This is a genomic window from Gluconacetobacter brunescens (genome assembly GCF_048695475.1).
Taxonomy (GTDB): domain Bacteria; phylum Pseudomonadota; class Alphaproteobacteria; order Acetobacterales; family Acetobacteraceae; genus Gluconacetobacter.
Genome location: NZ_JBLHEN010000004.1, coordinates 112,747 through 155,948, shown reverse-complemented (window position 1 = coordinate 155,948; position 43,202 = coordinate 112,747). Strand labels below are relative to the sequence as shown.

General features: G+C 61.4%; 46 protein-coding genes and 3 pseudogenes (1 of these 49 running past the window's edge). 10 read left to right on the top strand and 39 right to left on the bottom strand.

Annotated elements, in window-relative coordinates:
• Nucleotides 1-148 precede the first annotated feature (148 nt).
• The 28 genes and pseudogenes from ACMAUO_RS20865 to ACMAUO_RS20730 all read right to left on the bottom strand — a co-directional run bounded on the left by ACMAUO_RS20865 (nucleotide 149) and on the right by ACMAUO_RS20730 (nucleotide 25,467).
• On the bottom strand, nucleotides 149-604 hold the full coding sequence (locus ACMAUO_RS20865) for a DotD/TraH family lipoprotein (protein ID WP_420358821.1): 456 nt from the start codon (nucleotides 602-604) through the stop codon (nucleotides 149-151).
• Nucleotides 591-1,292, bottom strand: coding sequence for a transglycosylase SLT domain-containing protein (locus ACMAUO_RS20860; RefSeq protein ID WP_420358820.1), 702 nt, complete (start codon nucleotides 1,290-1,292; stop codon nucleotides 591-593). The genes ACMAUO_RS20865 and ACMAUO_RS20860 overlap by 14 nt, the downstream gene beginning before the upstream one ends.
• A complete protein-coding gene (locus ACMAUO_RS20855; protein ID WP_420358819.1) occupies nucleotides 1,289-2,062 on the bottom strand; it encodes a DUF1796 family putative cysteine peptidase in 774 nt (257 codons plus the stop codon). The genes ACMAUO_RS20860 and ACMAUO_RS20855 overlap by 4 nt, the downstream gene beginning before the upstream one ends.
• Nucleotides 2,059-3,561 carry a shufflon system plasmid conjugative transfer pilus tip adhesin PilV gene (pilV, locus tag ACMAUO_RS20850; RefSeq protein ID WP_420358818.1) on the bottom strand — a complete coding sequence of 501 codons (1,503 nt, stop codon included), beginning with the start codon at nucleotides 3,559-3,561 and terminating at the stop codon, nucleotides 2,059-2,061. The genes ACMAUO_RS20855 and pilV overlap by 4 nt, the downstream gene beginning before the upstream one ends.
• On the bottom strand, nucleotides 3,558-4,034 hold the full coding sequence (gene pilM / locus ACMAUO_RS20845; RefSeq protein ID WP_420358817.1) for a type IV pilus biogenesis protein PilM: 477 nt from the start codon (nucleotides 4,032-4,034) through the stop codon (nucleotides 3,558-3,560). Before pilM ends, pilV begins: the two co-directional genes overlap by 4 nt.
• A gap of 9 nt (nucleotides 4,035-4,043) precedes the next feature.
• The gene (locus ACMAUO_RS20840; RefSeq protein WP_420358816.1) at nucleotides 4,044-4,550 is read right to left on the bottom strand and encodes a type 4 pilus major pilin; all 507 of its coding nucleotides are present in this window, start codon (nucleotides 4,548-4,550) and stop codon (nucleotides 4,044-4,046) included.
• A 66-nt stretch (nucleotides 4,551-4,616) separates the two neighbouring features.
• Entirely contained in the window at nucleotides 4,617-5,741 is a 1,125-nt protein-coding gene (locus tag ACMAUO_RS20835) for a type II secretion system F family protein (protein ID WP_420358815.1), read from the bottom strand.
• A complete protein-coding gene (locus tag ACMAUO_RS20830; RefSeq protein WP_420358814.1) occupies nucleotides 5,738-7,375 on the bottom strand; it encodes a GspE/PulE family protein in 1,638 nt (545 codons plus the stop codon). Before ACMAUO_RS20830 ends, ACMAUO_RS20835 begins: the two co-directional genes overlap by 4 nt.
• Nucleotides 7,375-8,568, bottom strand: coding sequence for a type 4b pilus protein PilO2 (pilO2, locus tag ACMAUO_RS20825; RefSeq protein WP_420358813.1), 1,194 nt, complete (start codon nucleotides 8,566-8,568; stop codon nucleotides 7,375-7,377). The genes ACMAUO_RS20830 and pilO2 overlap by 1 nt, the downstream gene beginning before the upstream one ends.
• A gap of 11 nt (nucleotides 8,569-8,579) precedes the next feature.
• The gene (locus ACMAUO_RS20820) at nucleotides 8,580-9,194 is read right to left on the bottom strand and encodes a hypothetical protein (RefSeq protein ID WP_420358812.1); all 615 of its coding nucleotides are present in this window, start codon (nucleotides 9,192-9,194) and stop codon (nucleotides 8,580-8,582) included.
• Nucleotides 9,191-10,891, bottom strand: a complete 1,701-nt coding sequence (locus ACMAUO_RS20815; protein WP_420358811.1) for a secretin GspD/PilQ domain-containing protein — start codon at nucleotides 10,889-10,891, stop codon at nucleotides 9,191-9,193. Before ACMAUO_RS20815 ends, ACMAUO_RS20820 begins: the two co-directional genes overlap by 4 nt.
• Nucleotides 10,888-11,787: a toxin co-regulated pilus biosynthesis Q family protein gene (locus ACMAUO_RS20810; RefSeq protein WP_420358810.1), complete on the bottom strand. Its 900-nt coding sequence runs from the start codon at nucleotides 11,785-11,787 to the stop codon at nucleotides 10,888-10,890. The genes ACMAUO_RS20815 and ACMAUO_RS20810 overlap by 4 nt, the downstream gene beginning before the upstream one ends.
• A complete protein-coding gene (locus ACMAUO_RS20805; RefSeq protein ID WP_420358809.1) occupies nucleotides 11,784-12,737 on the bottom strand; it encodes a TrbG/VirB9 family P-type conjugative transfer protein in 954 nt (317 codons plus the stop codon). The genes ACMAUO_RS20810 and ACMAUO_RS20805 overlap by 4 nt, the downstream gene beginning before the upstream one ends.
• A gap of 14 nt (nucleotides 12,738-12,751) precedes the next feature.
• Complete coding sequence (locus ACMAUO_RS20800; RefSeq protein WP_420358808.1) at nucleotides 12,752-15,892, bottom strand: type IV secretion protein DotO; 3,141 nt, start codon at nucleotides 15,890-15,892, stop codon at nucleotides 12,752-12,754.
• The gene (locus ACMAUO_RS20795) at nucleotides 15,889-16,296 is read right to left on the bottom strand and encodes a hypothetical protein (RefSeq protein WP_420358807.1); all 408 of its coding nucleotides are present in this window, start codon (nucleotides 16,294-16,296) and stop codon (nucleotides 15,889-15,891) included. Before ACMAUO_RS20795 ends, ACMAUO_RS20800 begins: the two co-directional genes overlap by 4 nt.
• Nucleotides 16,297-16,430: 134 nt before the next feature.
• A complete protein-coding gene (locus ACMAUO_RS20790) occupies nucleotides 16,431-16,835 on the bottom strand; it encodes a hypothetical protein (protein WP_420358806.1) in 405 nt (134 codons plus the stop codon).
• 41 nt (nucleotides 16,836-16,876) lie between these two features.
• Nucleotides 16,877-17,422 carry a hypothetical protein gene (locus ACMAUO_RS20785; RefSeq protein ID WP_420358805.1) on the bottom strand — a complete coding sequence of 182 codons (546 nt, stop codon included), beginning with the start codon at nucleotides 17,420-17,422 and terminating at the stop codon, nucleotides 16,877-16,879.
• An 11-nt stretch (nucleotides 17,423-17,433) separates the two neighbouring features.
• The gene (locus ACMAUO_RS20780) at nucleotides 17,434-17,904 is read right to left on the bottom strand and encodes a hypothetical protein (protein WP_420358804.1); all 471 of its coding nucleotides are present in this window, start codon (nucleotides 17,902-17,904) and stop codon (nucleotides 17,434-17,436) included.
• 1,047 nt (nucleotides 17,905-18,951) lie between these two features.
• Nucleotides 18,952-19,545, bottom strand: a complete 594-nt coding sequence (locus ACMAUO_RS20775; protein ID WP_420355401.1) for a plasmid pRiA4b ORF-3 family protein — start codon at nucleotides 19,543-19,545, stop codon at nucleotides 18,952-18,954.
• Complete coding sequence (locus tag ACMAUO_RS20770) at nucleotides 19,542-19,910, bottom strand: IS66 family transposase (RefSeq protein ID WP_420358826.1); 369 nt, start codon at nucleotides 19,908-19,910, stop codon at nucleotides 19,542-19,544. Before ACMAUO_RS20770 ends, ACMAUO_RS20775 begins: the two co-directional genes overlap by 4 nt.
• Nucleotides 19,911-19,972: 62 nt before the next feature.
• Nucleotides 19,973-20,863, bottom strand: a pseudogene (gene tnpC, locus ACMAUO_RS20765) (IS66 family transposase); the annotation flags it as partial.
• On the bottom strand, nucleotides 20,863-21,069 hold the full coding sequence (locus ACMAUO_RS20760) for an IS66 family transposase (protein ID WP_420358803.1): 207 nt from the start codon (nucleotides 21,067-21,069) through the stop codon (nucleotides 20,863-20,865). The gene ACMAUO_RS20760 and the pseudogene tnpC, both read right to left, overlap by 1 nt.
• A gap of 130 nt (nucleotides 21,070-21,199) precedes the next feature.
• Nucleotides 21,200-21,500 (bottom strand): annotated as a pseudogene (tnpB, locus tag ACMAUO_RS20755) (IS66 family insertion sequence element accessory protein TnpB).
• 53 nt (nucleotides 21,501-21,553) lie between these two features.
• Nucleotides 21,554-21,961 carry an IS66-like element accessory protein TnpA gene (tnpA, locus tag ACMAUO_RS20750; RefSeq protein ID WP_420355398.1) on the bottom strand — a complete coding sequence of 136 codons (408 nt, stop codon included), beginning with the start codon at nucleotides 21,959-21,961 and terminating at the stop codon, nucleotides 21,554-21,556.
• Nucleotides 21,962-21,980: 19 nt separating this feature from the next.
• Complete coding sequence (locus tag ACMAUO_RS20745) at nucleotides 21,981-23,123, bottom strand: hypothetical protein (protein ID WP_420358802.1); 1,143 nt, start codon at nucleotides 23,121-23,123, stop codon at nucleotides 21,981-21,983.
• Nucleotides 23,120-24,049 carry a DotH/IcmK family type IV secretion protein gene (locus ACMAUO_RS20740; RefSeq protein ID WP_420358801.1) on the bottom strand — a complete coding sequence of 310 codons (930 nt, stop codon included), beginning with the start codon at nucleotides 24,047-24,049 and terminating at the stop codon, nucleotides 23,120-23,122. Before ACMAUO_RS20740 ends, ACMAUO_RS20745 begins: the two co-directional genes overlap by 4 nt.
• Nucleotides 24,050-24,682: a DotI/IcmL/TraM family protein gene (locus tag ACMAUO_RS20735; protein WP_420358800.1), complete on the bottom strand. Its 633-nt coding sequence runs from the start codon at nucleotides 24,680-24,682 to the stop codon at nucleotides 24,050-24,052.
• A gap of 14 nt (nucleotides 24,683-24,696) precedes the next feature.
• Nucleotides 24,697-25,467 (bottom strand): hypothetical protein, encoded by a 771-nt coding sequence (locus ACMAUO_RS20730; protein WP_420358799.1) that lies wholly within the window; start codon nucleotides 25,465-25,467, stop codon nucleotides 24,697-24,699.
• A 491-nt stretch (nucleotides 25,468-25,958) separates the two neighbouring features.
• Between ACMAUO_RS20730 and ACMAUO_RS20725 the strand changes: the two genes are divergently transcribed.
• Both ACMAUO_RS20725 and ACMAUO_RS20720 read left to right on the top strand, forming a co-directional pair.
• On the top strand, nucleotides 25,959-26,519 hold the full coding sequence (locus ACMAUO_RS20725) for a hypothetical protein (protein WP_420358798.1): 561 nt from the start codon (nucleotides 25,959-25,961) through the stop codon (nucleotides 26,517-26,519).
• Entirely contained in the window at nucleotides 26,519-27,694 is a 1,176-nt protein-coding gene (locus ACMAUO_RS20720; RefSeq protein WP_420358797.1) for a conjugal transfer protein TraW family protein, read from the top strand. Before ACMAUO_RS20725 ends, ACMAUO_RS20720 begins: the two co-directional genes overlap by 1 nt.
• 372 nt (nucleotides 27,695-28,066) lie before the next feature.
• Here the strand turns inward: ACMAUO_RS20720 and ACMAUO_RS20715 are convergent, their stop codons facing one another.
• Complete coding sequence (locus ACMAUO_RS20715) at nucleotides 28,067-28,252, bottom strand: hypothetical protein (protein ID WP_420358796.1); 186 nt, start codon at nucleotides 28,250-28,252, stop codon at nucleotides 28,067-28,069.
• Nucleotides 28,253-28,554: 302 nt separating this feature from the next.
• Nucleotides 28,555-28,872 (bottom strand): hypothetical protein, encoded by a 318-nt coding sequence (locus ACMAUO_RS20710; RefSeq protein ID WP_420358795.1) that lies wholly within the window; start codon nucleotides 28,870-28,872, stop codon nucleotides 28,555-28,557.
• Between ACMAUO_RS20710 and ACMAUO_RS20705 the strand changes: the two genes are divergently transcribed.
• The 3 genes from ACMAUO_RS20705 to ACMAUO_RS20695 are packed head-to-tail and all read left to right on the top strand — an operon-like array spanning nucleotide 28,873 to nucleotide 32,203.
• Nucleotides 28,873-29,400: a hypothetical protein gene (locus ACMAUO_RS20705; protein WP_420358794.1), complete on the top strand. Its 528-nt coding sequence runs from the start codon at nucleotides 28,873-28,875 to the stop codon at nucleotides 29,398-29,400. It begins immediately after the preceding gene.
• A gap of 4 nt (nucleotides 29,401-29,404) precedes the next feature.
• Nucleotides 29,405-31,714 carry a DotA/TraY family protein gene (locus ACMAUO_RS20700; protein WP_420358793.1) on the top strand — a complete coding sequence of 770 codons (2,310 nt, stop codon included), beginning with the start codon at nucleotides 29,405-29,407 and terminating at the stop codon, nucleotides 31,712-31,714.
• A gap of 18 nt (nucleotides 31,715-31,732) precedes the next feature.
• Nucleotides 31,733-32,203, top strand: a complete 471-nt coding sequence (locus ACMAUO_RS20695) for a hypothetical protein (protein WP_420358792.1) — start codon at nucleotides 31,733-31,735, stop codon at nucleotides 32,201-32,203.
• Nucleotides 32,204-32,810: 607 nt separating this feature from the next.
• Here ACMAUO_RS20695 and ACMAUO_RS20690 read toward each other — a convergent pair.
• The 5 genes from ACMAUO_RS20690 to ACMAUO_RS20670 all read right to left on the bottom strand — a co-directional run bounded on the left by ACMAUO_RS20690 (nucleotide 32,811) and on the right by ACMAUO_RS20670 (nucleotide 35,982).
• On the bottom strand, nucleotides 32,811-33,566 hold the full coding sequence (locus ACMAUO_RS20690) for a metallophosphoesterase (protein ID WP_420358791.1): 756 nt from the start codon (nucleotides 33,564-33,566) through the stop codon (nucleotides 32,811-32,813).
• Between the two features lie 5 nt (nucleotides 33,567-33,571).
• On the bottom strand, nucleotides 33,572-34,171 hold the full coding sequence (locus ACMAUO_RS20685) for an ATPase (RefSeq protein WP_420358790.1): 600 nt from the start codon (nucleotides 34,169-34,171) through the stop codon (nucleotides 33,572-33,574).
• Nucleotides 34,168-34,383, bottom strand: coding sequence for a hypothetical protein (locus tag ACMAUO_RS20680; RefSeq protein ID WP_420358789.1), 216 nt, complete (start codon nucleotides 34,381-34,383; stop codon nucleotides 34,168-34,170). Before ACMAUO_RS20680 ends, ACMAUO_RS20685 begins: the two co-directional genes overlap by 4 nt.
• 211 nt (nucleotides 34,384-34,594) lie before the next feature.
• Entirely contained in the window at nucleotides 34,595-34,807 is a 213-nt protein-coding gene (locus tag ACMAUO_RS20675) for a hypothetical protein (protein ID WP_420358788.1), read from the bottom strand.
• A gap of 254 nt (nucleotides 34,808-35,061) precedes the next feature.
• The gene (locus ACMAUO_RS20670) at nucleotides 35,062-35,982 is read right to left on the bottom strand and encodes a DsbC family protein (RefSeq protein WP_420358787.1); all 921 of its coding nucleotides are present in this window, start codon (nucleotides 35,980-35,982) and stop codon (nucleotides 35,062-35,064) included.
• Between the two features lie 124 nt (nucleotides 35,983-36,106).
• On the opposite strand from ACMAUO_RS20670, the gene ACMAUO_RS20665 reads away from it, so the two are divergent.
• From ACMAUO_RS20665 to ACMAUO_RS20650, 4 genes and pseudogenes are all read left to right on the top strand, one after another.
• A complete protein-coding gene (locus ACMAUO_RS20665) occupies nucleotides 36,107-36,583 on the top strand; it encodes a hypothetical protein (RefSeq protein ID WP_420358786.1) in 477 nt (158 codons plus the stop codon).
• Nucleotides 36,584-36,810: 227 nt separating this feature from the next.
• The gene (locus ACMAUO_RS20660; RefSeq protein ID WP_420358785.1) at nucleotides 36,811-37,314 is read left to right on the top strand and encodes a transglycosylase SLT domain-containing protein; all 504 of its coding nucleotides are present in this window, start codon (nucleotides 36,811-36,813) and stop codon (nucleotides 37,312-37,314) included.
• A 390-nt stretch (nucleotides 37,315-37,704) separates the two neighbouring features.
• Nucleotides 37,705-39,051 carry a replication initiation protein RepC gene (gene repC, locus ACMAUO_RS20655; protein WP_420358784.1) on the top strand — a complete coding sequence of 449 codons (1,347 nt, stop codon included), beginning with the start codon at nucleotides 37,705-37,707 and terminating at the stop codon, nucleotides 39,049-39,051.
• Nucleotides 38,939-39,400, top strand: a pseudogene (locus ACMAUO_RS20650) (two-partner secretion domain-containing protein); the annotation flags it as partial. The gene repC and the pseudogene ACMAUO_RS20650, both read left to right, overlap by 113 nt.
• Here the strand turns inward: ACMAUO_RS20650 and ACMAUO_RS20645 are convergent.
• From ACMAUO_RS20645 to ACMAUO_RS20630, 4 genes are all read right to left on the bottom strand, one after another.
• Nucleotides 39,286-39,546: a hypothetical protein gene (locus ACMAUO_RS20645; protein ID WP_420358831.1), complete on the bottom strand. Its 261-nt coding sequence runs from the start codon at nucleotides 39,544-39,546 to the stop codon at nucleotides 39,286-39,288. The pseudogene ACMAUO_RS20650 and the gene ACMAUO_RS20645 overlap by 115 nt on opposite strands.
• Nucleotides 39,547-40,357: 811 nt before the next feature.
• Nucleotides 40,358-40,747, bottom strand: a complete 390-nt coding sequence (locus tag ACMAUO_RS20640) for a hypothetical protein (RefSeq protein ID WP_420358830.1) — start codon at nucleotides 40,745-40,747, stop codon at nucleotides 40,358-40,360.
• A 584-nt stretch (nucleotides 40,748-41,331) separates the two neighbouring features.
• A complete protein-coding gene (locus ACMAUO_RS20635) occupies nucleotides 41,332-41,547 on the bottom strand; it encodes a hypothetical protein (RefSeq protein ID WP_420358829.1) in 216 nt (71 codons plus the stop codon).
• Nucleotides 41,548-42,114: 567 nt separating this feature from the next.
• Nucleotides 42,115-42,465, bottom strand: coding sequence for a hypothetical protein (locus ACMAUO_RS20630; protein WP_420358828.1), 351 nt, complete (start codon nucleotides 42,463-42,465; stop codon nucleotides 42,115-42,117).
• A 130-nt stretch (nucleotides 42,466-42,595) separates the two neighbouring features.
• Here ACMAUO_RS20630 and ACMAUO_RS20625 point away from each other — a divergent pair, with 130 nt between their 5' ends.
• Nucleotides 42,596-43,202 carry the beginning of an MBG domain-containing protein gene (locus tag ACMAUO_RS20625; RefSeq protein WP_420358825.1) on the top strand. 9,953 nt of this gene lie beyond the right edge of the window, so 607 of the gene's 10,560 nt are visible here — the first part of the coding sequence; the start codon lies at nucleotides 42,596-42,598; the stop codon falls past the right edge of the window.

Genomic DNA, 43,202 nt, shown 5'->3' with positions numbered 1-43,202 from the left:
CGGCGTGTCGATCGCGTTGGCAGCCGCAGGCACCGTGGCCGGGATCTGAGGCACCGGGCTCTCGACGGGACCGTCGCTCTGCGCGGAAGCGTGCGCGGGATACGCGCAAAGGGATGCAATGAATAAGCCAACAGCGGGACGGAGTGCTTCACGCATGCCAAATCACCCTAAGAGTATGGTTGGGGACGTCCACCTCGATTACTGCGCGCCCGGCAGACGCGGTGGCGATTTCGTCCAGTAGACCGCCAATCGTTGTGTCCTCACGGTCAATCCGGACGGTCGGCACAGCGGATGCCGCAGGAATGTCGGCTTGATAACCCAGTCGGTTTGCGATCATGAGGACTGCTCGATCGACCGGACCGCTCCAGTGCCAGTTCATTGGGCGGTTCATCTCGGCCGGGAGAACAGAGCCCGCCCGCACCATGGGAAATCGTACAGCCCCGACCTGGTCGAACGAGTTGAGAATGTGAGCCATTCCTTGATCGACCGTAGGCGTGGGCTCGCTTTCGCGCGGAGCGCACGCCGAAATCGACAGAAGGAAGAATAATGAGATGGGAGAAAGGGAGCGTGGTTCGCTGCGTCGCATGACGTCAGGATGGTCCATGTGATTGTGACTGCGCGGCGATGGATGCGTTCCGCCAGACCTTGCGCTGATAAGCCTGGTTGAGCTTCGGAGTGCGGGAATTGTAATTCCCTACGCGCCGCCAGAATTCTCCTGGCTCGGCCGGCGTATGACCGTCAAGTTCGCGGGCGAGGATCCATGCGCCGACATGGAGATTCAAGCACCCGTCGTTGATGAGTTCGTCGCGGGTGATCCCGAAATGAGCGAGTTCCGCGAGATGGGTTGAGTTCACCTGCGCCGGCCCCATGTCGTACGAGCCGTTTGGATTGCGCGAGATGCGTCCAACCGCGCCGCCCTCTGTCAGCAGGATAGCGCGGAACAGGACTTCTGGAATGTGATACTGGGCTGCGGCGCGGGTAACGCAAGTGGAAAGGGCTCCAGGCAACGGCCTCGCGGGCGGAGGAGCTTCGTGTTGATGCGGCTGCCCCCCATGGGCGCCGGCACCTGCCCATGCGAGAATCCACGCACCGGCGGCGATGTTCATGCAAACGTCGTCCCGAACCTGTGTTGGGTCGAACCCTGCGCGTTCGAGAATAGGCAACCAGCCGGGATCGATGCGCATCACGCCGATCCCCCTTTGTCCGGAGTTCTCCACTACGTGGGCGATGATGACACTCGGCACATGATATGCGTCGGCGGCGACGGCAGCGCATGGCGGGAGATCCGTCATTGAACGTCCGTCAGGTCGAAGTGATACTGGTAAATCAAGCGCAGGATCAGGAGCTCATCGAGGACGTCGGGAAAGTACCCCAGCGCACTCTCGTCGGACGCTGGCCGAAAGTCGTAGAGCCGCGATCTGCCTCGCCGCTGAACCAGTTCCATGCCGACGCTCTCGCCGGCAAGGCGGGGGGATTGCAATTGCACCGCCAGAAGTTCGGCGTTTGGGCACTTGCGTTCAAGAAGATCCGTCAGCGGCTCAAAATGCCAGCCGATTGGATTCGAGGGTCTCGAAATCATAACGAATAGCGTGGCCTCGCGGGCCGCCATAATCCCTCTGAAGCGCGCGATGCGCCGCGCAAAGGACTCGCGGGTCGAGGCGGAGGTCAGGTCGGCATGGGGAAACATGTCGGACAGGCCGAAACGATCTCGATAAGCGGGGTGGGCCTGCCCGGCCGGTGGCATGAAATCCCGGAAGTCCGTCTCGAGGACGTGCAATATCATCCCCGGCGTCGAGAAGATCCAGTCGAACGGCAACGCATATCGCCTGAGCTCTGCGGCGCGGAGAATGCCTGCTGCGAGACAGTGAGTCCCGAGGGGTACGATGTGGCGCACCTTCCTGCCGTTAATCGAGCGTGTACCGTAATCCGGCATTTTGCCTGAGCGCCGATGCTGATACCGCGTCAGCGACGTCCGCATGGAAAGAAGCCATGCGGGCGTGAAATCATATGTCCCGCGCTTCACGTGCGCCTCGGGCTCGCGGTGGATGGCGTTGCTTCTCATTCGGCGCTGCAGAGATGGAGGGAGCTGAAGCCGTAGTCGCCATACCAAAGTTGTTCGATGTTCATGTCGGTTGTGCCGGGTGGACAGCTGTAGCCACCGGTAACGGGATTCGGACGATTATACCCTGTGTACCGGAGCGTCGTTGTCGGGACGTAGGTCGATATCTGGGCGGGAGGAATTTGCCATGTCCCATTCAGGCACGACAGCAGACGGCCGGAGCCGTCTGCTTTTGCGGCAATCGTACCATTAGGTTCGCATGAATTGCCCGGCCAGGCGTTGCCTCCGTCGGTGCCGAGTCTGACGGAAGTGAACGTGGCGTGGTCGGCCTGAAGATCCGCATTCGTCCCGTCGTAATGTTGCATTGACACGGAGCCAGGGGTCTCAACGGCAGCGTTGGTGGTGTCTCCGTAGAAGCACGCTCCGCTGACCCATAAACCGCACCCGGAATTGATGACGCTGGCGTGGTCTTGAATGTCGACGTGGTCGCCGACTTTTACATACCCGTTATTGGTGATGATATTGCTTTGGTTGCCACCGGTCCCGGTGGCAATGGTCCCCTCGAAATAGCCGTCATTCGCGTGCAGGCCCCCGCCCCAGCCGGCAGGAAGTCCACCATACGGATCAAGGCCGTTGACCCCGATGTTGCGCGTGAAATAGCCAGTGTCGGCACCAATATTCGCCGGGGTGCCGTCGTAGTGCTGCATGTAAACCGTCCCGGGCGTTCGTACCGCTGCATCGTTGTCGTCGCCGTAGAGGTAGGCCGACCCGACTTTTACCCCGCCATAGCCACCATTTGGGTTGCCGGCGTTGAAGACGCCGCGAGTTGCGTTGACGTTATTGGCGTCGTTGATGTCGTTTCCACCCATATCCAGCGACGCTCTCATCGTGTTGAGTTCGGGATGTCCAGGGACTGAATCCCGATAAAGGTAATCCGTGGTCTCGCTTGATGTGTTTGCCCCGACGAGGATACCGTACAGATGGCCGGGGCCCGGGTTTGGCAACCCAGCAAGAGGCAGTTGCCAGGAGCCGCTTGCTCCATAGGCATTTGAGGAATTCATGGAGCCGAACATTCCGTCTTCGGGCACGAAACCGCCCTGCGCGCCTGTCAGGGACGCGATCGCAACGGCGGATTGGCCGGTCAGTGTGATGCCGTCGGAGCTCTCGACGATTGCGTCGAGGGCTTTGCTTGCAGGTTGTCGAACGTAGACTTGCCAGTTCTGACGGTACGGATTGACGGTGGTGAAGCCGGACGGCAGGTCGCTGTCGGCAATCAGAGCTGAGATGTCGAGCGGTGACGTTCCTCCAACGGGAACAGTGCTCACGAGATCAGTTCCGTGCTTGTCGATGTAGAGCTGGGCGGCCTTCAGGAGCGCCTGGAATTGCCCGGCTGTGGTGGCGTTCACAGCCTGCGTGGTGCCGTTCTCGATCATGCCGAAGTAGCGCGGGAGAATTGTGAGTGCGACGAGCGTCGCAAACATAACGCCAATAAGGGAGCTCATTGGTAGCCGGTTCCCGAGAGGCTTACGACAGACACAGCGTCTCCCACTGGCGCGGAAACAGGAAGTAATCCCATGTCGCCGACGGAAGGAGCCGTCCATCGATCGCCGAGTGAAGTGCCGATACTCATGTCGCCGTTCGCTATATGGATGGCGGCGGCGATCTGATCTGCCGTCAGTTCCATCCACGCTTCGATCGTGACTGATTGGTCGTTGCGCACGATCTGATTTCCTGCGCTGGAGAGATCATATCCATTACTGTTGAGGCCAAGAAGACCGAGACTAATCGGGCCGGTGGCGTTCGGATGGTCTTCGAGATATTTGAGCAGGGCCGCCTTGTACGCGAGCCACGCCTGTGCCGCAGCAGCGCCGCTACCCGAGGATAGCGGCGTGTTCTGGTTCTGCACCACATGGAGGCTCAGCATCGAACTCGTCACGGTTACAATAAGCCACATGGCGAGGAGGATGAACGGCATATGTGCCGGTTATCCGGCATACTCGAATATGACGGAAGCGGTGCTTGCACCGCTGGAGGCATTACAGGCGTTCGCAATCTGGGTTGCCGCATCACTGTTGGAGAGCGGAATGTCGTCGCCATTGATATTGACGTTCTGGGGCGCCTGGCTTCTGGCGAAGGTCGCGCAGGAGTCTCCGTCGACATTGCTCCAGGCAACCTGGAATCCATTGCCCCATGTGCTGATCGTCACGGTGGAACCGCCCCATGGGCCAGCTATGGTATTGCCGTCGCCGTTCAGCATGGACTTCGGTACCAGTGCCGCGCGGATCGCGGAGCTATTGGAGATGCTCGAGTAATTACGAGCCGTCATGCCGCCATTGTAATAGGTCTCGATGTTGGTCGCGAGCTGGCTCTGTTCGCCGGCGGCAGTTGAACCGTTGTTGCGTGAGAAGACCTCGTATGAGCCGGCGAGCACCGAAACCACGGCGAGCAATACCGCCCCGGCCTTCACGAGTAGGGAGATAATCTGGTCCATGCGAAGCCCCTGTGATGGTTTTGTAAGGCAGTATCCCCGGCTCGTTTGTGACTGCGCGCACGGCGGTCACATCGGCTGGCCGCCGCCCATGTTTGACCCGATGTTGTTGGATGCGACGATGAGTGCCCCAGCGAGGAGCATCATCAGCGTGGTGGCGAAACTCTTGATCGCGGCAGCCTGCGCGAGCGTCGAAAGCTCGATCTCGTCGGCCCACATTTTGCTGGATTCAAGGAGGCGCCCATATGCCTCCTTGCCGCCCCAGCTTGCTTCGATGTCGTCGATGACCTCTGGAGACGGAAATGCCAAACCGCTGTCCTCCATTGCTTCCGGCAGCGACATTCCCCTCGGACCAAGGCGCGCCAGGATGGCTCCAAGGCGCTCGGCGAGCCATGGCGACGCCCCCTGCATCTGGTGTGCGAGAGCGTCGGTATCGGTCATCCCGGCGCGCACCAGGGCGATGAAGCTCGAAATCCAGATGTATCCCTGGATGTTCCGGTAAATCGACCACGGGGGCATGCGCTCCAGCACCACACGCAGCGGCCCGGTCAATCTCGTCAGGCTGAGCCAGACCGCGACAACGGTGGCGATCAGCGACCCAAGTATGATGAAGGCATTCGCACCGGTCGCAAGGTTTGCCGCAAAGACGAGCACGTCTTGGGAGGTGCTGGCGGTGTGCTGGCCTGGAACCCCGTGCAGGAGGGAGGGGATGACCATTTTGGCCATTGCGTACAGGTAGATAAAGAGCACCACGATGTACATGAGCGGTTGAAAGGCCGCACTTCGCGCCGCCCGCATGATCCTGCCTGTCCTCGTCTTGATGTCGCACACCAGGTCCATGGCCGACCCGATGTCGCCGGCACGCTCTCCCGAGAGGATCATCATATATTCGTCGTCGGGGATGTATGGGCGAAGCGCCTCGGCGAAGGGCAGGCCTTGTTCCGTCATGCGCGTCAAAACTCTATCGAGCAGGCGCGGCACGGAGGAACGGCGTCTGCGCTTCTGTTGGCGCGAATACATGCGAAGGATGCGGTCTACTGAGGCATTCTGCCGCATACGAACCGAGATCATCCGGTAGAGCTGGGCTCTTGTCCTCCAACGGAATGACATCTGGACGTCGAGCCATTCCGTCAGATTGGCACTAACGCCAGGGCGGGATCGTGCGCTTGACGTGTAAACGATGTTGAGTGTCATGCGGCCTCGGCGGCGCCGGCGGCGCGTTCAGTCATGACGGCGTCGTATGTGCGGATGCGATCGACCTTCGCGGTGACCTGGTATGGATCGACGAGGCCGGCAAATACCCGACCCATGGCGGTCTCTACCATCGAAGCATCGACGCCTTTGCGGGCTCGAAAGCGATGTCGGGCGACCGAAACGCCGTGTCGCACAAAGTCGCTCATCAGCTCCTCGTCGGTTTCCACGACTTCCGCGACTGCTGTTCGCCCGCCGATCCCGGTGCCCAGGCAGTGATGGCAGCCTGGTCCCGCGCGGCGGATGCGCGATGGATCTGGGCCCCATGTCGGTACTGCCTCGCGGGTCCGGCGTGGCATACGGTCGTCGTCGCACTTCCAGGGCACGGCACAATGGGGGCAGAGTGTGGGCAGGAGCCGCTGCCCCACGATGCCGCGCACGATCGAGGCGTTGCAGGTGGTTCGGAAACTCAGACGTTCGTAATCCATGTTCTGCAGGCGCAGGGGATAATCGAACGGGTCATCGACGTGGAGCGTTGTGACGACGAAGTGTCCGGTCTGGGCTGCGTCGAAGGTGGTGAGGGCCACCTCGGTATCACGGATCTCGCCGACCATCATATCGTCGGGGTCCATACGCAAGGCGTTTCGTAGCCGCGCCTTGAACTCCTTTCCGGCTGCGTCTGCGGAAAGGGCGTTGGAGATATCCATCTGGATAGCCCATGGCATCGGATATTCGGCCGGCTGTTCGATCGTGACCAGACGTCTCCCAGGCTCCGTGCGGGCTTTATGCTGCAACGTCTCGAACAACAGCGTGGTCTTGCCAGAGCCGGTCGGGCCGGTGCAAATCAGCACCCCCGAGGGCGCTATTGAGATATTGAGGATGCGATCGACCTGGTCTTGGGAGAAGCCATAGCCCAGGAGCTTCAGGTGCCCTTCCGGCCGTCGAGGTGCGTGGAATTCAACCGTTGGCTGGGTGCCACGACGAGCACTGCCGGACCTGGCATACTGTAGTCGAAGGATCATGAACTTGCCGCCCTCGGATACCGGCAAACAAGGACCCTTCACGATACGAACATTGGCGAGGCCAGTGCCCTTGAGGACATCGCCGGCGACTGCTGCATCCTGGGATTCGCCCTCGCTGTATGCGCTGTCACGAGAACTCGCGAGCGTGTACATGGCGCGGATCAGACGGTCGGCATGGTCATTCGTCAATTCGTGGGCGACGACGAGCGTTCCGTTAATCCGGAACATGATTTCAGTATGGCGTTCCTTGCGGTGGATATGGATATCGGACACTCCGCTTTCCGCTCCCTCACGAAGCAAGGCCAGGCATTCGCCTCGCACCTCTTCATCGAGATTGTCGTCTCGAGAAACCACAAGAGCGTCGTGGTGTGCCTGCTGGATGCGCTCTGTGACGGTCCCCATGCGCTCCCACTCGACACGAAGCGTCGTAAGGCGAGGCTCATGGCGCGCTTCAGCCAACCACGTCAGCATGACCTCGCGACGTTTGAGCGCCTCGTTCGCGAAAACAATCTGGTTAATCTCGTCGATGTGGATTTGTCCGCGCAGTTCGGCGGGAACCTGAATCGCATTGTCTTCTCGGGCCGTAGCCTTCTTGCGGAGAAGCAGATTGAGCATCAGCTCGCCTTCCCTTTGGTCACTGGCTGCACGACGGGTTCGGTGAACGAGACCTTGAATTGCCACGCGCCCAAGGTGGGACCAGCTTCGCTCCCAAGGTACGCGCGCTTCATTTCAATCATCCGCAGCCCTTTGAACTGGTCCCACCGCACGGCCATGGGATCGCCCGGCCACGCGAACGTCGCGCTCGTGGTTGTCATGGGCAGCCGACGGTTGCCGATCATCAGGGTGACGGGCGAGCGATTAATCTGCGCCGGCGCGCCTGCAGCCTGGAGGAATCCGAACAGGTCGCGTTCCTCGAGCGTGTTGTCTTGCTCCTCGGGGAGCCCGGGCGCGACAAGCAGGGGTAAAGCGTCGTCGACGATGTTGCCGTTGTTGGTGATATCCCCGGGGGGAGCGTCGCTGAGCGAGCCTCCCCTACGCGCCCATGAAACTGTCGTCTTGTCGTCGGCACACAGCACGCCAGCAACGACCCAGCCGCGGTGAAATGCGGCGGACGGCACGGCGGAGACGCATGCTTTAACCCACGCAGACGGCTGAATGGTCGGCGGTGTGCTCGGAGCTTCCGCCGCCGGCTTCGGCTTCTTTGGGCGATGCAGCATTGCCTGCCGCGCTCTGGCCCGGACGAGTTCCTGCTGATGCTTGTGGTAAACGTGGGTGCCTTCGACAACACCGAGCGCAAGGGTGAGGGTCGCAGCCGCCGCAAGGTACACGGGCCGGAGCGAGGTGGAGCGGATAGAAAGAGGAGCGTCAGGAAGGCCGGCTTGCAGCGTTTCGAATTCTGCTCTGGAGAGGATGTCCCGGCGCTCGAACGTGAAGCCTTCGAACCCGCTGCGGACGGCCGCGATCGCCTCGTCTCGGTAGATGGTGTCCGATCCGGGGAGAGGGCGACCGGTGTCGTCTGTTGCCACGACCCAGAACTGATCGAGGCCAACCTCGTATTCGCCATAATATCGCGGGCCAAACGTCGATGCGACCGCGAGCATCAGGCTGTGGAACGATTCCTTGAGATCGAGCTGCTCGGCTACGAGGAAGCCGATGGCCCCCGCGAACAAAGGAGAGCGAACCGTGTAGCTTGCTCCGAGGCCGAGCGCCTCGGAGCGGAGAGCAAAGAGCGAGGGACGTCGCTCGTATGTCCGCCAACGCAGGTCGCCGCACCAGATTCTGTGCTCAGCCCGAATGAAGAATGCCATGATCCGCCCCGTTAACCATGTGTCGGCGGCGGATAGCTCGGCGCGCCGGGCACTGCGATGATTCGGGTCGGCGTGGGGGCGTCGCTGCTTCCACGCAGGGTGAGGACGGAGCCGTCCGGCCGACGCAGGGTCAATCCGCGCGATGAGATGGCGGTAACGACACTCTCGTCGCGAAGGCGCGTTCCGCGTTCCACGTCCTGGCTGCTGCCATCGCTGAAGCGCAGGGTAGCGCCTGTCCGCCCGCCGTCGGTCCATATGGTGTCATAGGTCGGCGCCGGAGACGGCGCGGGCGGTGCCGGCACGGCGTCGTCTTGCCGTGCAGGAAGGGGTGGCGGCTGAAATTCGAGAGCGGGTCGATCAGGCGCTCCGACCGCTGCTTGCGGTTTGTCTTTCTCGGTCAGGCGGCGAATGTTCTCCTGCATTGCCGTGCCAAGGTCGGAGACGATCTTCGCCTGCTGCATTACGGTGACGCATGCGTTATTCGCATCCAGTTCCGCCGGCGTGAGTACCTGACCCGGCGCGGGTTCCGCCAGTCGGCTTGCGCATTCAGGGATTGGGGTTTGAGCCCGCACCTGGAGAGGCGCGGCGAGGGCGATGGCCGCGGCTGCAATGGCGCTGCGTCTCATAGGGTCCGGGCCTCCACAGTGACGACGACGTGTGTTTTGGTTACCTGGGCGTCACCGCCGCCGCCGAAGAGCCAGTTCAGTGCTGATCCCACGCCGGTACGGCTGCGGGACGTGGCATCGTCGACGTAGCCGCTCAACACCAGGGTCGAGCCGCTCGGGAGCGCAACGGTGTCGTCTAGCGAAGTGCTCGACGTCTTCGGCGCCTGGATGCTTGAGCCATTCGAAGTGATGTTCTGCACCGCAAGGAGCGTCTGGAGCAGGAAATTGGTGTGCAGCAGAATGCGGTTGTCGACGATCTTGGGCGTCACCGAGCCCATGAAGCCCGACATCACCACGCCGGGGGACAAGGAGTTGGCCGTCCCGGCATTGGTCGCAAGGGTGGATACGGTGCTGGCCAGATACGTCGTGTTGATGCCGTTCTGGAGGGGCGCAGTGACACCGTTGGTGGTGACGACGGACCGATCATACTGCTCGGTGACGTTGCCGAGTTCGTTCAACGCCTGGAAAACGACGTTCGATCCGGAGAACAGGCCGCCGGTTCCGCGACCCGTGTCGAGGATCGATGCGCCGAAGCGGAACGGAGTGTCACCCGACTGGATCGAGGGGATCGTCGCCGGCGTCGACGTCAGGCCGACCAGGCCGTTGTGCGACTTGAATGCAAATTGCGGACTCCAGCCATAATTCGTCTCCCGAGTGATCTTCACCGTGTAGACGTGGACCTCGACGGCGACCTGCTTCATCAGGCTTTCGTTGACGCCGTGCATCCAGTCTTCGATGCGGGCGACCTGATCGGGTGTGCCTGTAACGGAGAGTGTTCCGAGCCCGTCGTCTGCGACGACCTGAGCTCCTCCTGACACAATCTGAGCCGTACGCTCGATGGTCTTCCAGCGATTGGTTTTACTGGTGTTGCTGATCGACGCCATGCCCGCGGACTGGCCGGATGAGCCTCCCGAGGACCCGCCCGTACCGCCACCGCCCATACCGCCGCCACTCATCCCCCCGCCGGACATGCTCCCGCCGGATGAGCCACTCCCGCCCCCCGTGTAGGCGACGATCGAGGTGTTCGCGTTCGTGTCTCCGGGAAACGCCGGAATGGTGAATGTGCGCGTTTCTGTCCGGAAGAATTCGATGTGTCCATCAACCCAGCGCTTCCATACCCCAAAGCGTGTCGCGATCGCCTGGAAGACTCCCTCGCGTGTCCCGCTGTATGCCAGCCAGTTGCCGCTGCCGCGCCAGGCCGGGAATGAAGAACGGGTTCTTGAAGCGGCGACGGAGGCGAGAGCGGATGCAACCGGCGGCGGAGGCAGGTTGGTGCCATTGAAGGTGATGGGAGTCTGATTGCCGCCGGACCCGAGACTGTCCGCCAGGTCGTCCTGTTCGGCATCCGGAGCGATCCGGACGGGGATACCGGTCTGGCGACTGGCCTGGATGGCGGCATCCCGCAGGGAGACCGGGCGCGCGATCGTGAGCGAGGACTGTACCTTCAGAATGTCGGGCAGCGGATCTGCATCATGGAGTGTCTCCCCCACGAGCCACGGCTTGTCGCTCTCGGTGATAATCGGCGTGTTCGGTACCCTGGAGTCACGCGATCGCGCGAGCGTATCGTCTTCGCTCCGCCTCGCCTCCTGGAAGTCCTGACACGCGCTTAGAAGCGCCATGATCGCGACGGCCGAGAGAATATGACGTTTGGTTTTCAACGGCCCTGTCCTCCGGGCGACGTGACGACAAGAAAACGGTTGCTCGAGTGGAATTCCGCGCGAATGGACTTGCCCTCATCCGCGATCGTGCGAATCACGTCGCTCATGACGGTGTGGAAGTCGCCCGTGAAGGTGGTGAGGGCAGGCACATTCCAGTTCAGCTCGTGCGGCCACTCGACCTTCCAACCGGCGCGGTCGGCCCAGGCAATCATCTGATCGCGGATGGGCTGTCCTTCGACGAGCGTCCAGATCTCCGCTGGAGGCTGCAGCCGGAGCGGCGCGGCCGGCGGGGCCGTCGGCGCCTGCGGCTGCCGGTTGATGAGCGTTTCGTGGATCTGGAGTGCGGCGCCTGTCCGCGCGGGCGCCGGCAGCGGAGACACGTTGACGCCTTGGATGTTCGGCTCGACCGTATGAAGCTCCGGCTGGGACGGGATGCGCATTGCAAGCGAGGCGCCAGCGCGCAGGGTGCAGCTTCCCGTCCGGATCAGTGCTCCATCGGCTGCGTGCCCGTAAAGGCACGTTGCTGCGGCGTCATCGACGTCGAGTTCGAGAAGCAGGTTCAGACCAACCGCCGAAATCGAATAGCGCACGGTGTGCGCGCCGGGGTAAGGCATCCCGTCCGGGGAAAGCGCGAAACCGCGCTCCCGCAAGGTGTCGCTGAGAAGCGTCTGTGCGTGGGCCTCGTCGGCTCCTTCAAATGGAGACAGACGCAGGGTTGATTGCCCAGGGTCCATACTGTTGGCGAGGATATCCGCGATAAACACCGTCAGCGCGGACGTGTCCCGGAATGTTGCCCCGGTAACATGAGAGGCCCTGTCGGCGGGCGTCTCAGTGGCACAGCCGGCCATAAGCCCGAGCAGAGTTGCGCCGATAAGGGTGGGGTGGCGTCGGATCACGTCTTGCCTCCGTGGGTAATTCGGATCACAGGCGCGCCAGGCCCGGCTCCTATCAGCATCGCTTGATCGACCCGCCGATCGACGACGTAGGAGTCCCCAATCACCCTGTAGGGCTGCGCGGCACTAAGCGCAGGTGAGATGACGAGCAATCGAGGAGCTGAGACGATCCCGCCGGGCGGGAACTGGAAATAGGTGTGCCCATCGTCGCAGTAGACACGCATCGGCTTCCAGGGGAGATCGGGACCCTCAATGTGGTAGGTGAAGTCCGGTCCTGATTTTCCTGGGGATTGTGACGTCGGCGTCGGCGGTTCAGGTTGGGTCGTGCCGTCGGACGGCCCGTAAGTGAAGGCGACTGTGCGCATGGTGTCGCCGTCTGGCTGGAGCGCGAGAGCGTAAGAGCGCCGGCTCGTGGCGAAGTGCAGAACCGATGGCCGCGCGCCGGCCTGTGGGGTCAGAGCAACTGCCCACCCAGCGTGCACGCCTCGCGTGCCCCGAACGAGGTCGGCGCGCCACCCACCGAGGTCGGCGCCCGTGAGCGCGCTTCCGTCCATCGTCTCGCCGTGCTGCAGCCTCACAAGGCAGATGCTTCCGGGCGCACAGCGGATCCGCGGATAACCGTCCCCGTACGCGAACCAGACCGCTGACGGTCCAAACACCGGACGCGCTTCTTGGGCCTGCGCCGGCTCAGGCACGGCGCTCGGCGTGGAGGTCGGTGGCGTGATGTTGAGGGGCCGCTGCGCGCGGCGAGTGTCCGTTACGGCGAGAGGTATGGCCCCGCGTGCGGGGGTCTCGATCCGCTCGTTGATGCTGCCCAGGAAGCCGTTGATCCGATCGAGGCTGCGTTGCAGCGCCAACTCGGGAGAGGGCATGCCTGGAACCGAGACGGAAACCGGCTCGTTCGCCGCCTCGCTGCACCCGGCAATCAGGGCCGCGCTGATGATAGGGGTCAAGATCCGGGCAGTCTTCATGGGGAGACTATGGAGCTATCGTTTGTGACTCCGGTTGAATCAGCGGACGGCCTGATCACAGTCCCCAGGCCCGTGCCGTCGCAGATCTCGCGAGCGAGTTCGTCGATGACCCCTCCGAGGTCAATACTGGCGTCTTGCCCTGCTTTGATGCGTGCCGTTTCACGACGCTCTATTTCAGCCTCCGCGCTTCCGCGCGGGAAGACCTTCGCCAGCCTGCGGCGTGCCTCAGCGGTGCCCAGCGCGTCATAAAGGCGCCGCCGCAGTGCGGTGTCCTTTGGGCTGGTGGACAGGGCCCAAAGTTCGATAGGACCCATCAGATTCAGCACAAAGAGTTCGAAGACTTCGTGCTTTACGCGGGTCTGCCAGATCAAGGGCGCCCCGCTACCGTCCGGCCGCGGTCCGTTCAATCCGTTATAGACGATCGCCCGTGCGGCGGAGCTGAGCTGGAAGCGCTCGCAGATCGCCTTTGCTTCCTTGTCATCGGGCGCGCCGAGAATAAACCGGCCGGTTGAGTGAGAGATCAGATACTCTCCGAAGTCGTCGAGCTTCTGGCTTGCCAGTCCGATCTTCACGTTCAGCTTGGCCGAACGTCGGGCCGCTTCCTCAAACTGCCGCTGAATATGTGGAGCGCCGGCCGTGCGTTGGAATTCGTCACACTCGATCCGCTTGAAGCTCTCACGAAACTCCTCGAACCGCCTGCGATGGTATTGCTTCACATGAGGCGGCACGCTCTCGGCATCGTCTGGGTGAAGGAAGAAGTTTTTGGCGACGATGTGAAAGCCGAGAAGATACATCAGCTCGGTCTGTCTTTGTGACTCCCCGATCCCTTCGGGCGCCACCCGGCCGATGTCGAGGACGACGATCCGGGCGTCGCCAAGGTCAAGACGGGTCGGCCGGTTCAGAGACGGGTATTTGTCGATGAAATGGGTGATGTAGCGGCGGAAAATCCCGATAGTAGACTCTCTTCCGGATGTCGGGGTGACGTCCTCGAACCGCTGTAGGCGCGGCTCCCGAAGGACACGGATCAGATCACCAATGGTCGGCGCTGCCCACTGGGTCGCCCGATGTGCCATCCGCATATCGCCCGCTTCTGCGAACAGATCTGCAATCTGCCACCAAGGGGTGTCTCGCTCAGGCGCAAGTCGATTCCGGGACAGTTCCCTATCGACAGTCGGATCGATTCCAGGCCGCCAGACTTTTGGCTGCACCGAAGGTCCATCGTCGGAGAAAAACTCATAGACAGCCGGGATGACCGCGTCGATCAACTGGTTCATGGATTCGAACGGCTGCCCGTCAATCGGCGTGCAGATCAGGCCCAGGAAGTTTCGCAGGAAGGTCGTGTGGTATTCCAGCGGCAGCCGGCAACAGGTCTCAGGATCAAAGATGTTGACGGCGTGTTCTTCGATCAACTGAAACGACACATGAAGTGCCAGATGCTGGTCTGCCGCGCGCAGGCCGGCACGAACCATGTCCACGAATCCGGAAGATGAATCGCCGACATCGAGCTTGCCGATCAGAGGGACCCGGGCTCCATGTGCCGTCATTGCCGCCGGGCTCAGCACGGTGTTTAGGAGCAGTGCATTCGCGAGCATCGACTTGCCGTGTCGCGAGGGGGCGACAAAGAGATCGAGCACGGCGTCCCGGCCGGATCCGGCAGGGTCGTAGTGGACGATCGTCCCGTCGGCCGCCCGGAACAGCATTGCACCGTCGCGCCACGGCGACGCCGGCCGTGCCCACGGCATCATGGCGAGCATTTGTGAGAGGGGGCCCGCTGACGGCGGCGCTGTCGATGCGAGGGCCAGCCCTGGCACAGACGACAACACGCCGGCGAGAGGGTCGCCACACACCCGGCTTGCAGAAGCGCCGCCCCACGACTGGATGGCTTGCTCCAGGCGTGAAGCCCGTACTTTCAAGGTTTCGGTTTGCCCTGCCGGCGCAGACGTTGCGAATGCCATGCGGAGCTTGACCGGGGTATCCTCCTGGCGTGCCCGCATGTCCTTGATCTCGGCGAATGCCATGTTGATTGGGAGGTTCGCGCCAAATTTCAGGAATGTGGCTATTGCGTCCTTCCAGAGCATGTACCCGGGGCGGATGCCCTCGATCATTCCAACCATACGCCAGGGCATGCGACGGCCAGCCAGCTTCGCAGCGAGTTCCGTGAAACTCGGTATCGGCGTATTCGGAGCCCCGGGATGCGGCATCTCAGGTGCTCGCGTGAGCTCGAGCGGTGTCCAGTCAAGCGTGGACAGAGTGGCCGTCGCAAAGTCGGGCGTCAGAGCATCGTCACGGAATAATTGCTCGCGGAGAGGGGGCCACAGGACGTCCGCGACATCCCGGGGCGGGATCTCGTCAGGGACCGTCTGGCTGCAGCGCCCCAGCGGCGTGGAGGGCGTCCAGTCGCTTCCGGCGGTCTCAGGGTAGATCTCCTCCCTGATCGCCCGGAGGCCAGCTTCAGGGGCAAGGATTTCAGCAAGCACGGCCTCGCCGGCCAGAGCCTGTAGGACGCCTTGGACAAACGATGAGTGGATCGTGCCGAGTTCGAGGCTGCCCAGAAAAGGGTTTTGCGCGTCACCTAGCGGCGGCAGTCCAGCGAGATCTCGCCGGCGCTCTGCCCTTGCCTGTCGTGCCTCTTGACTGGAGAGGCGGCCCGGCCGCGTCCACAATGTGAGATAGATGCGCTCCTGACGCATAAAAGGCGGCAAGACACGCTGGCGTTCGGCGAAGATATCTTCGAACTCCGCGTTCAGTGCTGCGGCAATTGTGCGGCGTTCGTCGAGATTACGAGCGATTGTTTCTTCGACCCCCTCAGGATCTGCCGCGTATGAGAACTGCAGTGCGTGTCCAGGGGCGGCAAACAGGCTCGTCAAGGCAAGCCTGAGACGAGACGACGCAGCCCGGATTTCCGGCCCGCTGGCGATACGCCGCATGCCTCGCAGTCTCAGGACTGTCACGTAATCACCGCCGAACGTGACGATGCCATGCCGGTCACAGGTCGCAAGGTCGCAGAATGCAGTCAGGTCCCGCTTGAAGAGGCTGGACGTTGCGGCGATTGCCTGAAGGACTCTATCGCCGAGCGATAAGCCTGCCCGCGAGACCGCAGCCGGCTTCTCTGACTTTTCTTTACGTATGAAATTCACGGGCCGCAGATCCACTCAGCCGCGGCAGACTGGTAGAGCCCATTGTCGGGGCCAAACCATCCTCCCAATGCAACAAAGCGCAGCGCGGAGACACCGGTGCGCTTCGGAATGGTGATGCCGTTGAGTGACAGGCCTGCGGCGCGGAGCACTGACGGGCGGTCGGTGCCGATCCGGGCGATGGCCGCCGCACGTTGCGCAAGCAGCATGTCGAGGACAGCTTGGGCTGCTTTGGCAAGGCCCACCGGGTCAGTCGTGGGGACGGCAGTGCTATCGGCCGCGCGGGCCGTATGGACGGCCGTCACCAGGCGGCTGACCACCGGCTGGTCGAGGTGGGGCAGCCATATGAGCGCCGAGACCTTGTCGATGTCCGGCTCGTCCAGCGCGAATGCTGGAACGCATGTCATGCAGAGGGCCCGTCCCGCTACCGAAGCCGCCGGCGCGAGATGACCGCAGCACGCGCAGCGATGAGGTGGCTTTGCGGCAAGCGGGCCAAGTCTGAGCGAGCCGGCGGGTTGCATCGAAAGCGAGACGGGGTCCATCACCTGTCGAACCGCATCTGCTGCTGCTCGCCGGTTACGGTCGGGCCGGAGTTGAAGATGGTGAAGGAGGCGGTCTTGGCGAAAAAGGGAAGAGCAAGAAACACGCCCCCCAGCAATCCGGCCGCGACCAGCATACCCGGGCGGCTCCCCGCGTTCGGGTTACGCTGATGCTGATACCAGCCGAGCCCGCACATGATCAGCATGACGCTTCCAACGATCCAGCAAAAGGCATTCATGACGTATGACCACGCGCCGAGAACGTGTCCCGTCGATTGCTGCGCGATGTCGTCGATTGCCTGTGCGTGGGCGCCGGGGGCGAACACCACGACCACGAGCGCAAGTGCGGTGAGCGCCGTGGCGCGCCGAACACCCGGCGTCGTGCGCGGTGAAATTGAATTCGGCATAGAGCCTCCTGTTGGGTGGATAACGAGAAGCGACGGCCGCATCAGGAACCCAGCTTGAGTTCCTTCAGCAGCGCGGGAGCGATGACGTCCGCGTTCATCACGAAGAAGCCTGAAATGCCCATGACGGCGTTCAGCGCGGGCGAACTGTTGTTTGTGCCTTTGGCGCGGCCGACCTGTCGGACGAGCGCGAAGTAGACGATCAGCGCGCCGTAACAGGCAAAATAGGTGTGCCAGACGGTCAAGATTGCGGTGAGGGTCTGTAACGGCCCTCCTTTTGCGGCGTTGGAGAGCGTGTCCGTCGAGAAGCTGAGCTTTTGGGACGCTCCCAGGTCAACGTTGGCCGCAAAGCCGAGTGTACGGTTTCCCACATTGAGGAATTCCGGAAACGACAGGAACGTCGCCCCGACTGCGATCATCAGTTCGGGGACGAACGGCTTGGCCAGCAGGCCGTTCGGTGCCGCAGACCGTTGCAGAATTTCGAGGAGCCCGCCGACAAGGAACCAGGACCCGCCGACGTAGCACAGCAGCGGGAGGACCCACGACAGGGCGAGACCGATGTCTTGTGCGAAGTCGAAGAGACCTTCCATGACGTCGGCTCCTACCGAATGACGCCATGCTCGGTGTGGACGACGAACGCGTTGCCGATTTGCGTAATGCCCTTAACGGCACCCCAACCAGGAACGGTGTCGTCGTTGACGACGCGGATTGCGTTCCCCGAACTATCCTGGAGTATCGCAATACCAGGTGCCCCCGCCTGCACGTGATAGACTGGGCGTGCCGGCTCGCTTGGTCCGGTTGGCGCAATGGGCCGAGCTACTGAATTCGGGGGTGTCGCGTGGCTTTGTGGCGACCGGGCTGGACCAGTTTCCTGTGGCCGTGCCGTAGCCGCTTGAATCGTTGTCAGGGTCTTCTCAACCAGATCCTCTCGGTGCTGCAGTTCATCCATCCGGCCGCCGGCTGCTCCGATCCTCTCCCCGAGGGACACCTGCAGGCTGCTCATCTGCTTCTCGAGCGTCGCGAGATGGTCCGCCAGGCCTGCCATCTGCTTGGCGAGGTTGAGCTCAAGCATCTCGTCCCTGCTGGGAGCGGGGCTTTCAGTGTTCGCTGATACGGTCGGGGCTGGCTGCGTACTCGGGGAGGGGGGGACGGTCTGGTTCGCTGTTGGGGCGGCCGTAAGGGGTGGCGTGCCAGGTTGCGAAACAGGACTGGAAGGCTGCGGTTGCGCCGGAGCCGGAGCCGGAGCCGGAGCTGGGGCGATGGCCGGCGTTGGTTGCGCGGGCGCGCTGGGCACAGTCGCTACAGCAGAGGGCCCGGGAATACCCGCACCGCCGAAGGGCTCGTCGGTGTTTGGAGCGTCCTCCTGCCCGGCGGGCGAGGGCATGGCAGGCGGGGTCAGCGCATTTGCTGGAGGAACGTCCCGCGCGGCAACGGCGACCGAAGGGGGGGGTGTCTTCGCCGCAGAGGACGACAGAGAGCGGCCTTTGGGCCCTGCGTTCCACAGGTGAGGCCCGACCAGTGCGGCGCCCGCTACGACGGCGGTCGCTGCGGTCGCAAGGAACATCGGTGTGGTGAGGCGCCTTCGCCCGGGGCTCCCACGTTCACCGTCTGTCGCAGCCGGCACCCTGCCGTGGGAAATCCGGCCTCCCGCTTCGCTGGCGTCCTCACCGGACGCATCGAGCGCCGATAGTTCCTCGGACTCCGTGGCGGGGTCGTTTGTGCCGCTGTCCTCGTCGGTTCCCTGTGCGCGGCGGCGCGCACGCAACATTGGGGTCACGTCGGAGACATTGTCATGTCGCATCGCGCTACCTCGCATGAGTGTCTAGCCCTCCTTTCGGCGAGGATCAGGATCTCGCATGCGTATGTAACCGCGGGGTTCTGGCGCTATTCGCCGGGGGCGAAGACGGGTTCCTCAAAAACAACACCGACAGGATCGCCGGACCGTAGCCAGACCGTCGCCTGTTGGGGGGTCGCCTGCTGGAGGATCTGGCCGAGCTGTTGTCCCGCCTTGCCGGCGGCAACCCCCATTTGTTGGGGCAGTGTCAGGTGTGTGAACGAGGCAAGGCCAACCCCGCTCGTATAGCGTAAGCGCCGATGTAAGGCGGCGTTGACGTAACGACTATTTGGCCTTTCGCTGGCGGGGTGCCCATTTCTTTGCCAGGGCAGTGAAGCGGGTTTGGATCAAGTCGACGTTTGGCTGAGTGTGGAGATCATGGGCGTCCCCCAGGGCTTCCAGTGCGTCCTCATGAAATTCATGCGTCGGATCAGTGAGGGCCTCCAGCTTTTCAGCATAGCCCCAGGGGCCTCCCGAGTCCTCGGGCGGACACATTCCGGTGGCCTCGAGCAGGCGTGGATAGCTGGCGTGCGGGTCGGCAGGGGCGATATCGTGGATCCTGACGCTATGCTCCCAGCCATCGCCGAAGTCGTAGAGGTATCGGAAGGACTTGCCTCGCATTTCCTCCAGAGCCTCAGCCAAGGTCGTCTTGCGCGCATCGAGCGGACCATCGAGACCATAGGAGGGGTCGGGGATGCCGAATCCCGTGCGTCCGAAGGTCAGTTCCCACAAGTGGCTGTCGGTCCATGCCAGCGCAGCCTGGAGGACGGTGTGCAAGCGATCGAGCCTGATACCCAGCGGCACTTCGATCATACGGCTCACAGCCGGTGTCACGTCATCCAGTGTGATCGTCATCCGCACGACGAAGGCATTGCTCAAGCAGCATGCTCCAGTTTTTGGATCTCTCTCGCTGCCTGCCAGTTCCAGGGCAGGAGTTCGTCGATCCGGTTAATCGGGTGGTTGCCGATACGTGCGATGACGTCGGTGAACCAGGCTTCGGGTGCACGCTGTTCAGGCGGCAGGTCTCGACCAGCGAGTAAAACAGGGCCGAAGCTCGCCCCTTGGTCGAACCGACAAACATCCAGTTGCGGCGGCCAAGGGCAACCCCCACGCAGGGAATTTTCGACCAGATTATTGCTGATTTCGAGCAGACCGTCATCGCAATAGCGGACCATCGCCGCCCAGCGGTTGAGCGGATAGCGGCATGCCTTTGCCAAGGCACTGTCCGATGACAGCCCCCGCATCCGCGCTTCCAGCCATGGTCGCAAGGGTAGCCAGCTTCGGGCATGCCAACTGCTGGGCGAACCTGCCGTCGTTCATCGGGAGGCGCCCCCTTGATGGCGCGTTCGATCGCGAAAAGCTCGCCGATCCTTACCACGGCCTCGGCCGCGATCGGCGACGGGTTCTTTTCCAGGATGTCGGTAAACTTGCGTCGCGAGTGGGCCCAGCAGCCGACCTCGGTTACCTCGCGCGGTGCCTTCGTGCTGGGATCACGGTACAGCGTGTTGTAGCCGGCGTAGCCGTCCGCCTGAAGATATCCCCGATAGCCGGCGAGATGAGCTGCGGGATGCTCACCACCGCGACCGATTGTAAAGCGGAACGTTACGGCGGGCGGGCGCATGTCACCGCTCGAACGATCGTCGCGCAGATAGACCCAGAAGTACACGGTGTGGCTACCGCCCTCGCCTGTGAGCAATGTGACCGGCGTCTCATCACCATGTATCTTGGAAGCTTCGAGAATGTAGGAGAGCAGCCGTTCGCCGAGCGGGGCCATCAGCCAGGCCAGTTTGCGGGACCAGCGGCCCATCACATCGCGATCGATGTCCACGCCCAGGCGACGCAGGATCATCGATTGACGGTGCCAGGGCTGATGATCGACGAAGCGGCTGACGAGAAGATGCGCAAGCAACGCGCTGCTCGCCATCACCTTCGGCAACGGCAGATCAATGGCTGGAGCCTGGCCGATTTTCTCGCAGGAACGACAGGCGATGCGGGGACGAACATGGCGCAGGACGCGGAAGCGGGCCGGAACGTAGTCCAGCACTTCGGTGACGTCCTGGCAGATGATGGTTTCGGCGCCGCCACAACCGCATGGCTGCGGTGATGCTCCGTCGTCACGCGCGCGGATGTGCGCGGGGATTCGGCGCCAGGGTTCCAGCTTTCCGTGCAGATTGCGGCTTTGACGCTGCGGGAGCATCATCGTTGGCGAGTTGGGAGGCATCGACCTTCTTCGAACATCAGGCGCAGTTGCGCGATGTCCATCTTCTCGGAACTGCGACCGAACTGGATGCGCAGAAGCCGAGCAAGGCGATGCTCCAGCTTTTCGATTGTCAGGGTCTGGATTTTGACGGTCTGCTTCGTTGCCCTCAGTTCGCTCCGTTCCAATTCCATGGCTTCGGCCATCTCCGCAGCATTTTCTGCAGGAGAACCGGATCTGTGGGGAGGCGATGAAGGTCGAACCGCATGCCTTGAACTATAGCGCGAGCAACGTTCCGATCCTATATAAAACCTCAGTTTTCTGCGGTTTTACCGTTCACGCAAAGGTCGGTGCAGGCACCTCGTCATGGATGATCGCCTGCCTCCAATCGAGACCTTCAATCAGCATCGCCAATTGCGCAGCCGAGAGTCGGGCTGCCGCCCCGTCCTGGGTTCGGGGCCACACGAACTTCCCACGCTCAAGGCGTTTCGCATACAGGCAGAGCCGACCCGTCCCAGACCAGCGCCTTCAACCTGTCACCTCTTTTGCCGCGGAACAGGAATACAGCGCCGGAGAATGGATCGAGTTGCAGGATATTACTAACCTGGGACGACAATCCGTCGAAGCCTTTGCGCATGTCGCACGGCGCCAGCGACAGATAGATCTTCGCCGACGGCGGCAGCGTCAGACTCAACGTTCAAGCTCCCCGACGATGTCGAGGACCAGCCTCAGTGCTTCCCGGTCAACGAGCCTGTCGACCGATACGGTGAAGCCGCCCTCCCGCCGAATGTCGATGCGGCCGACCTCCGATGGCTTTGCAGGAGACTCGGAACTCACCAGTTCGACCGGCACGAACCCGGCCATCGCACCGCGCACCAATTGCTTGCGCCATGTGTATAGCTGGCCAGTTCCGATCCCGTAGCGTCGCGCCACTACCGCAACGATAGCGCCTGGCTGCGTCGTCTCTTTCAGAATCGCGAGTTTTTCCTCATTGCTCCAATGCCGCCGCCGCTCCATTCGCACGACCGCTCCACCATCCCGGCATGCGCTCATACGAGGCTCTTTTGACTGCTCAATATCCACTCGCAAGGCCTCCATGTGCCTCGCCAGCTTCACGCTATTCCCGCCCCGAACAAGGTCGGGTTCCGTCGGCGCTTACCGTATAGCTGCTCGTGTTCGTATTCTGCATCGCGTTGCCGAGGCCTTCGACGAACGCCGCGGCTGTCGGCAGAATGATTCTTGTCGCGATATGCTCGTCGACGTCTGACGCGACACCAGTCTCTGCCGTATCGGGTGAAACAGCGTAGGCGGAAATGCCGATCGGGTCGGCATCCCCGATCATTAGCTTGTCGAACTTGATTACGAGGAAATTGTCTTTCTTCTGAAACGCACCAGAGACGCGAGCGTGGATGAGCGCTCCGCTATCGATTTCGACGAGCGCTTGACCGCCAATATCGCTGTTCGCAGTGAGCACAGCATGTCCGTAGACCCCACGGCCCGCTGCGACGAGCGGACGCCCCTTTTTCTTGTGCAGTGAATCTGCTGCAGAGGGTGCCAATCCGGTAGCGGTCGGGGCCGCTTCCGGCCCTGATTGCTCAGGAGTGCGCGTAAAAGCCTGTCCGTTCGACCCTTGCTTCGTTGCTACAACGCCCTGGCTCGGCAGCTTTACATCGAGCGACGGGGCATGGCTGCTCCATGCGGCGAATAGTTCCGCTTCTGCCAGGTCGGAAAGACTTTCATTATTCGCTCCGCGGGATCCGCGTGCGCGGTGATTACCGTGGGACGCATCTTCCGCTGGGTCCCGCGTAAAAGGGTTGCTTCCGTCGGGTGATTGCGGGGGATCCTGGTGGTGCACTGCCGGCGGCGGAGCGCCGGGAGGTGGTGCGGTGGAATGTCCGTGTTCGCCCGGGACACTGCCGATGACCGGGGCGTTGTCTCCCTTGAGGTGATCGTTTGTCGCGAGCGCGCTTGCGAACGACTTGTGGCTCGCCTCGGCCGCTCGAGCGTCCGCCATTTCCTTGTCTCGTACGGTCCGGTCGAGCATGTCCGAGTGATTCTGGCCCCCTGCTGGCGCCGCCATCTGAGGCGGCATCAGATCGCTGGCCTTCGGCCGAGGGTGATCGTCTCGCGCGAGGAAATACCAGCCACCCCCGAAGACGACGGTCAGTCCGAGAACTGCCACGCCGATGGATCGTGTAGCGACCAAACTCTTTCCGAGTGGCGTGCGGCTAATCGGCGTGGCCGGAGGTCCGTCGCTCATGGGGCGTCTTCCGAGAGGGACACGCTGACCATCCGTGTTCCGGTTGATACGAGGACGACCGAAGTTTCCGGAATCTCGAAGATTCCTACATCATACTCGGACTGGTGGGCGCTCGGGGCTGGAGATACGGGCCAATATCCATTGTCCATTCGAAGAAACATCTCGTGGCCGATTTTCCATGCACGCGTATGATCAGGGCTGACACCGCTCACTGTAAGCGGAATGGCATCGGCCGGCGGCGCACCATCGAGCAAGGCGTTGAAGAACGACGCGCCCGTGACCGGGGCATCCGCCTCTGTTACCAGGACGGACTTTGCATTGGGGCCTCGCCCTTGCACCCGGGCGGTCAGGTCGGCGTCGTAAGCGCCCGTGCCCGCCATAATCATGAAGTTGATGGGCTTTGGCGCCCCTTTCAGGCTCACCAGGACGCCGCCGTGGGCGTATCGGGAGATGGGAGTTAGCTGAAGGACGTTCGAACCTGCCTCGGGCACGCAGGCGTATATACCCACCCCGCGCACGGCTGGATTTTGGCCCTGTCCCCTCGCATCGCAGCCGCCACCCTTGTTGGTCGCGAGATCCCACGCAATGGGCCACGGTTGGCCCGTTTCATCAAGAAACGTAATTGAGGCGGGATAATCCTGGGCTATGCGTACGATATTGGTTTGAGCGCCCGGCGCGAGCGAGATTGTAACCGACCTGGAAACGGGCACGGCAAGGCGGTGCGGGTCGTCGATCCCGTCAAGGTTCTTCTCCGCCTGATCGTAGCGGTCGTATAGCCCTCTCATGACCGGCGGTGGCGGGAGATTGCGAAATGCGGGATCAACAGGGTTGTGGTCCTGAGCCTCCGGTTGAGATTGTGCGAACGCCGCCGAGTGAACGGTGGCAAGCGCAAGGCAGCCGCCGACGAAACCATAGAGACGGCGCATTTACCCTCCGTTATCCGAAGCGCGAGGCGCGTTGAGCTCTGTGATCATGAGCCCATCGGCGTAATCGGGCGCGTTTGTTCTTCGAATTGTCACGTCAATGGAGAGTAGATTTGTTGTAGAACCTGAGGAATTTTCCCATCGGAGCAGCATCGGGAAGTGTACGTGCCATTCGTATTCCCCGTGCTCAGTCTTTCCCTCAGACCTTATCGTTGCTGCGCTCTTTGGAGAAGCGGTCAGGAAGACACGCTTCTCCTTGATGAATTCGATGTTTCCGGGTCCCTTGAACGCTTGGCCCCAGGCGTTCCACGCTGGAATGTCGAAATCGGCAGCCGCTGCTGAGAGGTGCTTACCATAATCGACGTAATTCATCGTGTAGAGGTTTGTTACTTTAGCGACGGCCCAATTCGTGATTTCCGAGTCTGAAAAATATGGCTGATCCGTCACGATGAGCTCGCGGGGCTTTCCCAGTGAATCGTGATAGATGTAACGCACATGTGGCGTGTGGGAGACCTCGACGACCAGGGCCAGCGCGAGAAGTATGTTCAGGCACAAGCTTACCGTGAAGGCGAGTAGTGCGTGTTTGACCGTGCGCTGGAGAAATTCCGGATCAAGGAGGCGGCGCTGCAACGCCATGCGACTGTTCAACATCAATGAATGCTGCCAGTGGCACTTCGTGCAATTCGGAGTTGTCCAAGCCGGCTGTAATGCTGTCGTCGGCGGTCTTTTGCGTTCTGATAGAAGACGGTCTGCGTTATCTGGCAGACTCTCTCTATCATCTGTTCTACCAGTACTTGGCTCTCAGGGACTTCGAGCGGGTTTTCGCTGGGCGCTGACTTGAGAAGGGTCAGGCCCGCGCGGCTAGGCAGCCCAGCGCGTTGAGCTGCTGTTTTGATCGTACCGACCGGAAGCCCGAGATGGTCCGCGATGTACGTAGGCGAGTACAGACGTTTCCACAATTCCGCGAGATGAGTGATCGCCGCACTGTTCCAGATCGCCCGCCCTGATCGAGTCCGTGGGATGACGGATTTTGGACTGGACGGCGATGTCTCTCGGTTGACAGTGGTTCGCAATTGTGCGGGGGGGAGTTCAATAGCAGAGGCGGCGTCAGCCGCCCGTCCGCGCAGCGGACGCCTTAACCCCAGCGATCGTGCTTTTGCACGAATTGCGCTTACGGAACGACCGAGGTCTGTTGCTATGTCCGTTACCGGCTTGGCCGTCGGGTACACGCGCTCAAGTAAATCTTCCTCGTCGCGCAGCCAGAAGCGTGTCGGCTTCCATTCGTTGTGCGTATAGTGCGCGCTTGCGCGCCACTCGCCAAGGGTCTCGTATAATGTCTTGCTGAGATCAGCGGGTTCGGGCGGCGGCCCAACCTTTATCGGACGCCTGTAATAGCGAAAGCAGACTGCGCTCTGCAGCATCGACCCTCAATCCCTGGTGTTCGAACGGTGTGAATGTATCCTTTCGATGCAGCATAGTACAAAATGTTCCGCAGTTCGCCCTATTTTTAACACTATGTTTAGATCCGCGGGGCTACAACTAAATGGCGAGTAACTGCCAAAAATACCTGCTTATGGCCACAACGCATATCAGATATGCGCAAAACGCTTATCAGCGACATGCCATTCCCAAGTGACCGTGCGCGCTCCGAGTTACACACGAGTTCATTATTCTCCCCACGAACAAGCAGATTCAGGAAGCGAGCCGCAATAGTCAGTTCGCGGCACATTTTCTTGCTGGGGAAGGGCTGCGCGATGTCGAACGAAGAGCGGGAGAGTAATGACCGGGAGAACGACAAGAGGCCCGATTGGCTGACCTATAAACACGCCCGGGAGGCGTTGGCCCAGCCACGGCGGGACCTGATGCGATTTTTACCACCATCGAGACCGGCCCCCGCAGGGGTAAAGGAGCCATGAGGACTTTCGCGAGGGCGGGGTTAACAATCCTCACACTGGCCTCTTCTTTTACCCCAAAGGTGGTGCGTGCTGATGACACGCCTGCCGGGTGCGAGGCCCTGGTGCAGGCGGCGGCGACCGGGATCGCTGCCGACCTCAAGGCGGATGACGCGACGATCCATCAACCTCAGTCGGTAACCAAGTTCACCTGTCTTGGGAATTTCTTTAACGGTATTGGACTCGATGTCCTTACCAATGGGATCAATATCGCGAGCATTGCCCAGGCTGCTATGGGTAAAGTGTGTTCGGAACTAACGTCCGAGTGGGAGAGCTTGCAAGGCGCCGCCCAGTGCGGCTTGTCGGTCACCGGGCTCGACACGAATTTCAACCTCGGCCTGGGCGCGGGCAGCTTCTGTCCAACTATCAATGTCGGCGGTGGCGGTGACAATCTTCTCAGTGCTGGCATGAATGCCTCGGGGAATGTTTCGTGGGATGTCTCTGGGCGAACACAACTTCCCGACGGATATTCCATGTCTTTGATTGGAAGTAGCACCGGCTATTCTACGGTGGAACAGTAATGGCTCGGATCACAAGTTCCTTCACGCGCTTTTTGGCCGTTGTTACGTTCTCATTCATTGTCGGCACGATGAGCGCGCCCCGCCCAGCCTATGCGCTGTTTGATAGCGTTCCGATCGTGCATGCGATTATGGAGATGCAGGCAGTGCTCAATGGCACGCTGTCGGCGTTCCAAAATATGGTGAATCTGGCGCTTGGTCGAATCAATGGGGTTCTTGGGCCAGGCTTCGCCCAGCTCAGCAACTACATGAAGGCGCAGGTCGGGGCGCAAGAACAAATTGCCGATGCAACTAACATGGTGAATGCGCGGCTGGCGCGCGAGGTGCGAAATTCCGAACAACGCAATAATCATGCTGTAAACCGGCAGGACTGTCTGAATCTCGAAGGCGGGCAGGCCGCCGTCGTGGCGGCGAGGAAGGGTGGCGACGTAGCGGCTGCCCTCGATTCAGGCAAAAGCGGGAGAGCCGAGGCGCACAAGGGTACTCCAGCATGGGAGGGGGCCGGGCAGGCACAGCAGGCCGCCAACAATAACCATTTCAGTCTGTATTGTTCAGACGCGGAAGCGGATGCCGGCGTCTGCACGCTCGCGTCCCAGGAGCAAAAGGACGCGGACCAGAACGCGAGCAGCCTCCTCACGCCGCCTGTCTATGTCGACAAGCAGGCAATTACGCGGGCGAACGATTATGCCACAACGCTGATCCAACCGTCGCCTCCGGCAGCTCTGCGCGGGAGCAGCCTTACGTCTATCGAGGGACAAGGTTCGCTTCCTGGGCGCAGGGCCTACAACGCGGCTATCACATTGGCGGAACACGTCACCGATGGCGTCTTGGGTTGGCACGCGAATACCGTGTCGCTGAGTTCCGCGCAGAAGGCGGAGGCAACACGGGAAGGAATAACGAATACCGATGCCGGCAGCGAATACGAGGCGACTGACCTCGAGATAAACCGGAAATATAGTGGTACGGATTGGCAAGCTGACCTTCAAGCAATGCCGGCGCCAAAATCCGTTCTCGTTCAGATTGCGCTGCTCGATGCTCAGCGGAACTGGATTCTCTGGCAGCAATACAAGCTGGAGCAACAGCGCGCATTGATGGAGGCAACAAGGCTCTCCATCGAAGCCGAGCGCCGTTTACGACCGGTCACACCGATGCCGGTTCCAACCTCAACACTGAATTAGAGGACTTCGTCATGTCGGAAACAGGCGTAGCCGCATCTGGGCCCCTGGGAATGGCGCTGGCAGCGCTCGACGCGCAGCAAGCTCGCGTGCCCGAGGCGGGGCGCGGGCTCGGAAAGGAAGTGGCCGATTTGCGAGAGCGGCTGGAGGAGAACCCCCGCCTGGAAAACGACGCCCGTTTTACCACGGAGGTCGCTTGGCTTGTCCAGGATTGGAAGGCGCTTAGCGGCACTGGGGAGGATCCCAAGATTTCCCCGCTCCTCGCGGCCGGTCTCCGCAGCTTCGCGACGGACCTTCCCGGTCTCGAGAACGAAGAAATGAAGGGAATGCTCCGCCAGGCGGGTGATCTTGAGGATCGCTCACTCGCCCGAGACATCAGGCAGCAGGCGCTTCAGGTCGCAGAAATGACGCCGGAGGACCAGGCGTCGATTGCGGCAGCAAGGATCGCCGCAGTGCTTGACTACCGCCTCGGTCGCGCGAACGCTGCACCTGCACCTGCACCTGCACCTGCACCTGCACCTGCACCTGCACCTGCACCTGCACCTGCACCTGCAGGTGCACCCGGAACTCCGCCCGAGCAGGCAGATGTCGCCGAGCCACGTTCCCAGCCGGAAAATGGTCCGCCGGGCGGCGGGGATGGGGAAAGGCCGTCTGGAAGCCCGGCGGCTGGCTTTGCGGACAGCGATCCCTATCCTCCATCGGGAGCGGAGGCACCTGAAATTCCTCCAGGGGAAGATGAGGGGTATTGGGGTTCGGTAGAATCCGAGGCAGAGCGCGGGCGAGAGAGTGGGACTCAGGCGCCGGGCACCAAGGCTTCGGAGCCACCACAGGATAATGCTCCGGACGATGGACGGTCGGCCTCTTCAGCCGATCATAGTGAGGCTGTGGGCGAAGAGGCCGACAGGCAAAACCGCGAGCGTCAGCAGCGGCGCTCCGATGAAGCCGAAAGTGAAGTGTACGATGCCCGGGCGGGTGGTAACGGTCCGGCTCAGGAGGCTGCGACCGGTACAAAAGCAGGTGGCGGAGACAATAGTCGTTCCAGCGAGAGGAAAACGCAGACGCAGCAGGATCAGCCACACGCCGGCGGAAAGGTAGCGCGAGAGATTGGCGCAGCGAGCTTTGCGCGCAATGCGTTCGGAAATTTCATGGCTGACCGGCGGGAACAAAGTGATGCTCGCCATTTGGAAACTCGCACCCGGAAAGTCCGCGACGCCACACGGGCGGTTGAGGAAGATCTCGGAGCGCTGAGAAAGGTGGGACAAGACTTTTTCGAGGCCTTCGACCAGGCGGCCGCGAAAGAGGGGGCGGGGCCCGAGAAGGTAATTGCGGGCATGACCGAAAACGGGCCGTATGGGGACCTAAGGAAGGAATACCACACTGCGGTCGATCAGACGCCCGGCTTCGCTGACGCCTGGGAGAAGCTTAGGAAATCCGCGGGGCGGCTTGGGAAAGAGGCGGAACTTCTCGCATCCGATGCATCCGTACGCGGGGCCTCCGGCGACGCTTCGGTGAAGGCGGCAGAGGAGGAGGCTGCGAAGGTAGGACACAAACTCGAAAAATTGCCGGGCCATGAGCCTGGAAAGGATTTTATCAAGGAGGTCGGCGCTGCGCTTGAAAGGCTGGTGAACCGCTTCCGCGATTTTTTTACAGAAGACCGAAAGCGGACGAGGGACCGGGCGCCAGATAACAGTCCCAGCCCTGGGGCCTGATCAAATGGGCCTGTTGAGAGTCGAGAACGTCAAAAAAGGCGCCCGCCACGGTGTGATCGCCCTCGCGATGCTCTGCGCGCCTTTTGGAACGGCGTTCGCAGATACAGACCCGTCCTCAATTTCCTGGAGCGACCTTAGCGCGGGGGACGATTGGAGCGCCCAAGTTCTGGACTCTCTGTTCCCAATGACATCCGGCGGCTCAACGGCTGCCGGCACGATGCTTCAGTACATTTCTGCCTATGTGATGCTGATTGCCGCATTCTGGATCACATACGGCTCCGTCGTCCAACTGCATAGGACCGCAGAGTCAGGCAAGATTCTTTCGGCGCACTTTTCTGGCTGGGCGCCGATACGGATCGTGATGTCCGTAGCGCTCATGGTCCCCGTGGCATCGAATAATGGGTTCTCCGTGGGCCAAGCCATCCTTGTTCAGGACCTGGCTAAACCCTCGATCGGCATGGCCAGGAATCTTAACAACGTGGTGGCGAAAGCGGTTGGCCCTGACGCATTGCCAATTGCCGAGCCAATCATTCCCGGGACACGTCAGGTCGTGATGGCGGTCATGGAGAGTGAGTTGTGCCGCGCACTGGTTGGGGCCGCGACCCACAACCCGCTCGTCGCGCCCGAGCCTTCGGTCGTCAACCCGGGGGGCGGAGCCGCGGTAACAGTTGACTATAAGCTGTCATCGGGGAACGCGAGTGGCACGTCCGTCTGCGGGAGCATCCGGGTGAGCATCCCGAGCCAAGAGGGACAGCACGCGCTTGGGACGACGATCGATCTCTCCGACGTGTCCGCGCAACAAGTGACAGCGCTCAAAAACCTCATAGAGGCTGTCCGACCACCGATGGAGACCTTGGCTACGACCTTGTGGCAGACCCGTGATGCAACGGCATTGCGAGCCATGGACGCCGTCCTGGTGTCTGCGAACACAGCATATTCGGCCGCATTAACCTCTGCCGCAAGCACAGCCGTAAGCAAGATCCGAGCTCAATACTCTGACGGTGCGTCCTCCACCACCGATTCTGGCTATTTGGCGATGAAAAACCTCGGCTGGACGGGGCTTGGCGCCTATTACCTCGAAATCTCGCGGCTCAACTCTGAAGTGCTCGCTGTGGCGTCGATCGTCCCTTCGGTGACTCACCCTAACTGGCAGGGGCTCGGTCACGATTTAATGCTGGATCTCGCAGCTTCCGCGGATGCCATCGAGCGGTACCAGGCGACTGAAGAAAAGCAGCTTGCCGCCGCTGACAGTCCGAGCGCTCCCAATGGGGCCACGCGTCTTTACCACAATGGGGAGATCCCAGACTCTGCCGAGAGCGGGTTGGACAAAGCCCTCCAGGCGGTTGGCGTGTCGAACGGCTTGATGACGTTGATCGTGAATCATCTCATTTCGCCAACGTCGGGCACGGGTTGGACCGACCCGCTCGGTGCGATGATAACCCTCGGGCACATTCTGATTCACACGGCGCTGGCAATCATCGGGGGCGCAGCAATCGCCAGTAGCAAGACTGCTTCCGGTCTGGCGACTGCCGCGAACCTCGTGACGGGTGACCTCCCTGCCGCTGCTGCCTCTGCCACCACATTTGCGTTGAGCGGGTTGATCAAGGCGCTCCTGACGCCGATTTTCGCGGGCGCTTTTCTGCTGCTCGCTCCTGGAATCACTCTCGCGTATGTGCTGCCAATGACGCCCTTCGCCTATTGGACAGTGGGTGTCGCGGGTTGGTATCTGGTCGTCATCGAGGCGGTTGTCGGGTTCCCGCTTTGGATGCTGGCTCACATGGTATTCAAGGGCGACGGTCTGCACGGTGGCGGCCTGCGCGGGTATGAGGTTTTGTTCACCATCATCTTCCGACCAGTGATGATGATCGCCGGCCTTATCTTCAGCTACACAGTGTTTGCGGCCATATCGTGGTTGATCATGAAAGGCTTTACAGTAGCAACCGGCTTTGTGTTCGATCATGGATGGCTTCTGGACAATATGATCGGTCTGATCGTGCTCCTGTGCATGTTTGTCACGATGGAAATGAGCCTCGCGGTCATGGCGTTCCGGCTGATCTCAACGTTGCCGCATCACATTCCAGCCATGGCCGGCATGACCAGCATTGGTCGTGTCGATAGTGACGATTTCTCGGACAAAAGTACTGGGCGGGGTCTCTCCACGCCCACGGAGAAAGCCGCGGGTTTCGCACAAGATATTGCTTCGGGTGCAGGTGGCGTAGGCAACGCCCATGGAACCATCGACAATGCAGCCGCGCATCCGGTAGACTCCGCGACGCAATCGCTGATGCAAATTGCTGGTCCGGCTAAGGACTGAGTCTGAAGGAGCTGAGCCGTGGACGTTCTGGCCTATGACAAACTGATTCGGATCACCAAGGCGACGGAGGCAGCTGCGGCCGCGATGGCTCGTGCGCAGAATCAGGGGCCGGCGATTCCGCTCTCTCAATATAACGAACTCGCCGACATGTACAACGAGCTCGTCCAGACGTATAATTTGCTTGCGCGCCGGTTTGATGCTTTGAAGGAGGACCGCGACGTCTGCAATAAAGCGGCGGACGACTTCAAGGCTTGGGGCCTGGAGATGCGAGATCTGAAAAGGGAAATTCAGGCACAGCGTGATAAGGCTGAAGCGGATCGTGACATGTGGCAGAATCGCGCCCGCTCCGTCGCTCGCAAGTATGAAGACCTCTGCGTGAACGGCAAGCAGTGGGCTGACATGTGGAAGGCCCGAGCGGAGGCGGCTGAGAAGGAACTGGCCGATCTCAAAAGCGCGACTAAGCCCGTCTCGCCGTCCAAGGCAGCATGATGCACTGGTGCCGCGTCTCCGCAGTAATTGTCCTTGGGTTGGGCGTCGCCGGATGCGCGCACGGCAACATACGGTCGGTCGCCTCTTACCATCCGCCGCCTCCGCCCCATGTGAAGCAACCCCTGTTTGACCCATACGCGCCGTACGGCTCCACACCGGCGGTGTGGCGGCCGGCGCTGGTCTCACGGGCCGGGACGATCGTCAAACCGAACGATCCAGTGGACCAGGCCGATCGGCCAACCTACGAGACCAGTGCCTGGTCGATCGATCAGAAAGCAGCGAAGGCCGGGACGTTCTGAAGCGCCTGTTCAGGGCAGGACGTAGGCCAGAAGGCCGCCTAAGGCGAGTGCCGCGCATCCCAAGCCCAGGAAAACAAAGCCGAAGAGGTTAAATTCGATCACCCTAGATCTCCTCTCGCATCATTTTTGTGTCGGAGAGACCATTTTTCACCATTTTTGTGCTAAGCTTACCGTTCTTGAGCAAGGTGGCCCGTTTTTCACAGGTGGTGGAATGGCTGGCGCAGGCACGACTTGCGGGGGGCTATGGCTCGCAGAGCCTTTCAAAGGCAGAGGGCTGTGTCCCGTGGGGTGGTGTAGGATTACCGGCGTCAGACGGCGACGACGCACTCATCTTCGAACCCGGGGGTGGTGAAGAGCGGCCCGGCCGGGTTGGCAACGATGCGTGTGCCGCTGCCATGCACCCGGTCCTCGCGGGCGTGGATATGACCATGCACCCACAGGGCGATCCTGTGCCTGGTCATCAGCGCCGAGAGGTCGGAGGCGAACAGACCCGCCCCCGGATGGACCCGCAATGCCGCCGGCACCCGGTCCACCAGAGGGGCATGATGGGTGACGACCACGAGCGGCAGACCATCGGTCGTGGCCTCGCCCAGCAGGGACGCGATCCGGGCACGCTGAACCGCATGCAGGGCGATTTCATCGCCATGGGTGATGGCGCCCTGCCCATCGGGCCTGCGAACACCTTCTCCGGTCGTCTCGCGCGGCCTGAGATGCAATCCGGACAGCAGACCATCCGCCCACAAGGTGGCCCCGATGAAGCGCACGCCGGCGATAACGGCCGCTTCCCCGTCCAGCACGGTGACGTTGATCCGCTTTGCCGCCCGCTTCAGCCGGTCCAGGCACCGGGCCGGCGTCATACCCCAGGCCTCATGGTTGCCGGCAACCAGCACGCTCGGCCGCCCCTCGGCCAGCCGAGCGATCGTCGCAACCGCCTTCTCCGGCTCGCCCTCCCAAATATCGCCGGCGGCGACCAGCACGTCGAATGCCGGCCGGGGCGGATCGTAAGCATCCGGGAAGGGGGCCGTTTCCAGATGAAGATCCGACAGCACCCACAAACGCGCCATGAGCGTCAGTCCGCTTTGCCGTTGAGGAAAGCAGGGAGATGCCCCAGCGCACGCGCGGCCCATCCCGGCAAGGAAGCGTGATGACGGGCCTGCCCATCTTCATACACCAGGAGCAGTTTCTGGCTGGCTCCGCTATTGTCGAACAGGATTACTCGTTCTGCCAGCACAGCAGCCTTCGGCAAGGCTTCCATCGCACGATGATAGCGCCGCTCGATCGCGTCGGCCGGTACGTCATGACCGCCTTTTGTCACCCGCTCGCCGACACGGCCTAGCGATAGGACCGTGGCGTCTACGCCAACGAACACCAGATTGACTTTGTAGCCTGAATTCCGTGCGGCCTGCATGGCTCTCAGTTCGCTTGCGCCGCTCAAGGTCGTCTCGAAAGCAAAGCTCTGACCGGCCGCAATGTAAGCAGCCCGCTGTTCGATTGCCTGGCGGCCAGCCTCTGCTTCTGCGAGGCGACCGTCCGGCTTGCGGGGTAAATCGCGTGCGATAACGTCCGGATTCACGATTGGCAGACGGTCCTTCATGAACCGCTCGGCCAGAGTCGATTTCCCCGCCCCATTAGGACCCGCGAAAACCCATAGCTGCGGGCGCTCCTTCATAGAGCGCGGATCACCTCATCCCCCGCCCTATTATAGCGCACCAGTTCCCGGTGCCCGTCCGGGTATTCCTTGATCAGCATCTCCGTGGGCGTGTCATCCGCGCGGTAGTAAATCGGGATGCCGGCCGCCAGCGTGTCACGCGCGGCGTCGCCGAACCGTTCCAGTGTGCTCAGATCCCGCCAGATGTCCTCGTTTACGTCAACAGACGCCAAGGTTTGGCTTTCCATCGCCCCGTCTCCTCCAGAACCAATTCTCGCACCATTCTTAGCAGCTTTACTCCCGAGAAGACATCTGACGATCGGCCGTTGATAGGACAGCCGATCTCTGGGATTTTTCACCTTCTCGATCCATTGCGACGGAAGCGGGAACGACCGTGTTGCGCTGCCAAAACAGCAGCCAAACGCTCCATGCAGTGCGCTTCGTTCATCGCGGCCAGACGTTGCCGCCGTCCGAGAGGAACGTGGAGAAGCTCCCGCTGCGGCCGGTGCGCGCCTGCCAGTTCGTGAGAGCAAACACCAGGAACTGACCGCCGAGCACGACGCCGATCGCGACGCGCATGATGCTTGCGGGGGCGAAGATTCCCACGCCATCGACCAGGACGAGCCAGCACCAGCAGGCCAGGTCAAACAGCAGCAACGTGGCGAAGAGCCTGCCAAGAGTCCTGCTCCGCGCCCGTACCGGCGTAAGGCGCTGAATCGCGTTCTGGTCCCCTTCCGTTTGACCCGGGCCCCGAGCTTCAAGAGTGTCATCGACGGCCAGCGTTGGCGCGTCATAGACTCCGAGCAGTCCGCCTTTCGCCGTTCGGTAGGCCGGTCTCAGGGCCATCGTGAAGGGGCGAGCGAGCCAGCCTACAATGCCGGCGACGCCGCCCCGGGTCCCGCTCCGTCTCCTCACGACGGCAGGCTTGCGAGGAACTGCGCAATATCATCCGGTATGCCGGTTTCCTGGCGCGAGGTGCCCGTCTTGTCTTTCCAGACGAGAGTGGGCGTTCCGCGCATTTTCACGGCGTGGGCCGCGGCCAGGTTCAGCGTCAGTTCCGCCGAGGCGGCTGCGTCCGGCTCCTGGCCTGGGACCGCGTGTCCGACGTCGCTGATACGGCGCCATGCGCGTGCCATTTCCTGTGACGGCGCGGACAGCATCTGCATTGCGGCCGGTGTGCTTGCGCCGCCGTTTTCATGGTCATTGATCGCGACAGGGACGAGCGCGAGTTGGAGCTTCCCGCTTTCAACGTAGGGCTGAAGGGCTCCGAAAGCCCGTGTCGAAAACGGGCATAGGGGATCGATGATCATATAGACGCGGGGCGCACTCTGCCGGCCGTCCACGCCAAAATGGGCGGCAGCCAGGCGGGCCACCGGATCCACGACCGTACCGGAATGTGGGAGTTCGTCGTTCGCCGAAGACGAGGGCAATGGCGCCGGTGCCCAGTGGGCGGTTGGGATCGCTCCCGGTATCTCTGCGACCTGAGCACGAGTGACGTTGCGGCCGCTCGCATCCCACATGACGCCGCCGATTTCTGCCTGGTCATCCGGGGTAAGGTAGAAGACCCGGAATTGATCTCCAGTCCGCGCGAATACGCCTCGCAGACCATGCTCCTCTTTCAACCGGTAGAGGACCGCGCCACGGCTCGTGATGCGCGTCAGGGCAGGTGATGCGGCGATCTCCGCGGCCGTAACGCGGGGCGCGTCCGTCAACAGGGGGGGCGGTTGAGTGATGGCTCCTGTGGCGATCGGCTCCGGAGCGGGGCAGGCGGTGCCGGCGATCGCCACCGTCGGGACGCTCGCGACAAGTGCTGCATAGGCAAGGGTTCGCATTGCAAAATTCCTCCTTGCGGTAGCATGCCGCGGTTGTTTGTGACCGGACGCATGGCGGTCGTGCGCGCAGTCACAAACGTGACGGGCATGGTACGCACGACAGCAACTGCGTGAGAGATTCCCCGTGTCCCGTTTCATTCTATTCGTGGCCTTGGTGGGTGCGCCGATCCTCTGCGGCGTGCCGGCTCATGGTCAGCACTTGTCCCCCGAGCAACTGGATCGCCTCTCCCAGGAGCGGCAAAGCGAAATCGGCCCGCGAGACTGGGGGACGCCACCCGCGAACGGCAAGGCGGCAGTAACGGTGGCCAAGCCCACGCCCGTCCCGACCAGGTGCATGAGCCCGGCGCACGACTTCGAGCCGCTTTTCCAGGAGCCGCGTGCCTCGTCGCAGCGTGTCGGGTCTGCAGCACCGCAGATCGCGGTGACTGACGACGTGCAAGCCGGGTGGCGGAAGGTGCTGCGGCGAGGGACAAACTACGCGTGGCTGCCGGACGCGGATGTACTCGACTATCGGCCGCTCGTGCCCTCGAACCCGACGCGCTGTGAGGTCGCCGGCGAGGGGAGTGACGGCCGGGTGTTGTTCACGCACCCTAAGCTGTGATGGGTGCGCCCTTTTACCGCATGGTCGTCGGCGCGGTCTTGACCGGGCAGTTGCTCCATGTGTCCCCGTCTGCGGCGGCGATTCCGGAGCAGGTGGTTCCGGCATATCCGGAAATTGGCGCGCCAACCTTCACCAGTCCGGGGGCAAGTGGTGCGTCAAGCAGCGGGACCTCGGGGACGGCCACATCCTTTGATGGTGCGTGGGGCACATCGGACGCGTACGAGACGATGATGGCGCAGACCTACGGCGCTGATGCGGTTGCGGCCGCGCAGGCTGCCGGCATCAATCCGGACACGCTCGCTGCGTTCGGGCAAATCGAGAGCCATTTTCAGAACGTCGGAAACGGTTCGTCGAGTGCAGATGGCGTCTGGCAGGTCACGGACGCGACCTGGAACCAATACGCTTCGCAATTGGGCCTTTCCGACGCGGACCGCAGCGATCCGGCGACGCAGGCGAAGGTGGCTAGCGCAATTATCAGTGACTATGCCAGCGCGGTCAGTAGCGCCACCGGAGGGACCGCCACTGGGGCCGAGGTGTATGGCGCCTATATGTTCGGAACGAAAGCCGGCTCCGCGATTGCAACGGAAACGGATGCAGCGACGCCGCTCAGCACCTTTGTTTCTGCGAAGGCGTTAGCGGCCAACAATATGACGGGCTGGACGGTTGGCCAGTATGAGACCGCCATCTCAAGCCGCATGGGCAGTGGCGCCACAGAGGCCGTGATTTCGTGAAAAACGCTGAGCCAAAATGGACACAAAATCAAGGGTTTTTGTCATCAATTCTTCGTGACTGTCCGATTCGGGAATTGTTACCAAACGGAAAGGGCGGCAGCGTGCAGTCGCACCCACGCCGCGAGATAGCGTGGGGATCACGATTCACTTTTAGGGGGCTCGATGCACTGACGAACGCCAAATAAAAGAAAACCCTGCCTCCCCCGATCGCCAAATCGGAAGAGCCAGGGCCCCAAAACCAAACAAACGCTATCAATCAAACAAACAAACCGAATTGATTGATAGCGCCAACTCCGTCGGTAACGCAAGCGAAAATTGCGAGCGGGAGTGTTTTGTCCGGGGCCTGGCACGGGAGGCGAGCCTTCCAACAGCCTCACCGCGGATCATCGAATGGATATCCCTGAAAGCGGGCGCGAGCCCGCGCTCCCACCGTCGCGCCAAGGGCGACGCCGGTTTACGCCGTCCATGGCTGCCGCCCAGGACGAACTGAACGGTCCTCCGCCGGCTACGCCGTCGAAGCGAGACATCCTGAACACGCTGAAGTCGTTAAGGGGTCAATTGCCTATCAGTCGGTCCGCTACATCAACGCTGATCGCGATGATCGAGAAAACCCGGCCGGATGATTGGGAGCCTCTCGAGAGCCCGTTCATTTACGCCCACAACACCACGCTCATGAGCTGGACCGGGCTTTCGCGGACGGCGCTCCAGCGCCACGTTCGGGAATTGGCTGACGCAAAGCTCCTGGTCGCCCAGGACGGGCGTAACGGTCAACGGGGCCGCCGCTGGCAGGGTGCAGATGGAGAAGTGCGGGTAGGCTTCAACCTGTCCAGCCTGCGCTTTCGATGGCCGGAGTTAGTCGAGCTTTTGGCAGACGCGCGCCGGCGCCGGGAACGGGTTTCCTTCCTTTGCGGGGCGATAGCAGATCTCAACGATCAGGTGCGTGCAAGCGCCGAAAGAGCCGGCCTGGACCAGATTGCCAGAGACGCCATGCGCATCATGCGTGCTCGACTTCGGACGACCACGATCTCCAGGCTCGAGGCCTATCATTCAGAGATGGTTTCGCTCCACCAGGCGGCCGGGGACGCTGCTGGCGATATCGCTGTGGATAACCGTTTTGAATCATGCGCTTACACACAAGAAACGGAGCCCATGGGTCCTGATTTCGGTGCCCACTATACAGATACAAAAGACAATCAATCTCTAAACAAAGTAGTCCCTGTAGCGGCCAAGGGCCGCGATCGCATTGAAGCAATGCGGAGTGCGAAATCAGACGTTCCGGCCGACCTCAATCGTGTTGACGATCGCGCGGCCCTCAGAGGATTCAAAGGCACAGCGTTGTTCTACCTGGAGATTTGCAGTCGTTTACGTGAATTTTGCGTCTCGGCTCGGCCCAGTGCTGATGAGATCGTCGTTGCGGCGGGATACCTATCTGGCGAAATCGGGGTTTCCTACCACGCCTGGACGCAAGCACGCGCAGTGCTTGGGCCCCTCCAGGCCGCTATCGCGATCATCATCATGGCCGCACGCCTTGAACGCGGGGCGGTCATATATCGTCGCGACGCCTACCTCAGAGCCCTCACCGAACGCGGATGCCGAAGCCAGCTTTACCTGGACCGCAGCTTGTATGCGCTTCGCGATGCTCGGGCCCGTGAGCTCGAACCGGCGCGCCTGGAGAAAGAGGGGAGGCACTCTTGGCACGGTCGCCCTCAACCGGAGTTACAAACGCCCACGCGATAATCCAGCGACAGGAAATCGCGCGGGACGGTCGATGAAACTCTCTCTCAGGCTACTGGTCGGCTACACGATCCTCACGCCGGTGGCGGCGCTGGCTCAGGCGTTACCGGTCGGGGGTAGCTTCGTAGCGGGCGCCGGGCATATCGATCGATCAGGGTCTGGAATGACCGTGACCCAGTCGAGCGGGCGCGGAGTCATCGACTGGCAAGGTTTCTCTGTCGGCAGCGGTAAATCTGTTCAGTTTAACAACGGCTCCGGTGCAACGCTCAACCGCGTCACCGGCGGACAGATGTCCGAAATCGCCGGCAAGGTGAACGCGACCGGATCGGTTTTCCTGATCAATCCGAACGGAGTGGTCGTGGCGCCTGGCGGCCGCGTAGTCGTCGACGGATCCTTCACGGCCTCGACCCGTGACACGAGCAACGAACAGTTCATGTCTGGCGGCCCGGTGACATTGTCCGGCTCGTCAAAGGGGCAGGTCATCAACAAGGGGGCCATTTACTCGAAAAATGGATCCGTGACCCTCTTCGGGCAATCCGTCGCCAACAGCGGTCAGATTCAGGCGGGCAACGGCACTGTCGCGATGGTCGCCGGCGACTCTGTGATCCTGACCGAGAAGAATGAACGCGACGGCATTTTTGTCAAAACAAAGTCGAGGACCAAGGGAGATGTAACGAACTCGGGCCGCATAGAAGCGGCGTCGGCCGAATTGAGATCCGCGGGTGGAAACGTATATGCGCTTGCTGGCAACCACGAGGGTGTGATCTCGGCAACCGGGGTGGTTGACGGCTCCGACGGCGTTTACCTTACGGCGGACGAGGGGACTGTCTCAGTCTCCGGCAAGGTGGCGGCGCATACAAGGGGCGGCGCAGGCGGGACGATCGTCGCGAACGGACATGATGTCGAAATTGGCGCAGCGGCTACGTTGGACGCGCGCGCCGTCGATGCGGCCAAGCCTGGCGGAACCATTTTAGTTGGTAGCTCCGCCAAAGGAGGCCACCAGCTCGCTACGAAGGTAAGCCTCGACAGCGGGGCGAAGATACTGGCCGGCGAGAGAAAGTCTGCGGGATACGTGGAGACGTCGGCGCGCAGTTTGACAACTGGCGCGATCACCGTCCGCGCTGGTGTCGGAGGGCAATGGCTGACCGATCCGGACGACCTGACGATCGACAGCGCCGCTGCGACCACGATTTCCTCAACGCTCAATACCGGCACGAACGTGACCGAGCAAACGACGAGTACGACGGCCACCGGCGTCGGCGTCGTTGGAGCCGGCGGAGCCGGTGCGATCAATATCAATGCGCCGATTTCATGGAACAGCGGAGCTGCGCTCACGCTGTCCGCATATGGCCAGATCAATTTTAACAGCAACGTCACCGTTCAGGGTGGCGGGGCCGTCGCCATGACCGCACAGGGCATCAATTTCAATTCCGCGGCCCTCACTTACGCGACCCAAGACAGCGGTTCCCTCAGCATTAATGGCAATCCTTTCACTCTGATCTGGACTCCGGCCGAGCTGGAAGCGGTTGCCCCGACCGGTCTTTATGCGCTGGCGAATAATGTGGATCTCAGCAGCGTTTCCAATTTCACCCCGATCGGAAATTCCACCGCATCGGGGATTACGAGTTACACCGCGTTCAACGGCGGTTTCATGGGGCTCGGCAATTACATCAACAATCTGACCATCAATGATGGCCAATATGCCTATGTCGGCCTTTTCGGGCAGGTCGGATCTCAGGCCAGCATCCAGGCCCCGAGACTCAGTAATGCCAACATCACCGCCACCGCATCAGGCACAAGCGCCGGCATGCTTGCCGGGAGCAGCGCCGGAACCATTATCGGGCTCTCGGCCTCCGGAACCGTCACCGCCAACGGAAATGCTGGCGGTGGGCTGGGACAGAACTCCGGGAACGTCTGGTATAGCTCCGCCTATGGAACGGTGACGACGACCTCTTATACACAAGCCGCGGCCGGCGGTTTCGCGGGCCTGAACACAGGCGCCCTGAATAACGTCAACGCAATCGTCAATGTCAGTAGCCCAGTAGTTTCCGGAGGCCTCGCCAACACCGACAACCTCGGAGGACTGGTTGGGTCCAATGTCGGCTACATTACGAACGCCCTGGCATATGGAAGCGTCACGAACGGCCAGGATGTCGGCGGCCTGGTCGGATGCAACAACTGCAACCAGCCCTCGACAAACGGAACGATCACCAGTTCATCCGCAAGTGGAAACGTCAGCAACGCATCTGACACCTTTAATTCGGACGTTGGCGGCTTGGTCGGTTATAACTCCGGCACCGTCAACACATCCTTCGCGACCGGCAACGCATCGGTCACAGGTGGAAACACCGGATCGCTCCAATACAACAATGCTGGTGGCCTAATCGGCTTCAATGTCGGCGCGATTTCAAACACATACGCGATCGGAAGCGCCTCCATTTCCGGATCATCAACAGAAAACAAGGCCGGCGGCCTAATCGGTGCGACCGGAGTATCCACGAACGGGACGATCTACACGCCAGTCAGCGTCTCCGACTCGTTTTCGACCGGAACGGCCTCCGCGACAACAGCCGGCGGCGCGTTTGGCTATTCCGACGGAACGTCCATCTCGAACGTCTATTACAATACGGATACATCGGGACAGTCGGTTGGGGTCTCGAACGGCGTCTCCACTGGTGTCACAGGCCTGACCACGAGCCAGATGACCGCAAGCCTACCGTCCGGATTCTCGCCCTCGTCCTGGGGAAATCAGAATAATCAGACGACCCCCTATCTCACAAAGAGCGACCCGAGCCAGTCGATACCTCAGACTGTCTACTTCGGTAGCTCCGGCAGCTTCTCTGCCACCACGCCCGTCAGCTTGATCTTCACGGCCAACAGCCTTTATCTCGTCTCAGCCGATCTGAATGGAAATTATGCTCTCGCGAACGATATCGACGCATCGGCGATTGGACTGTTCTCGGCGATAGGGGGAGAGGCCGAGTTCCTTGGCACGTTCGATGGCCTCGGGCACACAATTTCGAACCTGGCGCTCAATCCGAATCTTCCTTACGTCGGCCTTTTCGCTCAGAACGCCGGATTGATCACGAATGTTAATTTCAATAACGCAGCCGTATCTGGATCAACAGCATCCAATGGCGTTGGCATTGTGTCCGGCACCAACTCCGGTACTATTTCCAATGTATCTGCGAGAGACATCGACGTATCAATAAGCGTTGCGACCGGCTTTAATACAAGCTCCAGTGCGACCTGGAACGATAGGACTGAGGTCGGTGGACTTGTAGGAATCAATACTGGCACCGCCAAATATGCTTCGGCCGCCGGTACGCTTTCCTTGGTCGGAAACGCCAGCCTTATCTCCGATGTAGGCGGATTAGTCGGCGCTAATAGCGGCACGATTTCATCAGCATACGCCAATGTCGCCGTTTCAACCTCTGGATCTCAATCTGGGGGTGTCGGAGGCCTGGTCGGCTGGAATGGATATTCAACCGGCATAATCACGGACGCCTACGCGACAGGAAGCGTCGGAAGCACGTCTACAGGGACAATGTCTGCTGGCGGATTGGTCGGAAACGAATGGAGCCCTCAGGGCAACGTTTTGAGCGTTTATGCCACAGGCTCTGTGAGCGGGCCGTCGGGAATGTCCGTTGGGGCGCTGTTCGGAGACATACAGACATCAACAATTACCTACGGAAACGCTTATTACAACTCGGGACTTGGCATCAGCCCAGTTGGTGACGGAGATAGTCACGGCACGACAGGAACGACCATTCAAAGCTTGGCCGGAGCACTACCTGCCGGGTTTTCGGCGTCGACTTGGGGAAACCAAAACGGCGAAACTCCATACCTACTTGGGATCGCCGGGAACCAGCTTGGCTACTTTGGCGCCAGCGGGACTTTTGCTGCGACAACGCCCGTCTGGCGCGTTCAGTCCACCTTCGGGCTCCAAAGCATCAATTCTGACCTGGCAGCAGATTATGTTCTGGTTTCCGATATCAATGCCGGCAATATTCCCAACTTCGCGCCAATCGGTGCGACATCAGGATATTCCGGTATCTTTGATGGCCAGGGACATACGATTTCGAATCTGGCCATCAATGATGCAACAGACCTATATGTTGGCCTGTTCTCACAAGTGAGTTCCGGGGGTGTGG

Bases quoted from the DNA above. Each gene is read 5' to 3' on its own strand.
- ACMAUO_RS20735 (WP_420358800.1), bottom strand. From the start codon at position 24,682: ATGGCGTTGCAGCGCCGCCTCCTTGATCCGGAATTTCTCCAGCGCACG.
- ACMAUO_RS20780 (WP_420358804.1), bottom strand. From the start codon at position 17,904: ATGCTTGAGCTCAACCTCGCCAAGCAGATGGCAGGCCTGGCGGACCAT.
- ACMAUO_RS20835 (WP_420358815.1), bottom strand. From the start codon at position 5,741: ATGACACTCAACATCGTTTACACGTCAAGCGCACGATCCCGCCCTGGC.
- pilV (WP_420358818.1), bottom strand. From the start codon at position 3,561: ATGAGCTCCCTTATTGGCGTTATGTTTGCGACGCTCGTCGCACTCACA.
- ACMAUO_RS20700 (WP_420358793.1), top strand. From the start codon at position 29,405: ATGGGCCTGTTGAGAGTCGAGAACGTCAAAAAAGGCGCCCGCCACGGT.
- ACMAUO_RS20860 (WP_420358820.1), bottom strand. From the start codon at position 1,292: ATGACGGATCTCCCGCCATGCGCTGCCGTCGCCGCCGACGCATATCAT.
- ACMAUO_RS20725 (WP_420358798.1), top strand. From the start codon at position 25,959: ATGAGGACTTTCGCGAGGGCGGGGTTAACAATCCTCACACTGGCCTCT.
- ACMAUO_RS20720 (WP_420358797.1), top strand. From the start codon at position 26,519: ATGGCTCGGATCACAAGTTCCTTCACGCGCTTTTTGGCCGTTGTTACG.
- ACMAUO_RS20770 (WP_420358826.1), bottom strand. From the start codon at position 19,910: ATGCGGGGGCTGTCATCGGACAGTGCCTTGGCAAAGGCATGCCGCTAT.
- ACMAUO_RS20645 (WP_420358831.1), bottom strand. From the start codon at position 39,546: ATGGCCCCCTTGTTGATGACCTGCCCCTTTGACGAGCCGGACAATGTC.
- ACMAUO_RS20710 (WP_420358795.1), bottom strand. From the start codon at position 28,872: ATGGCGAGCATCACTTTGTTCCCGCCGGTCAGCCATGAAATTTCCGAA.
- ACMAUO_RS20840 (WP_420358816.1), bottom strand. From the start codon at position 4,550: ATGGACCAGATTATCTCCCTACTCGTGAAGGCCGGGGCGGTATTGCTC.
- ACMAUO_RS20865 (WP_420358821.1), bottom strand. From the start codon at position 604: ATGGACCATCCTGACGTCATGCGACGCAGCGAACCACGCTCCCTTTCT.
- ACMAUO_RS20790 (WP_420358806.1), bottom strand. From the start codon at position 16,835: ATGCCGAATTCAATTTCACCGCGCACGACGCCGGGTGTTCGGCGCGCC.
- repC (WP_420358784.1), top strand. From the start codon at position 37,705: ATGGATATCCCTGAAAGCGGGCGCGAGCCCGCGCTCCCACCGTCGCGC.
- ACMAUO_RS20795 (WP_420358807.1), bottom strand. From the start codon at position 16,296: ATGACATGCGTTCCAGCATTCGCGCTGGACGAGCCGGACATCGACAAG.
- ACMAUO_RS20785 (WP_420358805.1), bottom strand. From the start codon at position 17,422: ATGGAAGGTCTCTTCGACTTCGCACAAGACATCGGTCTCGCCCTGTCG.
- ACMAUO_RS20855 (WP_420358819.1), bottom strand. From the start codon at position 2,062: ATGAGAAGCAACGCCATCCACCGCGAGCCCGAGGCGCACGTGAAGCGC.
- ACMAUO_RS20660 (WP_420358785.1), top strand. From the start codon at position 36,811: ATGATGGCGCAGACCTACGGCGCTGATGCGGTTGCGGCCGCGCAGGCT.
- ACMAUO_RS20690 (WP_420358791.1), bottom strand. From the start codon at position 33,566: ATGGCGCGTTTGTGGGTGCTGTCGGATCTTCATCTGGAAACGGCCCCC.
- ACMAUO_RS20685 (WP_420358790.1), bottom strand. From the start codon at position 34,171: ATGAAGGAGCGCCCGCAGCTATGGGTTTTCGCGGGTCCTAATGGGGCG.
- ACMAUO_RS20670 (WP_420358787.1), bottom strand. From the start codon at position 35,982: ATGCGAACCCTTGCCTATGCAGCACTTGTCGCGAGCGTCCCGACGGTG.
- ACMAUO_RS20760 (WP_420358803.1), bottom strand. From the start codon at position 21,069: ATGGCCGAAGCCATGGAATTGGAACGGAGCGAACTGAGGGCAACGAAG.
- pilO2 (WP_420358813.1), bottom strand. From the start codon at position 8,568: ATGGCATTCTTCATTCGGGCTGAGCACAGAATCTGGTGCGGCGACCTG.
- ACMAUO_RS20730 (WP_420358799.1), bottom strand. From the start codon at position 25,467: ATGCTGCAGAGCGCAGTCTGCTTTCGCTATTACAGGCGTCCGATAAAG.
- pilM (WP_420358817.1), bottom strand. From the start codon at position 4,034: ATGCCGTTCATCCTCCTCGCCATGTGGCTTATTGTAACCGTGACGAGT.
- ACMAUO_RS20745 (WP_420358802.1), bottom strand. From the start codon at position 23,123: ATGAGCGACGGACCTCCGGCCACGCCGATTAGCCGCACGCCACTCGGA.
- ACMAUO_RS20820 (WP_420358812.1), bottom strand. From the start codon at position 9,194: ATGAGACGCAGCGCCATTGCAGCCGCGGCCATCGCCCTCGCCGCGCCT.
- tnpA (WP_420355398.1), bottom strand. From the start codon at position 21,961: ATGGAGGCCTTGCGAGTGGATATTGAGCAGTCAAAAGAGCCTCGTATG.
- ACMAUO_RS20830 (WP_420358814.1), bottom strand. From the start codon at position 7,375: ATGCTCAATCTGCTTCTCCGCAAGAAGGCTACGGCCCGAGAAGACAAT.
- ACMAUO_RS20740 (WP_420358801.1), bottom strand. From the start codon at position 24,049: ATGCGCCGTCTCTATGGTTTCGTCGGCGGCTGCCTTGCGCTTGCCACC.